This window comes from Leptospira dzoumogneensis (genome assembly GCF_004770895.1).
GTDB lineage: Bacteria > Spirochaetota > Leptospiria > Leptospirales > Leptospiraceae > Leptospira_B > Leptospira_B dzoumogneensis.
This window is the reverse complement of the sequence record NZ_RQHS01000022.1, coordinates 57,672-115,342: the sequence shown is the minus strand read 5'-3', so window position 1 is coordinate 115,342 and position 57,671 is coordinate 57,672. Positions and strand designations below refer to the sequence as shown.

The following is a 57,671-nucleotide window of genomic DNA, read 5'->3' as shown; positions in this document are numbered from 1 at the left end:
GAATTCTAAAGCAGGAATAGGTAAATTAGTTTTTTGCCCATATTCATGGAATCTAAAGTTCTTATCTCTTTCCAATGTATAACTTCCGAGCTTAATGGTGGACTTTAAGCCGCTCCATTGGTCGAAAGGAATTTCATAGTTAAACTTAGCGGTACGGCTATTATCAACCGAGTCGGAGAAGAATCTGGAAGCATCAGGGTTATTTCCTAAACGAGTATAATTCAGAGGATTAGGATCCGAGAAAGACTTTCTCCAAACTTGCTGTTGTAAGTCCGGCTGCTCTCTAACAGCTTGGGCAAAATTTATTCTCCAGTCGAATTTATGAGCTCTATCTCCGAACCAATTTAAAGCATGGTCTCCTCCAAATGTATTATGGAAGACGCGGCTGCTTGTGTATTGGGTAGTTAAAGATTTAAAATCAGCTGAGTTGATATTGTCCTGACCTACAGAATTCCGAACTACTCCTTCTCCTTGTTGGGAAAAAAGAGTTTTCATAAATATCTGTTGGCCTTTGGTAATTTCATAAGCTAAGTTTAAGTTATTTCCCCAGTTCCTTTCTTCAATATAAAGATCCGCATCCTGCTTTTGTTGTTGGATCAATCTAGTTCCGGCAGGAGTGAGTTCCGAGATTTGGCTTGCTTGGTAAGTTCTGGAACTTTCTTCTCTGAATCTAAAGTTTCTATTATAGGTAGTTCCTACCAAAATCCCTAACCTTGAAGTGCTTCCTATTTTAAACGTATCTCCGTAATTTAGGGAGAAGTTTTTATCAAAAGGAGCCGGACCTGAATTTGGAGTCCATTTTTGATTATATAGTGCTGGTCCTGTTTGCGTAATTTCAGGAGGAATTCCACCGAAAATACTTCCTGGCTCGAAGACTAGTCCTTTATTTCCAGAATCAGCGAGAGGATTATGCTGATTAGAATTAACCCCACCCAACATATTCCCTTGGTTCATATTCATGAATTTATGACCGGTTGTATTGTAGTTCCCACCGGCACCAACTGATACGCTCAGTTGTTTTTCTTCAGGATATTCCTGGGTCTCAATTTTAACAAGACCTCCCGAAAATTCGGCAGGAAGCTCTGGAATGAATGTTTTAATGATCCGTACGTTTTTTAATACTCCGGAAGGAAAGATATCCAGAGCGACAACTCGTTTATCCGGTTCGGTAGAAGGTACTAAAGTGTCGTTTAATTCCGTGTTTGAATAACGTTCTCCGAGACCGCGGACGAAAACGAACTTACCGCCTACTAATGTAATACCGGTAACTCTTCGTACAACTTCTCCGGCAGATGAGTCAGGACTTTTCTTAATTGCTTCTTTCGAAATTCCATCCGAAACTGCAGAAGACTTTTTCTGTAATGATAAGAGAGCTGCTTCCGCATCATTTAATGCTCTACCTTTTACATCCACTGTCTCAAGAGTTTGCAAACCGAAAGTGATATTTACAACTTGGGGTTTTCCTGCTGTTACGGTTACGGAACGTTTTTGTGGAGAATATCCTAACATCTGGAACTCAACTTCATGAGTTCCTAAAGGAAGTTCTAGATCATACGCACCATCGAAATCTGATTTGGCAAATTTTTTGATGGATCGAACTACTATAGTTGCACCGAAAACGGCTTCACCATTGTCTCCATCCACGATTTTTCCTCGGATTTTTCCTACTCCTTGTCCCCAAGCAGGTGCAGAAAGGGAAGTAAGTAGGAAGAATATGATAATCTTTTTAATTTTCATACGTTTATCTTTCATTTTTTTATAAATTAAGCTCCAATAACGCACAGTTTGAACTTTCCTTTATGTTCGATCACTAATCGTACTTGCTCCAACGTAACGGATTTATTTCCGACACGTATAACTAGATTTCCCACCCTGTGACCTTTTAAAACATTAAGCTGGCGTATTTGATCTCTCCAGGTTAAGGCTTCGATCTTGATCGGTTTATTTTTTTCTTTTTTTAAAACTTCTTGAAGTTGTTCAAGAGCTACCTTTCTTCGAAGCTCGGTAATTTCCCAAGCTTGTTCTAAAGGCATATTGGATGTAAGAGTGCTTTCTTCTAAAGTATTAGGTAAGAACACATCAAAATACTCTTGTTTGGTGCAGATATATTTATCTGTTTTTCCTTGGTTTACAGCTTCTAAATAATTTAAAACTGCATCGTCTCTAGTAGCACTCGTTTCGCTTATATCGTAATTGTCTTTGATATGAGCTCTAAGATAATTTCGGGCTTCTTCCACTTTTTTCTGATATTCTGGATCGCCTTCTGTTTTTTCTTTTTTGCAATTATAGGATATTATGATTAAGAAAAACGTTATAAACAAAAGATTGTATATACGATTCATTTAGATTTTTTCCGGAAATTTTATTTTTATATAATTTGTATAAAAAGACCCCCCGTTTCCGGGAGGTCTTTAATTCACGTTGGTATTAAACTTAGCTTAGCGAGCTCTCCAAACGGTCCATCCTGCAGGCCAGTTTACTGGAACAGCTGCTGAATCTACAGTTTCGCTTAAGTTCAGAGGCACTCCACCAGTATTACCACTGGATACAGAAGCAGACGTTCTTAGATCCGGTTTAGTTCCGAATCCGCATCCGACTGAATCTTGTACTGAGCCAATATCAGTTACTGGGATAGAAGTAAGGGATGCAGTTGCACTGAGAGTGATACCACCGGTACCAGGGGTACCCGAGGCACTCGCTGCTAATGAATCTGCAGCACTATCTGAAATTACAGTGATATCTGAAATGGTAGGGGAGAAACCGGAAGCTTCTCCTGCGTTTATTCTAGTGGCAAAACCGTAGATTAAACCTGCAGTGAATGTTCCCAATAATCCTTCTCTTGCTCTCATTCCTGCGCCGCCGCTGATTCCTAAACCTAAAGTGGTAAAGTTCGCTACGGTTGGATTAGAACAATCGGTAGTTGCAGGGTTCTGGGAATTTGTACAGGTACTGGAATGTCTTCCGTCCATTTCGAATCCGTGAGGATCTGTAGATGCGGAACCGCCGCAAGCTTTTGGATACTTGATGGATACAAGGTATTTTAAGTTTCCAGAGAAACCTTCATCCATATCGAAGTCATCATCCATAGATCCTGAACCGATCAAGAATTTCATGTCATGAGTGCTTGGTGATTTTCCACCGCCCCACCATTCGAAGGAGTCATCCAATCCTCTGTGAGCTTGAACGAACTTATAATCGATTGTGTTAACTGCGTATTGAGAAAGTGAATTTAACTCGTCTCCAGGAGCCACCTCGTTTCCTGCAAATTCTACGATGGTATATCTAAGATTTACAGTCATGGAGTTTCCACCAGGATACACTTGAGGAGTAGTTCCTTCTGTGGTTGAAGTTCTAGTAGCGTTCGCACTTCCGATGAATACGATTCCGCCCCAGTCTCCAGGGAATCTGGATCCATGTCTTTGAGCAGAAGTGAAACATACCGGCTCAGCTGCAGTTCCTTGAGTTTCTAATGTTCCACCTTTGAAGAATAGAGAAGATCCTCTTTCTCCGTAGATTACGGAACCTTTTGGAACAGTCATTTTCGCGTTATTTACAAACACAGTTCCTCTTAGGAGAGTAAATTTACCTAAGATAATATCGCTGTTGATGTTCCCTTGGATGATTGTAGGATTTCCAATCGAATCACAAAGAGCCTCTCCAACTGTCTGATTTGGGTTGGAATATACTCCAGTTACTGTTACAAGTGCGAATGGAACAGAAGTTTGACCATTTGCTGCAACTATATGAACTCCTGATTCATTTGTAATGGTGACAGTTCCTGTAGCATTTGGATCGGAAGGATCGATATTAAATTCAAAATCAAAAGTTCCAAGTGCAACAGTATAGTTGTTAGGGTTATCTAAAATCGCATTGTACTCAGCAATTCTAGTAGTTGAAGCTGCAACTCCACTATCATACAACCCGCAGCGACCTCCAGTTGGATCACTTGCCCAAGCGCCTGCGCCGGTTCCTGTTCTGGATTTATCTAATTCTTCACAAGTAAGTTCGCGTAGAGTATACACGGTTGCGGTTAATTTTGCATCAGCTGATGGAACATTTACCACAAAACCAAAATCACCGTTATCAGCTGGAGCAGAAGCTCCTGCACCTGATGCAGTGGTAGTAAAGTCTTGGGTTCCACCTGATTTTACTAGAACAACTTCTCTACGAGTTTCAGGAACCGTGCCGGATGCTGCAGTTCCTGTGGAAAGTGCAACATCGGATCCTAAATTTCCTTTTCTAACTTTTGCTGCGATAGAAGCTCTTGCATAAGTTGTGCTGCCACCTAAACCGGCAAGCGCAAGACCAGCAAGATTGCTTCCCCCGCCGGAATCACAGCCTACGATAGCAATAGCAACTGCAAGAGCGCTTACTGCTTTCGAGACTTTTTTATTTAACGATTTCATGGATCGAATTTCTCCTATTCATTCTGAAAGAGGCCGAAATCCGATCGACCTCGTGGATTATGTTAGATAAATTACTTTACGACTTGATTACGTACTTGTTAAGGTTTTGGTTCTTTAGGGTAAAAGTAGTATTATTAAGAAGATCCCGCCAAAAATGGCATAATCGGTGTATCTTTCTTTATCAGGATAATTCTCCTGATCCTTTTGTTTCCATTCAACAGGCTTGGCTTCTACAGTAACGGACGTTCTGTCAAAACCTCTACGGGAGCCGTCTTCGAACTCAACGATCACACCCTGTTCTGTCTGAGTAGTTTTTACGTTCTCAATCACTTCTTTAGTTTTAGTATTGGTGACTGTGTCTGCGGAAAGAGTTCCCAAACATATTAGAAAAATTGAAATTGTAATAATAGTTCTCGTAATCATAATGTAATACTTCCGATTCACTGTATCCTCCTTATGGAAAGTATGGATACTCGTGCAATTCGATTAAGGTGAGAACTGTTACAAACAGATTAAATGTAATAAAGGGAAATGTCGGAAAGAATAGCGACTAATCGATTCGGACTAGTCCCAAAGTTGCGGGCAGGTGTTTTAGGTTTGGACGAAATTTTCTAATTCTTCTAAAAGGATCGGTTTACTTAAGAAATATCCCTGAGCTTCGTCGCAGCCTAGATCTTTGATCTTTCTCATTTGTGCTTCCGTTTCCACACCTTCCGCGGTGATACGTAGTCCTAAACTTTTTCCTAAGGCAACGATCGTTTTGGATATCGCTAATGAATTCGGATCCGTTAGGATCTTACGTACAAAGGATTGGTCCACTTTGAGTGTTTTGAGAGGGAGCTTACTTAAATAAGAAAGGCTGGAATACCCTGTTCCGAAATCGTCCAAAGCGAGTGAAATCCCCCAGGAATGCAGCTCTCCCAAGATTTCTAAAGCGGATTGTATATTGGTGATCAGGCTGGATTCGGTGATCTCCAGTTCTAAATCTTCTACGCTTAGTTGATTTTTCTCTAAGATATCTAAAACTTTCTTAGCGATATTTTTATCTTCCAATTGTTTTGCGGATAAGTTTACCGAGATTCGGATGGGAGGAAGTCCTTTCTTTTTCCAGTTTCCCAGGTCTTCCATCGATTTGGAAAGAACCCATTCTCCCATCTCTCCAATGATCCCGCTTTCTTCTGCGATTGGTATGAAGATTGTAGGGGAGATAACTCCGTATTCAGGATGATCCCATCTGAGTAAAGCTTCAGCGGAGATCTTTTTGCCTGTTTGGACTTCAATTCTAGGCTGGTATTGAATGAATAATTGGTTTTTAGAGATCGCAAGTTTTAGGTCTTTTTCAAGAAGGTATTTCTCCTTCATTCTTTCTTTCCATTCGGAAGAATAGGTTTGGATCTTAGAAGTTCCTGAAAGTTTCGCCTGATTTAATGCGGTTTCCGATTTCCATAAAAGCTGGTCGGAGGATTTTCCATCATAAGGAAAAACTGATATTCCAATTTGGATCTCGGAAGAGATCTGTTGGTCTACTACGTTTAAAGGAGAAGATACGATGTTCTGGATCTTTACTGCCCATATCTCGGAATCGGTTTCCAATATTTGAGAAGAAGACGGTAATGGGAAGAAGGAGAATTCTCCATCTCCAGTTCTTGCAAGAACGGTTTCAGGCCCAAGCATTGTTTCCAATTTTTGCACCAATGATCTTAGGTAAAGATCTCCCATATGTACGCCGAAATTGGATCGGATATGCTTTAAGTGGGTCGCTTCCAATGAAAGAATAGGAAAACTTAATATTTCTTCTCTCATGGAAAGTTCGTGAAGAGAATTGCTCAATCTTTCTAAGAATAGATCCCGATTCGGTAATCCGGAAAGCCCATCATAGTTTGCCATATAATGGATTAGTTCATCCAGCTTGCGCACAGTGGTGACAGTGTCCGCCATTAAAGAGCCCGCTTCATCTCGGAATACTGTGGGCAGATTTGGGATCTCTCTTTCGCTCAAATATCTGTTTAGAGATTTGGAAGTGAGCACAACCGGAGTTAAAAGTTTATGTAATGCGAGAAGTGTGGCAGCAGTTCCTGCAAGAGTCGCCGCAAGTGCAATCCCTAAAATTTTAAGAGCGGTTTGTATATCTTGTACCGTGGAAATTACGAAAAATAAAAGAAGTGTGATCAGTGGGACATGGGTCCCGAGAAACGCGACCAGCATAATTTTGCTGGAATAGGTTTTAAGAATTCGGATCTTGCTAAGATAGGAATAGAAATTTAATCCGTTAAGACTCATCAAAGTTTCCTTCTGATTGGAACGTTATACGTTTTTGCTTGGATGTTGTATTTTTCGTCTTAGGAGGGATTGTTTTCTTCTTATAAACCATGCTTTTGAAGGGGACTTCCGAAACAAGGACAAAAAATCAAAGGCCTAGATCGAAGTGTTTAGTTGATAATTTATTTTTATATTTAGGAGTTCCTACATCGCCGATCTGGTCTATTTTAAAACAATTGTTAGAAAAAATACAGTTTTGGAGATTTTTTTTCTTGCCCGGGATTGGGTTTATGTTATAATACCAAACGTTCGAAATAAATTAAATCGATTGATTTTCCCGAGGAAATGCGGGATAGGAGAGAGAGATGAGTGTAGGGAAAAGATTATCCTTCTTGATCGCGTACCTGATCCCGTGCTTGGCCGTGGCAGGATACTATTTGGGTGGCGGTTTTAATTTTTTAACTTTGGCAGTGGTATTCGGAATTCTTCCGATCATGGACCTTTGGATCGGCCCGGATGCGAGTAATCCTAAAGAAGAAGAAGTGCCTGAGCTCCAAAAGGAATTCTATTTTAGATTCCTGACTTATGGCTGGGCATGGATCCAATTCGTATTGGTGATTTGGGCATTGTGGGAGATCCAAACCAAAACTCTTTCCACATTGGAGTGGGGAGCTTTTGTTTTAGCCATCGGTGTGAATACAGGTGGGATCGGGATCACTGTAGCACATGAGCTTGGGCATAAGAACACTAAAATTGAACAATGGTATTCTAAGTTCATTCTGATGACAGTATGTTATATGCACTTTTTTATTGAGCATAACCGAGGTCATCATGTGAATGTTTCCACTCATGAAGATCCTGCTTCCAGCAGAAAGGGGGAGTCCTTCTTCGCTTTTTATCCAAGAACTGTCGTGGGCAGTTTAACAAGCGCTTGGAATTTGGAGAAAAAAAGATTGGGTAAACTAGGCAAGTCCGCATGGACCTTGGATAATGAGATGATCACATCTATGATCATTCCGGTTTTGTTTATCTCTGCTGTGACCGGGATTTTTTACGCGATCACAGGGAACTTGAACTGGCAGGTGCCTGCATTCTTCTTCGTTCAAAGTTGGATCGCATTCTCTCTTTTGGAGCTTGTGAATTATATTGAACATTACGGTTTGGCTCGAAAAGAAATTGCTCCCGGAAAATTCGAGAAGGTTCTTCCGATACATTCTTGGAACCAAAACTTCAGTCTGTCTAATGCGTTTTTGTTCCAATTACAAAGACATTCGGATCATCATGCGAACGCAGGTAGAAGATACCAATCTCTGCGTCATTTCGAAGAAAGTCCTCAACTTCCATACGGTTATGAATTGATGATACTTCTGGCTTTATTTCCTCCACTTTGGTTCAAAGTGATGGATAAAAAATTGGAAGAATGGAAGAGCCAACATGGAGAATCTTCGGTAAGCTCCGGAGGAAAAAGGGAACCTGCTACCGCATAATCCTGTCTAAAAAATAGATCTTTTTGGTAAAGAGTTAGAGGCTGCCCTCTAACTCTTCTTTTTTCTCAGAGAACTAAAATGGCCTTTTAGTTTTTGTATTTTTCTAAAACTTTCAGGGTTCTCTGCATATCGTCTCTTTGCTGTTGTAGATCCTTCCTCAATAGTTCCGGAAGTTTTTTATTTTGGTCCAGAAACTCTTGGGTCCTTTTTAATAGATTCGGATCCGGTTCGAATGAAGGGAACATCATATGACCGAATGCGGATGCAAAATGTGGATCTCTTGTTTCATATACTGAGATCACCGAATTAAAATAAGAATCCGTATACGAAACCAATAGCTGCTTTTGGTGGTTCCATTGAAATCCTCTCATTCCATATCTTAAAAAATCAGTAGAATCTCCTTCTTTAGGTTGGAGGAATCTTTCCCAGGATTCTTTTTTGGTTTTAGGATCCGGGAAGGAAACTTTTGCTAAGAATGCTTTTTTGGCTCCTAGATCCGTATTGTCTTTGGAGGTTTCTTCTTCGATCCTTTTGGAAGATTCTGGATCTCCATAAGCACTTAGTCTGGAAAGAATGACCCAACGTCTTTCTTGGTCCATTGCGATCCCAGGAATACTTTTTTTCTGGTCCAATAATTCTTTCAGATAGGAAAGTTGTTCCGGTGATTTAGAAGTATTTTCTAATATTCTAAACCATAAGATCTGTTCTTGTTCCGGATTTTGTGCTAAGAGTGATCTTTCCTTGGCGATGCTATTTAGTTTGTCGGACCAGGTTCTCTTTTCGGCTTCCGGAATATAATTGTCGATTACCGTCAGTGCTTTGGTAAGTATATGGCTGTTTCTAACGGAAAGATCCGGTTCTTTCAAACCTTGGTCCAATGCAAGTTCCAAAAATTCTTTCGGAGAAAGTTCCGCATCTCTTACCATCTGCCATAAACTTCCCCATACAACTCTTCTGGAAAAACGATCCTTTAGAGTGTGAAGACTTCTTTTTAAGATAGGAAGCGATTCTTTGCTTAGATATGTTTTGGCGTAAGCAAAGTCTTCCGTGTTTAAGAGTAGAAGGTCCGCTTCTCCGGAATAATTCTCTTCTAATAGGGTTTCTTTTCCTTTTACGAGTATTCTTTTTTTCCAAACTTCTTCCAGCTTGCCGTTCTTTTCTCTGAATAAGGAGGCTTGGAGTGCATGTGTGCGCAGAAGTCCGTTCGTTGCGGAAGGTCCTTGGTGTAAAAATAATCTTCCGTTTTGTCGGACAGGGCTTAGAGTATTAACTCCTGTTGTTTCTAACCATTCTTTACTCCAACCTCTGATATCGATCCCGCTGGTTTCGGACATACAAGAAAGAAAATCGTTGAGTACCGTGTTCTTCTCCGCATGTCTTTTGAAATAAAGCCTCATCGCATCTCTGAATTTTTCTTCGCCCACGTAATACATCAATTGGCGAAGAACGGAGGCACCTTTTGAATAAGAGATCCCGTCGAAATTGCTGATCGCTTCGAGTGTGTTTTCCGCTTTTCCTGCGATAGGGTGGGTGGTGGAGAGTTGGTCCTCTCTATATGCCCATTCTTCTCTTACATAAAAATGTTCTAATGCGTCCGGGAAAATTTTTCCGTTAGACATGGAATAATAAGAGAGATAATCCGCAAAACTTTCGTTCAGCCAGAGATCGTTCCACCATTTCATTGTGACCAGATTTCCGAACCACATATGTACCATTTCATGATACACTGTGTTCGCTCTGTTTAAATATTCAGAATAGATCCGTGGTCCGCGGAAAATATAACTTTCGGAGAATGTGACTGCTCCCACATTTTCCATGGCTCCCATATTGAATTCAGGCACGAATATCTGGTCGTATTTTCCGTAAGGATATGGAACTCCGAAATATTCCTGGAGGAAGCCGAATGCTTCTTTGGTGATCGCAAATAAATTCTCCGCGTCCATATATTTGGAGAGAGATTTTCTGCAGAATATCCTAAGAGGAATTTCTCCTGCCTTATCTTCCCAAACCGCATAAGGTCCTACGATCAGAGAGAATAAGTAAGTGGAGAATTTTTTAGTTTTATTGAATTTTATGTTTTTATAATTTCCCTGGGTCTCTTCCGATTTTGGGACAGTATTATGAATATATGTCCATTCGGAAGGTCCGGTAATCTCCAACTCGTAAGTCGCTTTTAGATCCGGCTGGTCAAAAGAAGGAAATAATCTATGAGCTTCGAACGGTTCGAAATCCGTATGCATATATTCCGCTTTGTCGGAAGGATCCGTAAATTTATGAAAACCGGATCCGCTATGATCGAATGCGTTTTTATATTTTACTTTGAGTTCGTTTTTTCCTTCCGCTAATAATTCTCCGGATAGGAAGAGCGCGGATTCTTTCTTTTCGTAATTTGTTTCTTCTTTTCCGTTGATCCAAAGGATCTCAATTTTTTTAGAAACAAAATCTACTTTGAGTTTTCCTTTTTTGCCGCCGCTGTATACGAATCTGACTGTGGTTTCTCCCTCGTATTCTTGGGATCCCTTTTCCAGTTTTAATTTTAAGGTATAGTCCACTTCCGAGATCTGCCCGGAGCGGAGCATTGCTTCTTGTTGGGTAAGAATATTGTCCATATTAAACCGTTATATCCTTTAGATCCATTTTTCTAAGACGAGGTGCGATCGCGGTAACAATCCCTACGGTTAGGAGAGTAAGCGTTCCTCCAATAACCACGGAAGGAACTAATCCAAATGCTTTTGCGGTCGCTCCCGATTCAAATGCTCCTAACTCGTTAGAAGAGCCTATGAATATATTATTCACTGCGGAGACCCTTCCTCTCATATGTTCAGGAGTATACATCTGCACGATTGTATGACGGATCACAACGCTTACCATATCAAAGGAACCGCTTACGACCAATGCCGCACAAGATAAGTAGAAGTTTCTGGAAAGTGCGAATACGATCATACAAAGCCCGAATCCGAATACACTACTTAATAAAATGATCCCTGAATTTGTTTTAGGAGGTCTGACTGCGATAAACAATGCACATAACACTGCTCCGATCGCAGGAGCAGATCTTAAAATTCCGTAATATTCAGGACCCATTCCTAAAACTTCTCTGGAGAATGTAGGGATCAGTGCAACTGCTCCGCCGAATAATACTGCAAATAGATCCAGACTGATCGCACCTAAGATCAATTGGTGGCCGAACACAAACTTCCAACCGGTTCCCAAACTTTTCCAGATGGATTCCTTCTCTCCTTGTTTTTCAGGAACAGGTTTAGAAGGAACAAGTAGTAATAAAAATAAGGAGAATACCATGATGCAGAAGTCCGCAAGATATGCCGTCTGTACTCCGTTAAATCCAGTCAGAAGTCCGCCAAGCATTGGACCTAAAACAGCGGAACCCTGCCATGCAACACCACTCCAAGTAGCTGCGTTCGGAAAAATTTCCTTAGAGACCAACTGGGTTTGGAAAGCCGCGATACTGGGAGATAAAAATCCTCTACAAATTCCGGAGAAGAAGATCACTGAATAGATAGGATAGACCCAATATTTTTCGATCACCCATTCGAAACCGGGAAGAGTGAATAATAAAAGTAAGAAGGAGCTAAAAGTCAGACCGGTTAAGGAAAGATAAATGATCTTCTTCCTTGGAAAACTATCCACGACCAATCCTGAAAAAAGAGAAACTGCCACGTTAGGCACAAGCTCTGCAAATCCGATCAGACCCACAAAAAATGCGTCGTGAGTGATATTGTCAATCTGCCAGAAGACCACAGTGGATTGCATAACGAATGAAAGAGTGACCAAAAATTTTCCGGCCAAGAAGTTCCTGAATTCGGGAACTTGTAAAGATACGAATGGGCTCGCGTTTGCGGATTTTATCATGGGATAGTTCTACTTCTTCTTCTCTCCGTATTTTAAAAAGAATAATCCGAATGCAGCCACTACCATTGCGTGGTGTAGGATATTTTTCTCTAAAATTTCGGGGATCTTGTTTAATGGATATTGATACACTTCTATTTGTTCGCTTTCATCCAGTTCCTGTCCACCCGGATGAAGATAGACATTTCTGGCGATATAAGTATGACACCAATTACTCATGAAAGCAGGATTTGCGGAAACCTTTCCTAAATATTCCCAATCGTCCGAGACAAAACCTGTCTCTTCTCTCAGTTCCGCTTGTGCGGATTCTAAGATGGAGTTTTTTTCCGCAATTCCGCCGGGGATTTCCAGACAATAAGAATGTAAGCCATGTCTGTATTGATCTATCAGTATTACATTTTCGTCTGGAGTGAGAGCGATTACATTCACCCAATCCTTGGATTCTACTTTGAAAAAATTGCCTGAGATCGTTTTGTCCGGAGAAACTTTCGGAATGGAGACTAACTCGAAAATTGGAGTTTTAAATGAGGAAGTTTTTTCACCTTGTTCCCAAAGATTGGAATCGGGGAGGTAATTATCTGGGCGGAATTCTTGCATATCTGCCGTTTCTTCCAGTTTTTTGAAATCCTTTCAGATTCGCAAACCTTTGCCTGTACGCGGTTGACAAGAAGAGAAAAATCAGGATTATGTCGCTTATACCTGGGGTTCGAAAAACCGGATTTTTCGGATCCTGAGATTATTTTGCCCTCATAAAATCTGATGAAAGAAGATACAAATCAAAGTCTGGATCTGTTTTCCCATCTGGAAATTCCGGAACAAAAGCCGGAGGAATCTGCACAAGATCTGCCATTACTCAGCTTTGCAGAAGGTCCGTTAATGGTAGGAACTACCGCTTCTTCTACCCAAGAAGAAGTACAAGAGGAATCCTATGGCTCTTCTTTTTATGAAGAAGATGATTTCTCGGAAAATGAAACTCCGGAGTTCGTTTCTGCTCCAGCGGAATCATCAACCGAAATTGCGGATATTCCCGACCAAGAGACAATGGTAGTGGCTCCAGATCAGTCTGAAACTTCCCCAGAAACCGAACCTTCTTCTGAAGAAAAACCTTCTGCTCCCAAAAGAAAAAAAGAAGAAAGACCAAAGGAGCCTCGGGACTCCGCTGCTATTTTCCTAAGTTTGTCTCCGGAGCAGGCCCGCGCAGTCCAAACCATTCATGGCCCTCTATTGATTTTTGCAGGCGCAGGTTCCGGAAAAACAAGAGTGATCTCGAATCGTATTGCTCATATGATCCAGGACCATCATATTCCTGCCGGAAAGATCGTTGCATTGTCCTTTACGAATAAAAGTGCAAAAGAAATGGGAGAAAGGGTTCGCAAACTGATCCCACGAAATTTATTAAAAGGGATCACTCTTTCTACATTCCATTCTCTTGGACTCGGAATATTAAAAAAACATATTGAGAAGTTGGAATATAAACAACCCTTCCTTCTTCTGAACCAAGCAGACCAAGAAGGTCTTGTAACCGGGATGCTTGTGGCCCAAAAACTGGAGCCTAAACGTCCTCAGATCATGGAAGTTCTTTCTAAAATTTCCAGGATCAAAAACTCAGGAGAGGATTATTTAGCGGATATGAGAACCTCTATGAATGAGGGAGATCTTTTGGCTGCTTCTCTTTTCCAACAATACCAAGATACCTTAAAAGAACAGAACTCTATAGACTTTGATGATCTAATCCTTCTACCTTCTAAACTTTTGAGACAATTCGAAGAAGTTAGAGATGAATACCATAAAAAGTTCCAATATTTCATGGTGGATGAGTTCCAAGATACGAACCCGATCCAATACGAATTTTTAAGAGCTCTTATGGGAGAATCAGACAATCTATGTGTGGTGGGTGACGATGACCAGTCCATCTACGCATTCAGAGGTTCTGATGTAAGTTTGATCCTTGGATTCGAAAATGATTTTAAGGGTGCAAACGTCATCCGTCTCTTAGAGAATTATAGATCCACAGACATCATAGTCTCCGCTGCGAACTCTCTCATTCGTCATAATCTTTCCAGAAGATCCAAGGAACTTTTCTCCAAGGTGCCCGGCGCACTCAAAGTGAAGTATGTGGAAAGAAGTGACGAAAAAGACGAAGCGGAATGGGTAGCTGATAGTATCCGAGAAGAGATCATCAAGCAGGCGAGAAAGGGGAGCCAGATTGCGATCCTATTCCGTACCAATTTCCAATCCAGACCTTTTGAGGAAGCATTCAGAGCCAGGGAAATGCCTTATAAGGTAGTGGGCGGTTATAATTTCTTCGATCGTAAGGAGGTCAGAGATCTGATCTCCTATATCCGTTTGATTGCTAACCAAAAGGACGACGCGTCTTTATTAAGAATTATTAATTATCCGAAACGAGGGATCGGTGCAGGTTCCATCTCTCTCGTGCATGAAAAAGCGGCCCAAAATAAGGAATCTCTTTATGAGACATTATTCAGGGTCTGCGAATCCCCTGATTTTATCCCGGATTTGAACCGCAAAATTTCTTCCGAGATCTATAATTTCGTAAATCTGATCGAAAAGGCTAAGAAAAAGTTCTCTTCTTCTCCAAGACTATTCTTCGCATTACGAGAGTTAATCGCAGATCTGGGCCTGGAAAAAGAGATCGTGCTGGAAGAGAAAGAGGAGAAGGTTGCAAAGGCCCGGATCTATAATATGTCCGAGCTTGTGAACATGTTGGCATTCTTCGAAGAGAATAATGACTCAGGTGAAAAGCCCACTTTATTCGACTTTATCAACCGTTTGGCGATGTTGATGGAAGATGAGCCGAACGACGAGAAGGAAGATAATCGAGTACAGTTACTCACCATTCATCAATCCAAAGGATTGGAATTCGAGTCTGTTTATGTCGTAGGACTGGAAGAGGGGATTTTACCTTCCGGAAGAGCCACTGTAGAAGACCAATCTGTGGACGAAGAGCGCCGTTTGATGTATGTAGCGATGACTCGGGCGAAGAGGCATTTATGCTTGACAGGTGCCGCTAATCGCCGCAAATTTGGGGAGCAATTGGCCTCCGAGCCTTCTCGCTTCTTGAAGGAGATAGATCCGGAGACTTTGGACTGGCTTTCTAACGAGGAAACCAGACAACAGGAGACTAGTGATTTCCTGCAAGAACTCGAAAAATTGAAAATCGGATGAGAAAATGAGTAAATATCTGACAATATTGTTTATCGGAGCTCAATTCCTCCTCTACTGTGCAAGTACACAAAAAGAAGGGGCGGTTTCCGCCAATTTAGAGACTCAGGTCCGAGCGGAAATCAAGGGAATAGACCAGCAACTTAGCGATCTACACCCTGAAGACAAAAGACGTTCCGAGCTACTCCTCCAAAAATCCAAACTTTTACTAAAAATCGAATCTTTCAAAGAAGCTTCCCTCGTACTGAGAGAAGTGCAAAATTCCAAAGACGGTCGTAATCTTCAACATTTGGACCATTATTTAGGTTCTGCTTACCTTGGGATCAACGACTATGATAATGCTATCGTTCATTTCCGTAAGTCGGACAATGTAGATCGCGATTTTGAGTCCGTTACCCGTAAAAAAATGTGGGCAAAAGCGTATTTCGAAGATGAGAAATACGGCCAGGCTCTTGGGATTTTAGGCAGAGCTTCCAGAGAGAAAAACTTCGAAAAAGATCTATTCTACTATGAGACCGTAGTAGTCAGCTTCTACAGAATTAAGGAATACAAAAGATGTCAGTTGGTTCTGGAAGAGGGATTACAGAAATTTCCGGAAAGCCTAGTACTGAAGGAAACCTCGGAGAAAATCAGCCAGGTTCTCCAACGGTAATTCACCTCAAAATTTTAATCCCGAAAAATCCATTCATTAAGAAAGACAGCGTCACATTCAGGGTCGCTGTCCCTACTAAACTGCATCGATTCGTATCTTCTTCTTTTCAAAAGATACAAACAATCACTGAAAAACCCTCCTTTAGAAAGATCTCCATTGCACTAATAGTGATCTTCCTTCTTCTTGCTGCGGCGAAAGAAAGTGCAGAATGGTACTTCGTGAGAAGAGTTCTGGATTTACGAGGGGTGAAGGAACTCACTCGCGGATTCATCAATGAAGAATTGGACAGGGCAGTCACTCTGGGAGTTGTAGAATACGAATTCCCGAACCATGTATTTATAGAAGATCTGAAAATTTCAAGCGATGAGGACTTTGCTTCTCAGAGAATGATCTTCAAAGCAAATAAAATCGAATTATTATTAAGAGGTCTTTGGAAAGGCCAACCATCGGTCCGAGCGATCCGAGTGCGCAATGCTCAATTGAGTATCGATCTGGAAGACAAGATCTCCGGTGAAATTCTTTCCTATATCCATAAGATCAATATTCCTGAGATCAGATTAGAAGATACAACAGTTACCGTATATAAGGGTGGCAAGGTCCTTTTAGAGAATGTGAAGGGAATCGATTTTAATATCCGAAAAGAGGATACTAAGATCAATGTTCAAATTTCCGATTCTTTATTTCCAATTCCCGGATTTAGATATGTGAGCGGAAAATTCAGCACTGATATCGGAAGTAAGAATATGAATCTGGAAATTCTGTTTAAGAATGCAAAAGCAGAAAATTCCGGAGGTTTATACTCGGAATTCTCCCAATTTTATCCTAAGAAGGGAAAAATTTCAGGTCATGCTATTTTAGAATCTGATGAGACTAATCTAAAGGTCCAAGGTAAAACAGAATTTTCTAATGTAAAAGGTATTGTTTTACAGGAACTTCCTTTACAGAGCGAAGTTTGGGAATGGAAAGATATAGATCTGGAACATGAATGGACTCGCGATCAAAAGGGAGATGTATTCACGGAAGAACATAAGATTTTCTCCGGAGAAGATAAACTCACTCTTCTAAAATCTAAAAATGAGAAGGGACTGAAGTCCTGGGATTTGAGCCTTACCGTCCAGGACTTGGATGATATTCGAAATTTTCTGCCTGTTTCTTCCGATCTAAAAACTCTTGGTGGAAGTCTGGACCTGCATTGGAAGGGAGCCGAAACCGGATATTACGGAGACTGGATGAAGTCAGAGGCCAAATTTTCTCTCCAAGATTTTGTATGGAAGGATCCTTATTTGGATCTGGAGATCAAAGACGGGGAACTGGGCTGGAATCCTGCCGGAGTTTTAGAAGCTAAACTCAAAGGAAAACAATTCGGTCTTCCTTGGTCGGCAAATCTAAAAGGTAAAACAGGATATAGAAAGGGAGTGAAGGGCGATGGGACCTCCTACTTTCCTTTGCAGGGAGAATATAATCTGGAGTTAGAGACTGACTCGATCGTTCTTTCTAATTTTTTTCCTTTATATAGATCCGTTCGCCAATGGATCAGAGAAGATATCCATACCAGAATGGAAAAGCTTATCCCTGAAATTAATTTTACTAGAACTCCAATCTATAAGTATTTTTTAGAAAATCCTACAGGTAGTCTCAAACTAACTTCTAAGGAAGTGAAATGGGCTCTTGGTCTTCCTAGTATGGGCAAGCTGGATGTTGGTTTGAAATTTGCACCTTCTCAATCTAGATTGGATGCAAGTATTACAGGTTCCGGAACCGCTAAATTGAATTCTTATTTTACCTATGGCACTGATAATCCTTATTTCGGTATAGATTTCGAGACCATCAATTTGGCCTGGGGAGTTCCAAGCTTTTCTTTCTGCGGTGGAGATTTGATCCCAGAAAGTTTGGATTCGGACGGTAATATCAGATTTAACGGAAATAATTTCCTAGACATTCATGATAGAATGTATGTCACCATAGACAAGGTGAAACTTTCGAATACGATCTGGAAAGGAAAGGGGGATTTTCCTGTTCCGGTGCCTGCTAAATTCGAGATGGGATTTGATTATTGGAATCCGGGAACTCCGCCCAAAAGAAATGTTTATTGGAAAGGTGGAAACGTAAGTGCCACTGCGAATTCTTATATTGATTCTGATTCAGTGAAATATTTTGTAACCGGGAATACTTATTCACTTTCCAGTGAATCTAATTCTGCGGTTCCGATCTCCGCATTTGCGTTTAAGATCAAAGAGAATAGCGCCGGTTGTGTGAAGGAGTAGGAATTCCTACACGCTAGCAGGTTTCTCTTTCAAAAACTGTAAAATCGCCCTGCTTGCGTTTTTAGAACTATGCTCTTCGCCCAGAGACTCTTTTACAGACCGGATCTCTTCTATCATTTGGTTCCTGTACTTTTTATTTTTCAGGATAGCCATCGTTTCTCTTACGGTTTCTTCCGGAGTACATTCTGCTTGGATGAGTTCCTTCACCGTTTCTCTTCCGCTTAGGATATTGACGAGTCCTATAAAAGGTGTGCGGATTAGAAGTGCAGAGATAAAATAACTGAGTAAGCTGACCTTGTAGAGGATCACCATCGGTTTTTCGAAATATACAACTTCTAATGTAGCAGTTCCGGAAGTGACTAAAACGATATCGGAAGCTTCTATACATCTTAAAGAACGATCGAATAAATATTCTATCTTGATACCAGGGTTGGATTCTTCCGTTTCTTTAATTTTAGTTTGGATGAACTCTTCTTCTTTTAGGTTGATGTTTGGGATCAGGAAGCGCACATGTTTTTTTTCTGCTTCGGCTTCCTGGTGAATGAGTGAAGCGGATCGGAGTAAAGTATCCAACATTCTATGTATTTCACCTGAGCGGGAGCCTGGCATAAGAGTGATTGTCTGCAAGTGAGCCAGTTGTTTTTCATCCACGGGAATAGGGGATTCTTTTCGGATCTTCTCCTTAATCCTTTGAGCGATTGGATGTCCTACAAATACGGATCGAACTCCGTAATCGTCATAAATCTTCTTCTCAAATGGAAATAATACTAACATCAGATCTATAGTTTCTTTGATCTTATAGATCCTTCCGAAATTCCAGGCCCAAAGTTGAGGAGAAACATAGAAGATCACTTTGATCCCTAATTCTTTGAGTCTGGCTGCAAGCCTTAGATTGAAACCGGGATAATCTACTAGGATGGCATGTGTGCAAGAACGCGCCACGGCTTCTTCTACCAATCGATCCATGAGTGCTTTTAGGAATTTGTATTTGAATAAGACTGCAGTGAAACCGATTACGGAAAGTTCTTCCATGTTTTCGATGGAATCAAAACCTTCTTCCAACATTCTTGGGCCGCCTATTCCGAAAAATGTTAGGTCCGGATCATGTTTTTTAAGTTCTTTTAATACTTCTGCGCCTAGTAGATCGCCGGAATGTTCTCCGGCTAATATCATAAATACGGGAGAAGAGGGGGCGGAAATATTTTCCGTCCTGATTTTGTCTCCGGCCTTCTTAGGCTTTAGGGAGCTTTTTTTGGGTAGAGTTAATTTTCGAGACGTTGCCACGGCCGATGCTCAAGATATGGATTTTCAATTTTTCTGCAAGGTTAATAAATTCGGAAGGATTTACAATTATTGTCTCTCCTTCTCGAACGGCGAGTATATCGCAGTTATTTTCGCTCATTACTTTTAAGGTTTCTATTCCGACTGTAGGCAGGTCGAATCTTGGGTCTTGGCTTGGTTTGGAACTTTTGCAGACTACTGCCTTTCTTTTTTTGGCAAAACTTCCGCCTCTTTTAATGGCCTGGTCCGTTCCTTCTACTGCTTCTACCGCTAATACCGATTTATCTACTACTACTACTGCTTGGCCTATATCCAGGTGGGCGATCTTCTCCGCATATTCCATTCCGAAGATCACGTCCTCTATCTGTTTTTTGTCCAAGGCTCTTTTAGTATAACGTCCTTCCGGAAGTAGTAGAGATCTCAGATAGGTTTTTTGGGAAATGATATGAATTCCTTGTTTTTCGAAATCTTCCGCTACCGTTTTGAAGATAGAATAATCGTGACGGTTCACCATTCTTGCAAGTAAAGCGAGCGCTTTTAGATCGAAGTTCAGGCTTTTAAAGATGATCTCTTTTTTAACTTTTCCTAATAGAAGAAGTCTATCTATCTGATTGGCTTTGCATGCTTTTAATAAACCGCCGATCTTTACGATACGTATCGGGATCACTCTGTCCGGATAATTTCCCGGAGTAAAATCAGACTCGGCTATGGAGAGAAAGAACGGGTCTTCTCCGGAAGCCAGAGCCTCTCTCATTCCTATCTGAGGAAGATTTCCTCCTCCCGCTAATATTCCTAAACGTCCCAAACTTAGTTGGAAGAAGAACCGGAGGAACCGGTGGATTCGGAACTTTTGGAAGAGGATTTATTATCCGTTACATAAAATCCGGATCCTTTGAAGATGATCCCTGCACTGGAGATCAATCTATCTACTTCTCCGGTTTTACCGCATAGAAGACAGGTAGTAATCGGGTCGTCCTTCATGGATTGAAAATGTTCGAAAGTTTGTCCGCAAGCCTTGCATCTATAATCGTAAGTAGGCACTGATTTTCCTCGCTCGATCCTAGGATCAAAATAAAAACTTAAATTGGAACGCCGCCGCATTCGAATCGGATTTTTTATCCGCTTGTTGTAGGCAGAGTTTGAATAGAACTCCCTCCGTAGAGGTTAGCTCTTCTTCAGGAGAGATACCTTGTAATACGGTTTTTTCTCCTACTAATAGAGACGCCGATATGGTCCCGTTTACTGAAAAAATTCCGAGTTGGAATCTTTTCTTTCCGCCTGATCCAAGTATATACTTGTTCCTATTGATGGAAATACTCTCTCTGTCAAGGTCGATTTGGTAAGAAGGTTTCCACTCACCAGGTCTCCCTGAATACAGTTTAAAAATCGGAACAGGCTCTTCTCCGCTTAAACTTGCTGTTAAAAATTCTAAAGACCTGAAAGGTTCTTCTACGATCCTGCAGATCTCTTTGTATTTTCCAGTTTTAGATTTATATAATACGATCCCGTAATCCCCATCCAAGGCTAACTTTTCAGTGGGGATATATTCTCCATGAAAACCAGGAGGGATCTTATCTTCCGTCCAGAATGCAAAGTCCCAGGCCTGGCTTTTTTCGGATTGGGAGAATTCTGCAAATGTTTCTTCGGCTTTTGCAGAAGGATATGGATCTTCTTCCAAGAAATGGGAGAAGATCCAGCCTGAGATCTGTAATTCAGGAATATATACTTGGACCCAATTTCCTTTTCTTCCTTGGACTGTCTCGGAACGAGGGTCTTTGTCTAATGCGTAAAGTAAGAGTCCTTTTTTCAAACGAGCCTTACCAGGGTTTTCAGTTCCAGGACCGGTCCTGAGATTCGTATTCTCTCCAGTATTCTTAAATCTGGAGCCGAGTAGCGTAGAATCTTCTCTAACGGAAAGAAACCCTAATAGTTCGGAAAGTTTAATCTGATCCCCGTCTGCAAGTTTGGTCTCTCTTCTTAAAACTTTTTTTAGAACGGAAGAATAAGAAGAAATTCCTAATGTGACCGGATTACTTCGGATCAGTTCTTTTAGATCTCGCAAGAATAGAATATCATCTTCCCATTCTCCTGCGATCTCCGCTCTGGATAGGATCGCTTTTTGTCTCCAGTATCCGCCCGGTCTGAGCTGCAAAATAAAAGGATCTTCGAATACTGGAAATTCTCCTTTGGATTCTAAAGATTTTCCGGAACTAATGCCGTTCTCTTTTTGGAGTCTTGCGGAAATTTTAGATCTGTCTTCTGCGTCTTTGGTGATCAGTTCCGCATTCAATCTAAGAAGAGATTGGGAACCGTAAAAAAGATCTTCAGGTGTAGGAGAGGTCGACTTTTTAACGAGAGAGATTACCTTCTCCCATTTTTCCTTTTTATAATATTCGTAAATAGTGTCGGATGGTTTGGGCCAAAAACGAATGGTAAGCCAAACGATCAGCCCGAATAATAAGATCCCGAATATAGAAAGGAAAAATCCGCGTTTCAATGAGAACTACGAAACCTATTAATCCAAATGCGGAATCAGCTTTTCAGCATCCAGATCGAATCTTTCCAAAAGCATATTTTTTGCGATATAGTATCTCATTAGATCTATATTAAAATTCACTTTTGCTTGAGTAAGGCTGAGCTGGTCTCTCACCAAAGTATCCAAAGCATTTTTAACTGCGACTGCATCCGCTCTTCCTTGTTGGAAGCTTCGAACCACTCCGTTATAATAGTTTTGGGTCTCTTTTTCGGTCACTATTGAGTTTTTATAAATTTTATAACTAGCTTCTAAAGAATCGATCCTTCCTCTTAGATCGTCTCTCACTTCATTCTTAACTTCGTTCTCTTTTAGAGTAGCCTGGCGAACTCCGATCTCGGAGTCTCTTCTTCCAGCAGCAACTCCCTTATCGAATAGTGGATAAGAGAAACTTACTTTTCCGTTGAAGTCTTTGTAACGTGCAGACTGAACGCCGTCAGTTGCGTCTGTAAAATTTTTATCAGGGCTTGTGATTGTCTGAGCCTGAGAAGAAGCGGAGCCGGAAAGTGTAAGAGCAGGAAGCTGATCACTTTTTGCGTTCTTTAACATTAGTTCAGCGATCTCTTTTTCTCTGACTGCGTTTAGATAATCCGCTCTCTTTTTATAAGCGATCTCCAGGTCCTTAGTATAATCAGGCTTTTCAGGAATTTCTTCCATAAGATCCGTTTCTTCTGAAAGATCCGAGTCACTCTCTAATTTTAAAGTACGAGCTAGTTTTCTTTTTGCTTCGTCTTTTTGAACGACTGCAGTTTCTAATTGGCTGTCTGCCTGCGCGAGTAATGCGTTCCATTGGTTGACTTCGAATCCTTCCGAAAGTCCTAAACCTTGTTTACGCACTGTTAGATTTCTAATATTGCTTACGTTCTCTTTTAATCTGCGGAATGTTTTTAAGGACTGTAATTTAACCGAATAGTCCCAGAAATCGACAAGAGATCCTACGATGGCTTCCGAGATCTGAAGAGAGACCTGGCTTTTCGCCATTTCTTTTTGGTTGTCCAGGATCTTCTCCTGGTTTCTTCCCTTATAACCGAATGAGTTCTTTAATAAGTCTTGGGAAACTGTAGCAGTGATAAATCCGGTATAAAGAGGAGGAAGTGCGAGTCCCGCGAAACTTGCAGTAAGAGGGTTACTCTTATCCTCGAAAGCGTTCGAGTCGAATCGTCTATTCCCTGCTTCTAACTTGAAGTAGGTTCCAGTGGTACGGATTGTTTTTTCAATCCCCCCTTTGATCGTATCATCTGAAGTTTTTGTTCCGGTGAAGACGTTGTTCTGGTTCAAAGGAAGAACTGTTTGTCTGAAACTTCCGTCAGCTACTAATCTCCAAGAATATTGGGATTCCGCTTTTAAGTAGCTTGAATCGGTTTTTGCCAATTCGTATCTCAGGTTTTGTAGTTTGAAGTTACTATCAAGAGCTCTTTTGACTGTCTCTTCTGTAGTCAACTTCATGATCTTTCCGGATTTATTCTCTTGGGAGAATACTCCGGAAAATCCTGAAAGGAGGATGAGGCTCGAAACCAGAAAGACAGAGATTGTCTTCCCGCTTATTGTTTTGGTCCAAAAATTCCCATTTTCTAATTTCATAACCTTTCCTCCCGATAAAGTATTAGATTAACCTAATGCTTTTTTCATTTTTTCGCCGACTTCGGCGATAGATTGGCAAACAGAAATACCTGCGTCCTGCATAGCTTTCATCTTGGAAGAAGCTGTTCCCATTCCTCCGCTGATGATCGCGCCGGCATGTCCCATCCTTTTTCCAGGAGGTGCAGTTTGGCCTGCGATAAATCCTACTACAGGTTTTTTAACATGAGCCTTGATATAAGCGGCAGCTTCTTCTTCGGAAGTTCCGCCGATCTCTCCGATCATTACGATACCTTTAGTTTCAGGATCTTCATTCAGAAGTCTAACTGCTTCTGTGTGATTCATTCCTGGAACCGGGTCCCCACCGATACCGATCACAGTGGATTGTCCCAAACCGTGTTGGGTTAGCTGCGCAACCGATTCGTAAGTTAAGGTCCCGGAACGAGAAACGATCCCTACGTTTCCTGCTTGGTGGATAAAACCGGGCATGATCCCCATTTTAACTTTGTATTTAGGGGAGATCACACCAGGGCAGTTCGGTCCAACCAGTCTGGTTTTGGAATTACGAAGTGCACTATAAACCTTGAGCATATCGTGTGTTGGAATTCCTTCGGTGATACAAACCACAAGAGGGATTTCATTGAAGATACCTTCTAAGATCGCATCAGCTGCGAATGGAGGCGGAACGAAAATGATGGAAGCATTTGCTCCTTCTTTAACGATCGCGTCTTTTAAGCTATTGAATACTGGAACGTTTTTGCTAGCGAGTTCTACTGTTTGTCCGCCTTTGCCTGGAGTTACTCCTCCTACAACGCTAGTTCCGTATTCTATCATTTGAGTCGCGTGGAAAGAACCTTCTTTGCCGGTAATCCCTTGAACTACAACTCTTGTATTGCTATCTACTAATACTGCCATGTTATATTAAGTTAACCTTATGTTATTTATTTAATGGCATCTGCCACTTTTTTAGCCGCGGTGCGAAGATCCTCTTCTCCGATGATGTTCAGACCGGATTCGTTCAGGATTTTTTTACCTTCTTCCGCGTTGGTTCCTTTTAAACGAACTACTAATGGAACATTAATGTTCACAGCTTTAGCAGCTTCGATGATCCCCAGAGCAACTCGGTCGCAACGAACGATCCCTCCGAAGATATTGATGAAGATCCCTTTAACGTTCGGATCTCCCAGGATAAGTTTAAATCCGTTGGTAACAGTGGTAACGTTAGCCCCACCGCCCACGTCTAGGAAGTTTGCAGGTTCGGCGCCCGCAAGTTTAACGATGTCCATGGTTGCCATTGCAAGACCAGCACCGTTCACCATACAGCCGATGTTTCCATCTAACTTAACATAGTTGATATTGTATTCGCTTGCTTGGACTTCTAAAGGATCTTCTTCGGAGATGTCTCTGAATGCAGCGTTTTCCGGATGGCGATATAAAGCGTTCTCATCTAAGTCGATCTTACAGTCACCTGCGATGATCTCGTTCTCTTTAGTAAGGATCAAAGGATTGATCTCTAATAAGGATGCATCTTCTTTAATATAAGCATTATAAACGGAAGTAAGAAGAGCTTTGAAAGATTTATGGGATTCAGCAGGAAGTCCAAGATCAAAAGCAAGTTGAGAAGCTTGGTTCGGTTGTAATCCGATACCTGGATCTACGGCGATCTTCAGGATTTTTTCAGGATGGGTTTCCGCAACTTCTTCGATCTCCATTCCACCTTCTGTAGAAGCCATGATGATCGTTTTGCGGATCGCGCGATCTAATAGTACGCTTAAATAAAATTCCTTCGCGATATTGATCCCTTGCTCAAGATAAACTTTTAAAACTTTTTTACCTTCAGGTCCAGTTTGAGGAGTGATGAGCTGCATGCCTAGGATCTTATCGATGGCTGCTAACGCGTCTTCTTTAGTTTTGGTAACTTTAACTCCGCCGCCTTTTCCTCTACCACCGGCGTGGATTTGGGCTTTTACGACTACTACAGATGCTCCCGTTTTGGAAGAAACTTCTTCGTGTGCTTTTGCACCGTCTTCTTTTTTATCAATTACTACGCCGAAAGGAACTTTGGCGTTATGGCGTCTCAGGATTTCCTTGGCCTGGTACTCGTGAATTTTCATGAATCAACCTTGTTTTTTTGGATGTGAGTTCAGTTTGGAATGCTTTTTCTAAGGATTTTACCTGGAAGAATCCTGTCCATCCCCTTTCGGTAGGAGTTCCCACAAGAGAATTGAAATGCTGATACAAACCTTGGTCCAAGTTTAAGTTTTGGCCGCCTCTTTGCTTCGCAAAGACCGGGCTTGCTCCGGGCTGTGGTCCTCGATGAACGCCTCCGGCTATCTCGGACTTACTTCGCTCCCTACGGGTCGCTCGTAACCCGCCGCATCCCTGGCGGGTTTTATCTCACGCAGAGCCGCGAAGACGCAGAGGGTCTTTCTAAGCTGGACATTTCTGTGACAATACTTTAGAAACTCATTCAATATATTTTTCGTTATTGCGTCTTATTTTCTGCTATATTGTATATTTCGACTGATCTTTAGGATCATTCTAAGCAGAAAGGATTAACTCGTGGCTTGCCACGTTAGGAGAAATATAAAATGAAGGTGATCTATATTGGGCTGGTAAGCCTAACTTTGGGGACGTTTGTCTCCTGCGATTCTGGAGGTTCTGACTCCAATTCCGCTTTGGCTGTTTTGGCCGGGTTCGGTTCTTCCATTCCGGTCAGTTCCGCGGCAGATTTAACAAATGAGTCCGCGGCTTCTTATGAAGATAACGAGTGGGGACTTGTAACCGCTTCTCGTTTGGAATCTTGGGTAAGCGATTGGCAAAACCAAAAGCCGGCTCATATCAGCGGTAAACTTGTGATCTTGCAGAGTAGTCTCGCGAACAATTTTTCGGGAGATACAAGTGGGAGATCCTACATCAAGTCTGATAATGCGAACGGGGTCTATGTGTATCATCTGGACGATTTCCAAGCCGGATTTCGTTTTAACCAGCAAAGAGACACAGGGCTTATTAGAAACTCAGTTCGTTACCAAGCGGATGGCCAAACTGTGGACCAATGGTTGAAAGTATTCGGGATCAATTTGAATCAGGACCTGGTAGTTTTTGCTGTAGGATCCGCAAACAATAACGGCACTGCTTATTCGAACGGAAGCCAAACCCAAGATATTACTAGAGGAATTTATTGGCTTAGATATTGGGGAGCGGATATCAAACATCTCGCGATCTTGAACGGAGATATCAGGACTAATTTTACGAATGCGACTTATCTTTCTGCGAGTAAGGATATTGCTCCGAATGCAAATGGAAACTTTAGTGTTAAACAACTTCGCGTGGATAATACGATCATCACTCTTACCTTAGAAGATATCATTAAGATCGCTAAGAATAATGGAAGTGCTTCTATCAGTGGACTTACCGGGACTCAGATCATTGTGGATGCAAGACCTACGAACCAGTTTGATCAAACAGTTGGAATTACGAACTCTGGAGCGAATCATATCACAACTGCATGGAATGATTCCGGTGCACCTGCTGCCGGCACAAGTGGAACTCCGAAAAAATATGTTCTATTCGAAACCAGGATCAAAGGAGCAAAAACTTTTCCTTGGGCGTCTCTGTTAGATACTTCTACGACCGGTTATAGATTTAAGGATAAGGCGACTCTTGCGGGCATTTTTGCGAATACCGGAACAGGTGGGGCCGGTTACACTGCGGGAGCTACGATCGTTTCTCAATGTAGAACAAACTTTGAAGCTCAGGTAAACGGATTTGTTTCTCAGAATATATTAGGATATCCTACTGTATTCTATGATGGTTCTTTAGTGGAATGGACTTCTCTTGTTGCAGAATATCCTGATTCTACGGAAGGAACTAGTTTTAACAAACTTTCCTTAACTTCTCCTTTCAGAACGGATACGGTAGATTTGAGTTATGCTCCAGGTGGGAACATTAATTATAATTCACATTCTTCCGGTGGAACCGGAAGCCCATATGTGACTGTGGCTCAGGCGGATATTGATCCTTCTGCGACTACTACACGTAAGGCTCAGGCAGAAGATAAGGCGTATAAGTATTAGATTCTTGTTGTGCTCAGTGTCTTTGTGGCTCTGTGTGAAATTGAAAAATTAAAATTGTCACACAGAGGCACGGAGCCGCAGAGAACGTTGAGGTTTTACCTGACTCGTAAGAGTTCCTACTGCAGAAAATACTCAGCGTCTTTGCGACTCTGCGTGAGATAGTGCTATATTATATGGAAGAAAGAATAGCTAGGTCGAGAGAGTAAGCTCCTCCGCCAACGATTGCGAGTGCGATCGCAAGTCCGATAGCCAATATTTGGAATTCGTAACCTTCTCCTTTTTGAGCTCCGAACCAGTTTATAAAAAATCCATGTTCTCTATGAACGAGTAGGGCTGCTCCAAGCATGATGATACCGATACCAATTGCGGAAACTCGAGTTAGTAGTCCTAGGATTAGCGCTACTGAACCGAATGACTCACCAATAATAACTAAGAATGCGATGATCCCTGGAAGTCCTGCAGTTTGAGTAAAATAACCGTAAGTTCCTTTGAAGCCGTAACCGCCGAACCAGCCCAATAATTTTTGAGCGCCATGTGGGAAGATTACGATCCCTAGGGTTAATCTTAAGACCAGTGGGACGATATCGCTGCTGGTTGCTAATAATGTTTCTAACATTTTGAATACTTCCTTCTATTAATTCAGGAATTAATAGTTTATTCTTAAAGTATATTACTTTGAATATGAAGTATTTCTTACAAGTTTTTTTCACCAGGGTCGGCTAAAAATCGGTAATTTTTTCAGGTAGGAACTCCAGACCTCGGATTTGTCCTAGATAAACCGCCAGAAATCGCCGATTTAGCAGGAAATTTTAGACTTTTAGAGAAGTTCAAAATATGATTCTATGGCCCAGTTTATTGGCCTGAATTCTGGTCAAAATTCAATATAGCAGAATAAAATCTGTTATTTATGAGGTTTGGATTTGGGATGGTCCTGGAGATCTTAGTACATTTGGAAAAGATCGGGAGAGAAGATGTCTGAAATATTCCATTGGATAATCTCCGTTTTATTCTTAGGATTTGTTCTCGGATTTCCATGGTTGGCAGGAAGTCTTTCCAAGAAGAATAAGTGGCTGGGGTTTTTAGGTCCTGTAGTTCTATGCTATGCTTCCGGAATTATATTAGGGAACTTAATCCCAACTGAGTTTTTACCTAAGAAGATCGCAGAAACAATTTCCGAAATTTCAATCCCGATTGCGATCCCACTCTTACTTGCTTCTTCCGATTTTCTGAGAGGGATTAAAGAGGCAAGACTTGCATTATTCTCCTTCTTCCTTTCCTGTATTGCTGTCGCTATCTCTTCCGTTTCCGTAGGATTTTTCTTAAGCTCTTTGCATCCTGAATCTTCTAAAATAGGCGGAATGCTCGCAGGTTTATATACGGGAGGAACTCCGAATTCGAATGCGATCGGTTTGGCGCTGGATACAGGAAAAGCAACAATTGCACTCGTAAATACAGTGGATCTTTTGATTGGAGGAATATATCTTTTATTCCTTCTTAGCTTTTCCAAAAAAATATATTCTATTTTTCTAAAGCCTGAGGCTGCGAGTGGGGGAGAAGAAGAAGGAGTTGTACCTGAAATCCAGGCCTCTCCTAAAAACCCTATTCTTCGCTTGTTAATAGGAATTACTCTATCCGTTTTGGGACTTGCTGTTTCTCTCGGGGTCTCTCAAGTGATTTTAGGAACTGCTTCTGCCCCTTTGATCCTATTGGGGATCACTACCTGGGGAATCGGTATCTCATTTTCTAAAAAAGTAAGGAGTTTGAATACTTATCCTGTGGGATATTATTTTATTCTAATATTCTCGGTTGCCATCGGATTTTTAGCGGATTTTGGAAGTTTGGTTAAAGGAGCTTCCGGTGTGCTTCTGATCGTACTTGCAACTATGTCGATTGCGATCCTTCTTCATTTACTTTTCGGGATCTTGTTTAGGATCCCTGTGGATACTTGGATCATCACTTCCGTTTCCAGTATTTACGGTCCTGCGTTTGTGCCTTCCGTTGCGGCAGCAATTGGGAATAGAGGTGTGCTGATCCTGGGGATCTTGACTGGGCTGATCGGTTATGCGGTGGGGAATTATTTGGGTTTGGCGGTGTATTGGTTTTTGGCAAGATAGAGGCGCGAAGTCGCAGAGAGATTTTTTCCCGCAAAAATGCGAAGTAGAAGTGAGTAACTTTCTCAAAGAAAGCTTGCGTTGGTTAATTTTTATGATTCTCTTGCCGGATGATTTTACGTTTCCGCAGGTTCATAGATTGGGTCCAATTAACCAAACTTACACAAGGTCTCAACGATCACGAGGCACGGGCTATGCGTATCACTGGATCTACACAGTTCATAATGTTTGCAATTCCAACACTGCTAGTGATACCGATTTATTTTACTGAACCTCCCGAAACGCATCTATATTCCTATTCCATGACCATCATCTTCCTGATTATTCTGGGGATTGCCCGATACCTCCTGACTAAGCGGAGTCTCGCGGCCGCAGCGGTTATGACGCTTGTGGCGATGAATTATCAATTTGCTGTTCTAACACTTGCGCAAGCAGACGACCCTGCGCCTCTTGGATTTTTGATCTCTTCTATTTTGCCATTTCTGATGATCCCGCGCTCTCAGGCGAAAACCCTTTGGAGTCTTGTGATTATTCCAGTAATTCTCTTCCTGACCACTCAGTATTATTATAGAGTATTCGGCGGCTCGGCAATCTTCGGTCCTCCTAGATGGGTTGTGCCAGCAGATTATTTGATGCCCCCACTTACTCTTATGACGATAGTTTTGGTTTTCATCATTTATCAGTTCGTAAAGGCGGTCAATACCGCCGAGGACAAACTGTCCAAGGAACATGCTCAGTCAGAGAAACTTCTTCTTAATATTTTGCCCAGAGAAGTAGCTGATGAACTGAAGGAGAAAGGGATCAGTAAACCCAGACATTTTCCTTCTGCAACGGTTTGTTTTACCGATTTCGAGGGCTTTACTAAAATTTCAGAATCGCTCGGACCAGGTGAACTGGTCGCTGAGTTAGATCGATGTTTTTCCTATTTTGATAGTCTGATGGATCGATACAAATTGGAGAAACTCAAAACTATCGGAGACAGTTATATGTTTGTGGGAGGCATTCCTAATAGTAGTGCCACTCACGCCGTGGATTGTGTATTAGCTGCACTCGAGATCCAAGCATTCATGAATCAGATGAAAGAAATTAAAGCCTCTCAGAATCTTCCCTACTGGCAGCTTCGATTGGGAATTCACTCAGGCGACTTGGTTGCAGGAGTTATAGGTGAGAAGAAGTTCGCTTATGATGTTTGGAGTGATACGGTAAATACCGCGAGTAGATGTGAATCTTCCGGAGCCACGGGTAAGATCAATATCTCAGGTGCGACTTATGCACTGGTAAAAGATTTTTTTGACTGCGAATATCGCGGGGAGATCGCTGCAAAACATAAGGGAAATATTAAAATGTATTTTGTAAACGGCCTCTTGCCGGAATTACATAGAGCCGGGGAACCGCGTGTCCCGAATTCTGAATTCGAGAAGCGTTATGCGAATTTGCTTGCAGGGGAAGTGGCGGAAGTGTTGGTTGATGAGTGAATTTGCCTGATTTGTTGGAATTCCTACAATGAAGTTCTCAGATCCTTATTTGAATAGGTATTTGGGAATTGATTTTATGCTACTAACAAATAAATCATCATTTGGCCGTTGTATTTTGGATTTCCTTCTAAGATTTGTTTTTGTGGATTTGGATATAAGTCCAATGTTTCTAAGGCGAGATAGCCTAAGAGCGGAGGAGTTCCGATTGGGAGTTCCATTACTTCTAAATTGCATTCTCTGTCCCAGATCTTGAGTTGAATGGGAGAGAATATCTTGGATTGTACTGTTCCATTTGCAGTGATTGCAGGTCTGCTGTATAATGGTTGAAGTCCTAAAGTTTGGATCAGATCCGCAGGTAGACAGATCATCGCGGCCCCAGTATCCACAAGGAATTCGAGTTCCAATTTTCGGATGTTTTCCGAAGGAATTCTCCCATTCTTATGGTCCAGAATATCCATAGTATTTTGCAATTCCGCTTTTTGATAAATTCTTCCCAAATTGATTTCCTCCGGAGAGAAATTGAATTGTTTCTTAAGGAAAGTCAAATTGATTCTTTAGATTTTTTGAATATGAACTGGAATATTGATTCCGGAGAGAAGGAGAGATGAGGAGACGCAAGGGAGATGTTGGAATTCCTACAAATGTTGTGAGTGAAAATTTGGGTTGTAGTTTAGGGGATTTTCGTGTATAGGGGGAAAGGCTTCTCCCACAAGCCCGCCTCCTCCACCCGAACGTGGGCGGGGGCGCCCTTCAATCCCACGTAGGAGTTCCAACATACGAATGAATCCCGTTCTCAGTGCCGCTCTACTATTTAAAGGTTTTTTAATATCTCTCGGATCAGCTCTCCGGTATCCGTAAAACTTTGCTTTTTCAGTATCTTCTCCACTTCCTTGAGAGCGGATTTGTCTTCGAAGCCTAGTTGAACAAGTGCCTGGACCGCGGTTTCTTTAAAACGATCTTCAGGAGAAGGAAGTTTTTCTTTAGAGGTTTCCGGAACGGAAGGATCTTCCGAGCCGGCTTCCAAAAACAATTCTAGTTTTTTGAGATTTTGTTTTACTTCGAAAAAGATTTTTTCGGAGGTTTTGGCTCTGACTTTCGGGATTTTTTCCAGGTCTTTTGCCGCTCCGGAGGAAGCGATCTTATGTAATTCCCAAGGGCTGAAGAAGGAGAGAACTTTGAGCGCAGTCATTTCTCCTATTCCGTGCAGGCCCTTCATCACTTTAAAAAATTCTTTATCTCTTTCCTGTAGGAATCCGAAAAGTTTTTGTCCTCTTTCGTTGATGGAATGATAGATATGAAGTCTGACTTCTTTTGCGGAAGTTTGGAATTCTTTCAATTCCCAATAGGTCTTGAATGAAATTACGATTTCGTAAGTTACTCCGTGGACATCTAAATGTACGGAGCCTACTTCCAGTTTTCGGATGGAACCTTGTAGTCCTGAGATCATGTCGGGAAAGTTTAAAAAGTGATGCCTGCGGAGGCAATCATTTCCACAAATCCGAAATTCTGAGTCGCTCTATCCTTGGATTTTCCGTTCGTATAGATGCTTGTCAGGTCTATATATCCACCTTTTGCTCCGAATTCAAAGAAGAATGATTTGAATAAGTCGATCCTAAGCGCGGAATACCCTGAGACTCCGTATCCGGAAAGGTGAAATCTATTATTATGACCTTCTCCAAATAATCTTACATCACTTCTGCATACTACCGGTCCTGCTCCGACGGAACCCACTAAACTGAATGCGTTCTCTCCGTTGGGAGAAACCCAAAGCGGTGCAACATAACCTACATCTACGAATAGATAATTAAGTCCGTCGGTATGTTCGAATTTCAGGAAGTCCGGACTGATATTGATCGTTTCTCCTCCGTGGTATCCTGCGAACTGATTTATATTATTAGGAAATAATAATGCATAAGGAGCGGATTCGAAAGAAGTATGAAGTCTTGCCCATTCTATCGCCATCGGATCTATGTAGCCGCTGATATTGGCCGCCTGTCCTCTGGACATTACATATTTCATATGGTCTTGTCCGAATGCGATGAACAGATTATCAGTTATATAATAGGTAAGTTTAAAATTATACTGAGGGATTTCCCAAAGAGAAGGGTTCATGTACACATCGGTGGAAAATTTTTCCGGTTTGTCCCTGGCAACCACATCTTTCAGAGTAAAATGATATCCGGGACCCTTGAAATTGATATCACTCTGAGTATAAGAGTCTCTATTATATCCCCATTGGAAGGACCAGCGGCCTTTTCTTTGGTCCACCCTTCTTTCTTCTTTTTTTACCTGTTCAGGCTGAGGTTCCGTTTTTGCCTGAGCCATACTGAGAGGATAGATCCTTTCTTCTCCCCCTACGGCAAACAGGGAAGTGGAGAAGGTCAGTAGTATTAAAATAATATAATGGATGAAGAATGAAGATTTAGTTTCGGATCTCATTATGGACGGAAGCCTCCGGGATACAGTTCTATGCCAGAATTCAGGAATAGTTCCGGGAGGCACCTTTTTTTCTTAGGATAGAAATTTCCAAATCATTCCAGGTCTATCCCGCTGCCTATAGTCCATGGTATAATTTTGACTCCGTCCTTTTTTCCCCAGGAAATTCCGTCAGAAGGAGGATGGATCCCTTTTGTATCGGGAGATATCGGGAAGGAGAGCCTTTGTTTGAGGTCCAACATAGGCTCCTTAGGAAGATCATCTCCTAATGGAAATGTCCCCCAATGGATAGGCGCAAATGACTTTGCATTTAGATCCTTGGTCGCCACTAAAGCTTCTTCCGGTCCGATATGAGCGTATTTCATAAACCATCTAGGCTTATAAGCTCCGATCGGAAGAAGTGCAAGATCCACAGGTTTGCCTAAACGTTCCGAGATATTTTTAAAATGAGAAGAATATCCGGTATCTCCTGCAAAATAGATGATCTTTCCCTGAGCCTCTAAAGAATAACTTCCCCAGAAGTATTGGTTCGTGTCGGAGATCCCCATTCTGCTCCAATGATGCGCAGGAAGAAATGTGATCTTTACCGAATCCTTAGTGCTAATCTGTCCTAACTCTTGTGAAACAGTGGAGCCTAAATTTTCTTCTTCAGAAAATGATTTCATTCCGGAAGGAAGAAGTATCTGCAAGTTCGGATTTTTACTTCTTAGATATCGTAATGTATCTCTATCCAAATGATCTCTATGAGCATGGCTCACTACCACAAAATCCACCGGAGGAAGATCCTCTTTTGGGATAGGAAGTTTGACAAGCCTCGTTACTAAAATGGGAGCATCAAATATAGGGTCTGTCAGAACATTTACTGTTTTTCCTTTTAGGGTAGAAGAGATCCATACAGTGGCATGCCCGAACCAAACCACTCTTACCTTTCCTTCCGGAGCGATTAGATCTTTAGAGTTTCTTTCTAAGACGGTAGGAAGTTCATCCGTAAGACCTTCTACCGCAGGAGGGTCCTTAGGTCCCCAGAGTTTCCAGCGTAGGATAGCCAAAGGAGACTTTCCCTGCAATTCTTCATCCGGATCTAAATTATGATATCTACCTTCTTTATAGCTGGGGGACTTTACCCTGTCCGGATCCAACGGAAAACAATAAAAAAATGAAATTGCGAGTAGTAGAGTCGCTGAATGGAATATTAAACTCATATTGATGTTTTGGACCTATTGTAACGTTTTTGGAGCCTAGTTTTTTCTAAAAGAAAGAGAACTTAATCAATTTATTTCTATTCTTCCGGGCAATATAAGATCGGACTATTTTTTTTTCAAACCGACCGATGTTACCGCTCCCAGTTTTAGCAGGTTGCTTGCAGAAAATTCAGCTCTCACCCGTTCTATCCTAAATGGAAGCTTCTATACAGATCAGAGACCTGCCATTTGCGAAAAATAGAATACTTTCGCTGACGATCTTATTTTTATTTATCAGCTTCCATTTTTTGTTACCATTGGGACTATTATTCGGTAGTTTTCCTGTTTGGGCAGCTTGGGTTTTTGCCGCAGCTTTGGGGCCGGTGTCCTATACTTTTTGGAATCTGATCCACGAAAGTATTCATGGGAATTTTTCGAACGAAAGAAAGCAGAATCATTTTTGGGGAAGGTTTCTTTGTATCGTGTTCGGGGCTCCTTATTCAGTTCTGAAATGTAGTCATCTAATGCACCATAAGTTCAATAGAGAACCTGGTGATCGGATAGAATTTTATGATCCAAATTCTTCAAAGCCAAGATGGTTCCAGAGTTTGAATTATTATTTCAGAATTACTGTGGCGACTTACATTTTTGAAGTAGGGACAGGGCTTTTACTTTCATTACCTTCTCGTTGGACAAAACCGATCACGGATCGTTTCATTGAGTATCCTATAGAAGAAGGTTTTTTTAAGTGGATCTATCGACCTGAAATTTTGGAAGAACTTAGAAAGGATATTTTTTGGATTTTGGCCTTCTATATTCCTTCTTTTTGGTTATTCAAAAATAACTGGCCTTTGTTGGTATTCCTGCTTCTGAGCAGGTCCTTTTTTATATCATTTTTCGATAATGCGTATCATTACGGGAAAGAAATTAATGATAAAAATTCGGCCTTTAATTTAACTCTACCGAAAACGGTAAGCGCGTTCTTTTTACATTTTAATTATCATAGGATTCATCATAGATTCCCTGGATGTTCCTGGGATCGATTACCTAAGCAGATGGAGGTTTGCGGAGAAACCTGGGACAAAAGTTTTATGAAACAAGCATGGAGCCAATGGGGCGGGCTCTTAGAACCTTTGGATGGAAAAATTTCTAAATAAAAAAACATATGAGAACGATAATACAATCTTTCATTCACAATAGACTCTTCATGTATTTGGGAGTCATATTCATTGTTGCCGCGGGGGGAATGTCCCTTTGCGGTCTGCGCAGGGACGCTTTTCCGAATGTGGATATGAAGCAGCTCGTGATCACCACAAAATTCCCGGGAGCTTCTCCTGCGGATGTGGAATTACGGGTAACGTATCCGATCGAAGAGAAGATCAAGGAGATAGACGGTATAGATGAGATCCGTTCCTTCTCCCGTAACTCTGTTTCCGATATAGATGTTCGTGTAAGCTTAGAGGAGAAGGATCCGGAAAAAGTTCTGGATGAGATCCGCAGAGCTGTAGACAATGCGATCTCAGATTTTCCTCCTCAGGTCACGGAAAAACCTAAAATTACGGAAAGAAAATCAGGTTCCTTTCCTATTATGGACTTTTCCGTTTACGGCGGTAAGGACGAGATAGAACTTCATACGATCGCTGAATTTATAGAACTGGAATTAGAAAAGATCCCAGGAATTGCAAGAGTAGACGTATTCGGAAAACGTGATAGAGAATGGCATATTCTAGTAAATGCGGACAGATTGAAACAATACCAATTGGATCTTTCCGATATCACAAGAACGATCCGCACTCGTAATATCAATCTTCCTGCAGGTTCCGTGGATTCTGAGAATGCATTCGATCTCAGGATCGACGGAGAATTCAAACATCCTTCCGAGATCGGGAAAATTCCTGTCAGGACAAATGATATATTCTCCACTGTGCGTATTGGAAATCTAGCAAGGGTAGAAGATACGTTCGAATACCCGAGATTCCTTGCGATCGCGAACGGACAACAAGGTCTGGTCCTGTCCGTGATCAAAAAGGAAAGAGCGGACGCGATAGAAGTTGCAGACAATGTACAAGTTAGGTTAAAGGAGCTTGAAAAAGTTTATCCGGAAGGAATTAAAACATTCAAATTAAACGATGAAGCTAAAAGGACCAAGAACAGATTGAACGTGGTTTCTTCGAATGCGCTTATCGGATTTTTGATCGTTTTCGGGATCTTGTTTTTGTTCCTAGATTTTAGAACTGCGACTCTGACTTCTATGTCATTACCTCTTTCGATGTTGATGACATTCGCAGCACTTCCTTTCTTCGATGTTTCCTTTAACATGATCTCTATGATGGGACTGATCATCTCGCTCGGGATGCTCGTGGATAACTCCATCGTAATTTCGGAAAACATTTATACCTATCTAGGCGAGAAGATGGACAAAACATCCGCTGCCTTGAAAGGAACTACGGAGATGTTGGTGCCGATCTTCGGATCTTATTTAACAACTGTAGCAGCATTCCTTCCCATGTTATTCATGGCCGGGATCATGGGAAAATTCATCTGGCAGATCCCACTTGTGGTAATCATCGCATTAACTGCGAGTTTGATTGAGTCTTTCTTATTCCTTCCTGCGAGGATCGCTGCATTTGCAAAAACTCCGGAAGAATTGAAGAAGTCCTCCAATTTCAGAAAATCCTTGGACAATTTTTTCGCAAGAATGGAAGAACGATTTGCAGATTTCGTGGCTTTCACGATCCGAAATCGAAACAAATCTTTTTTTGCGATCATACTCATTGTCATGAGTTCCTGCGGTGTAATGTCCCAGATGGACTTTATTCTTTTCCCGAAAGAAGACATTGAGATCTTCCTAATCAAGGCGGAATTCCCACCTTCTTCTCGTATCTTCCATACTAGAGATAAGATGAAGTATATGGAAGAGATCTTGAAAAAGATCCCTCAAAAAGAATTGGTAAGTTATTCTACCAAGATCGGAGTACAACAAACGGATCCTGATGATCCACTTTCCAGATTCGGAGAGAACTTGGGAGTGATCCTGGTGTATCTGACTCCGGAATCCCAGAGGGTAAGAAAGGCATCCGAAATATTAGCTTCTATCGAAGATGATATCCGAAAAACACCGGGACTTTCCGACGTATATCTGGAAGAAATGGCGATGGCGCCTCCGATCGGAGCTCCTATTACGATCGGTATATTAGGGAAAGATTATGAAGTCCTCAAAAAAGTTTCTGCGGATCTGCAATCCTTCTTAAAAGGTATCAAAGGTGTACATTCTGTCCGTGATGATTATAGGAACGGACGAAAACAGATGTACATCCAATTGGACGAAGGACTGGAAAGTTTTACCGGAGTGTCCACCTTCTCCGCAGCAAACATGCTCAGAACAGCATATGATGGAGAAAGAGCAGGTAATGTTCGGCAGGGAAAAACTAAAATTTATCTAAGAGTGATGTATGATAAGAACTTCCGTAAAAATCCGGAAGAAGTAAAAAGTATTCCTCTTAGGAACAAGGCGGGAAATATCACCAACCTTGCAAAAATTTCCAGAATGGATCTGAAAGATTCTCCTGAATTACTTTCCCACAGGGATTTTGAAAGGGCGGTCACAGTAAACGCAGAGATCAAGATTGAGTCCGGAATGACTTCTCGCGAAGCAAACCAGAAAGTGATCGATGAGTTCAAACCTCTGATCGAAAGACAATACCCCGGAGTTTCCATCGTATTCGGAGGAGAGGAGAAGGACACACAAAGGTCCATGGCCTCTCTAGGAAAAGCGGGACTCATAGCTTTACTTGGGATCTTTATCATTCTTGCACTAACTTTGCAGAATGTGGTAAGGCCACTTCTGATCTTGAGCACAATTCCACTTGGATTCGTAGGGATCGTAGCAGGATTCGTATTATCCGGAAAAGCATTCAGCTTCTTGGCTTTGATCGGTATCATTGGACTTGCTGGAGTTCTTGTGAACGCATCCATCGTGCTTGTGGATTGTATAGATTCGATACGCAAATCTTCCAATGCACCTTTGGATGAGATCTTACTAGAAGCAAGCCGTCGAAGGTTCCGTCCTATCTTGCTAACCACATTGACTACAGTTGCGGGACTTCTTCCTACAGCTTATAGTGTTGGTGGATCAGATCCGGTACTAATCCCTATGACCTTGGCATTAGGTTGGGGACTTGGATTCGGAACTTTAGGAAGTTTACTCTATGTTCCTGTAACACTTTCAGTGTTCAGTCATTTGAGAGAAAAATTAGGTTTTAAAACAAAACCGGAGCCTAGGCACCATTGAGATAAGAGGCGCAGAGAATAATAGAGACGCAGTTTTTCTCTCACGCAGAGACGCTAAGACGCAGAGAGAATTTGGATTTTAGTAAATCCTAACTCTGTGGCTCCGCGTCTCTGCGTGCCAAAAATTCCAGTGCCTTTTTCTGACTCCGCTTCTCCGTGTGAAAGTCCGCCCTTTTAATTCTCTTGCCTCCGGGTCCGGCCGGATCAATCTGTCCAGAAAATGGCGTACGAGCATAAGAATATCCTGGATACGGACCAGTTCTCCAAAGAGGATCTGGACTTTTTAGTCGAGAGAACTCGAGAGATGGAAAGGCTGGTGGAGCAAAATAAGGCCTTTGGAATTTTAGAAGGCAAACTTCTGGCTTCTCTTTTTTTCGAAGCTTCTACAAGGACCAGACTTTCATTCGAAGCCGCCATGGAAAGATTGGGGGGAAGGGTAATCTCCTCGGTAGGTTTCCAATTTTCTTCCATCTCCAAGGGCGAGACCTTATACGATACCATGAAAATGGTAGAAGCTTACGCAGACATCGCAGTGATCCGACATCCTGTAGAAGGTTCTTCCAGAATTGCAGCGGGTGCAGTAAAAATCCCGGTCATCAATGCGGGAGATGGAGCAGGGCAGCATCCTACCCAAGCACTTCTCGATCTATACACGATCATTTCCGAAAAAGGAAAATTGGACGGACTCACTCTCGCATTCATCGGTGATCTAAAATATGGAAGAACGATCCATAGTTTGATCAATCTTCTCCGCCATTATAAAGTTCACTTATATCTGATTTCTCCGCCTGAACTTTCACTTCCCGAGTCTTATAAGAAGGGACTTGCAGGATTTCCTATCACATTCGAAGAATCCGACGATATCAAAAAAGTTTGGGAATGTGATATTGCTTATGTGACTCGCATCCAGGAAGAAAGATTTCCGGATCATAGAGAATACGAAAGATTAAAAGAATCCTTCAAGTTGAACAAAGAATTGATACTAGCATCTAAAAAAGAGACCACTGTTCTTCATCCTCTTCCAAGAGTGAACGAACTATCTACGGATGTAGATGATCTTCCGAACGCGGCATACTTCCGTCAGGCAAAATACGGAGTGGTGAGCAGAATGACGTTACTCTGCCTTTCACTAGGCGTTCGTTTTTAAACGGAGTAGAATGGAACGTAAGATCTGGACATACGAAGAAGCACGTAAAATTCTGCCCTATGTCAGATCTATCACGGAAGAATTTTACGAAACCGTGGGAAAGGTTCACCAAGAACTGAAAAACGGTTTATACCAAGAGAATGAGCAGGAAGCCAGAGAAACCAAGGTCGAAGAACTATTGGTGGAATGGTCCGGAAAGGTCCGGGAACTTGGTATAGAGGTCAAAGGGCTTTGGCTCGTGGACTTCGATAACGGAAAAGGTTATTATTGTTGGCATCTGGGAGAAGAGGACCTTCTTTTCGAACACGGATACGACGAGGGTTTTGCAGGACGCAAACCGATCCAAAACATAGACGAGGATTACGAATAATTCAATGGCAAATATAAACGAAAATTATCTGAAATTAAAAGCGGGATATCTTTTCCCGGAGATCGCAAGAAGAGTAAAAGTTTATTCCGAAAAACATCCAAACTCAAAGATCATCCGACTAGGGATCGGAGACGTTACTCTTCCATTGGCTCCGTCCGTTGTGGAAGCGCTCGTTTCTTCTTCCAGAGAAATGGGAACTCCGGAAGGATTCCACGGATACGGGCCCGAACAAGGATATTCTTTCCTACTGAAAGCGATCGCAGATAATGATTATGCTCCTCTTGGTGTAAAACTGGACGAGAGCGAAATTTTCGTATCAGACGGATCCAAATGTGACTGCGGAAATATCCAAGAAATATTCTCCCAAGATGCAAAGATCGCGATCGGAGACCCAGTATATCCAGTCTATGTGGACACTAACGTGATGGCAGGAAGAACGGGAGAGGCCGGTCCTGACGGAAGATACGCCAACCTGATCTATATGCCTTCTACAAAAGAGAATGGATTCCAGCCTGATTTCCCTAAAGAAAGACCTGATCTGATCTATTTATGTTTTCCTAATAATCCGACCGGAACAGTGGCCTCTAAAGAATCTCTTAAGGCTTGGGTAGAATACGCTAAAAAGAATAATAGTATCATTCTTTACGATTCCGCATACGAGGCATTCATCTCCGAGCCGGGAGTTCCTAGATCCATTTATGAGGTAGAAGGAGCCAGAGAAGTCGCGATAGAATTCCGCTCCTTCTCCAAAACCGCAGGATTTACAGGACTTCGTTGCGCTTATATAGTAATCCCTAAAGAATTAAAGGGAAAAACAAAAGACGGCCAGGAAGTTTCCATAGGGCAACTTTGGAGCAGAAGACATACCACCAAGTTTAACGGTGTTTCTTATGTGACCCAAAAAGCGGCTGAGGCAATCTATTCCCCTCAAGGTAAAAAAGAGATCCGCGCAAGCATAGATACTTATATGGCTAACGCAAAATTGATCCGAGAGGGACTCATCAAAGCAGGATACGAAGTATTCGGAGGGGTAAACGCTCCTTATATCTGGCTCAAAACCCCGAATAATCTCAGCTCTTGGGACTTCTTCGACCAATTACTGGATAAGGCTCAGGTGGTAGGAACTCCAGGCTCAGGTTTCGGACCTGCGGGAGAAGGTTATTTCAGACTTTCCGCCTTCGGAAAAAAAGACGATGTGATCGAAGCGATCCGCCGCATCAGTTCTTTGTGAGGGACTGAGATTTCAAAGACAGCAGAGTTTTTTGCACGCAGAGACGCTGAGGATTTTTAGTTTAGTAAACATGAGATTCTCCGCGTCTTAGCGCCTCTGCGTGATCATTAGCGCTGCGCCTCAACCAGCTCTGCGCCTCTTTTATCCAAAAAAAAGAGAATATACATTTCGAGACCCTGCCGATAGACTACTAGTAGGGAAAGCTATGGGTTCGAAATATACACGCATTCTTCTTTTTATATTCGCTGCGGCGCCGATTTTTTTCACGGATAGGACTTACGCAGTTTCTCCGGACCAGACAAATCTCGCGATCCTGATAGATGAGAATAAGATAAATATAAAATTCATCAATATCTGCGTGAGTAATCTTGCGCCACCTTTGGAAGAGGGTGGAGGGCCTAAGTCCCAGGCAGGAGTGGCAACTGCTGCAGAAAATGCACAGTCCGGGCAAACTGCAACCGCGAGCGGGCAGACTGAACTTTTCAAAAAACTGAATACTATAGACAATTATAGATCATTCAAGAAGGCAAACCAAGCCGACTTCAACGGGAATATGTGGTATTTCCAAAGTAATTACAGTTTGTCATATAAAAACCTGAAAGCCGCACAAGGGGAGATGAAAGACATCTTCCAGGTAGTTCACGAAAATTATATCAAAACCGCTCGTATTCTTTTAGAAGCAGCTTCTCCGATGATCATTCGTTCCAACGATAAGATCGCGCAACATTTACTGAAGCTCGGATTCAGGGACCTAAAATCCTCGGAAGATAATTTTACCAGTGCCTATAATTCTTCTCCTTACCAATTCAGAGTGAAACTGGTACTTTTTGGAGAAGGGATCAAGATCGCAAGAAGAGCCAGGAGATTCGCACTTCTCGCGATGATCGCAGCTAAAACTCCTAATGACGATAAGCGTGAGTTCCAATTCGTGAACCTGGACGAAGTTCGAAATATTGCGGAGAAAGAAAATATCTCCGACTACGATCGTATCAGAAACACTTTAATCGATTATATAGATAACGAATTACTTTCTCCAAAGATCGCGCCTCCGGGAGAAGGAAAAGATAATCCTGTAGATCTACTCGAAGTTCACGACGATAATTACAGCTTTATCACCAACGGAAGGGTTTCCTTTTTAGAAAAAAGTAATGAAGAGATCCGTGTAGACGATATCAATAAAAAAGAAGCATTACCTCCTGTTCCTGCGCAAGGTGGAGCCAACTAATGGATCTTCCTACTCCGGCCGAGATCATGTCCCTTAGAGTAAAAGGAGGCAGATTTTGGAAATGGATGCTAGTATTTTCACTTATCGCGGTGACAATACTTGCAGGAAGGATCTATTCTTCTCAGTCCACCCAAGGATTCAGAGAAAGAAAAAAATCGGTGGATTCCAAAGTAAAGATCTTAAGAGAGATCGGAAATTCATTCGAGTCCTCGGAACTTAAAAAAGACCTTCAAAAAATAGAAAATTATTCCGCAGATCTAAACTCAGCTTCCAAAGCAGGGAGCGTTCAAGAGAAGGCGGACAGTCTAGCGTTACTCGAGAGAGCTCTTCCCGAATCGATGAAACGTTGGTCTGAATTCGCTGAAACTTCTTCGGATAAACTACTCCAGCATGTGGCAAAAGAATCCCGTTTTTTGAAAATGGGATCGGAAGAGCATCATCCGCTGACCGCTAAAGAAGAAGAAAGGGCCAATGATTATTTCAGAATGGCCAGAGAAGAATGGATTTCCGGAAATAAATTCCGCAGGGACGGAAACCATCTTTACGCATTGGTTCTATATAAAAGATCCTTAAAATACTCTCTGTCCAGCTTAAAAGTATCCAAACTTCCTTATCCGGAAGAATACAAAAAAGCAGCCAATCGCTTAGTGAAATAAGAGCCTCAGAGCAAGAAGAGTCGCAAGAGATAATTCTCACGCAGAGGCACAGAGCCGCGGAGAGATGTTTTTATGATTAATAAAATTAAAAGTTCTCTGCGCCTTAGCGTCTCTGCGTGATCTTTAACTCTGTGTCTCTTAAGTCACTGCGGCTCTACGCTAAAAAACTATTCTCAACAGCAAAAAAAGTAGAGGCATTTTCTCGCTTAGGCTTCAAAAGAAGTCATTCTGGAGGAAATTATCCTCCTTCTTCCAATGAGAATCGAAGTTTTATATAAATTTTTTCTCTATAGTCCTGCCAGTCATTTGCCTGTTTGGGAAGAAGGAAAAGGTTTACTAGGATTACTCCCCAAAGAAAGAGTTCTAATGGAACTCGCAGATCTAAGCGCTTCCGAAAGGGAATTTGAAAGGATCCCGGAGGAGTTTTTGATCCGAGAAATTCCGGAAACCGTTCTAGCATTTTTCCAAAAACAAAGAACCATACCTGTATTAGGTCCTATGGGAGAAAAATTGGAAGATTGGGATAAACCTAGGTTTCTTGCAGAGCTTAGCAGATCTTCTTGGATGGCTAAGGAGACAGAAAAACCTAAAACTTCTCCTCAGAAATCGGAAGAAGAAAAGGCAAAACAAAGCCAATGGTTTATGGAAGTACTTCTCCAAAATTTTCCGGATGGATTACTCGCCACAGACCTGGATGGACATACCGTATTCTATAACGAGACATTCGAAAAAGACATATTGGTCAAAAAATGGTTTAGGGATAGCATTCTCCAGGCGGAAAAACTATTAAAAGAAATGTCCAAGGACTTGCTTGGAAATTATCTAAAAAACCATGAGCTTAGGTTAGAGGAAGGAAGACTATCCGTTCAGACATTTCTTCCAGACCTGGATTGTATCGTAAGAGTTTCCATCTTAAAACAAAAAGGAAAACCTCTAGGTTATCTGTATCACTTCTCCCCGGCTTCCGCAAAACTGAACAGCCAAGACGGAGAAGGAATGGAGTTCCCTTCCGTTACGGAAGCATTCAACCAAAAACTTCCACTCGAAACGATGTTAAAAGAAGTGGAAGGAAGTTATATTTATCACACGCTCAAAAGAAACCAAGAGAATGTTTCCCATGCTGCCTTAGATCTGGGAGTGCCAAGAACCACTCTACAAAATAGAATTAAGTTTTTGGATCTAACCGGTAAGTTTAAATTGAATAAGGACCAGCCTATCCCCAGAAAGAAAACTGGCAAACAGGGCCCTACTAAGAAGACAGTTCCGCAGACAAACAAACCTGTGGTCGCGGAAACTAAACCCAAACCGGCTTCTAAAAAAAAGCAGGTAATTTCTAAGAAAAAATCCACGTCTAAAAAAAGGACAAAGCAAAAATAAAAGCCTTGACAGAGTTTGTAATCTGGAAATAGTCCACATTAAGAGCCGACCCTTCCTCTCTTCCGAGCAACTCGCTCGTTTGAAAAATAAGGGATTCCCCGGTCGCTTAAGAGTCTGTCCCAGAGGTCCGACTCTTGAAGCCCGAAACTAAAACTTATCGAAAACATAGGTTTCTGTAACGGACTATAGAAAAAGAACCGACTATCCGGATCCTTCAAAACCCGCTCTTAATCGAATAAAAAATGAATACAGGAAGGCCTTCCTTCCAAATCCTAATAACGGTATTCCATGGCTAACCCAAGACGAGACTCCAAGCCCCGAAACAACTATCAAAACAACAATAACGACGCACAAAACGATAATAACGAAGAAGAACCGAATTTCCCGGAAGATGATCCGGAAACAGCGGAGATCCGTTCCAGAAAAAGACGTCGTGGCTCCTACGAGGGACCTACACCGGCTCCTATCGATCTAGTAGCACTCAAAAAAACATCCATCGCCGAACTGATCGAAGTCGCTAAGAACCTTGGCGTAGAGAATACAGGCGGACTAAAAAAGCAAAACTTAATATTCGCTATCCTGCAAGCCCAAGCAGAAAGAGAAGGGCAGGTACATGCCGCAGGCGTAATGGAAAGATTGCCTGATGGATACGGTTTCCTCCGATCTCCCGATTATAACTATGTTCCCGGTCCGGACGATATTTATGTATCTCCTTCTCAGATCAAATTATTCGGGCTAAGGACAGGAGATACGGTCGAAGGACAGATCCGTCCTCCGAAAGAATCCGAAAGATTTTTCGCAATGCTCCGTGTGGAAACCGTAAACGGATACACACCTGACGTAGCAAGCAAACGTGCGTTATTCGATAACTTAACTCCGCTTTATCCGAACGAAAGATTGAGAATGGAACATGATCCTTCTCAGCTAGACACAAGGATCGTAGATCTAATGTGTCCGATCGGAAAGGGACAAAGAGCACTCATCGTTGCGCCGCCTAGAACGGGAAAAACGATCCTGATGCAGAACGTGGCAAATGCGATCACCCGCAATCACCCTGAAGTTACACTCATCGTGCTGCTCATAGACGAGCGTCCGGAAGAAGTAACCGACATGGCACGAAATGTTCGAGGAGAAGTAGTATCTTCCACATTCGACGAACCAGCTACCCGCCACGTTCAGGTCGCAGAGATGGTGATCGAAAAGGCAAAAAGACTGGTAGAACATGGAAGAGATGTGGTCATTTTACTCGACTCGATCACACGTCTTGCACGCGCATACAACCAGGTCATCCCGACTTCCGGAAAAATTCTCTCCGGTGGTGTGGACTCAAACGCACTTCATAAACCTAAAAGATTTTTCGGGGCCGCTCGAAATATCGAAGAAGGCGGATCACTTACGATCATCGCAACCGCACTTGTGGACACCGGATCCAAAATGGACGAGGTGATCTTCGAAGAGTTCAAAGGTACCGGTAATATGGAAATCCACTTGGATCGGAAACTATCCGATAAGAGGATCTTTCCTGCGATCGATATCAACAAGTCCGGAACCAGAAAGGAAGAGCTTCTATTACCTAAGGAAACCCTCCAGAAGGTCTTTGTGCTCCGAAAAGTGCTTTCTCCCATGAGCATCACAGAAAGCATGGAATTATTACTCGAGAAGATGAGACAGTCTAAGACTAACGAGAGCTTCTTGGGCAGTATGAACGCCTAATAAGATTTTGGAAAAGGGGACAACATGAAAACAGACATCCATCCTAAATACGCTGACGCCAAAATTCGCTGCGCTTGTGGGGCGGTTTACGAGACTCGCACTACGGTCGGAGACATCCACGTGGAAATTTGCTCCAACTGCCACCCATACTTCACCGGAAAATCCAAAATCCTGGATACAACTGGTCGAGTAGACAAGTTCAAGAAAAAATACAAAATTTCCTAATCGAGATTTTAGGCTCGGTGGCGTCCCCTTCGCACTTGGTGCGAAGGTCGGGCTTCTCCGGGCTGCGCTTCGCTCCGGTCGCTACACGACTGCTTCGCACCACTCCGAATCCCTGACGCATTCAAAAAAGCGGATCTTCCCTACTAAAAGTGCTTTCCTCGTCCATCAACAAAGTCTAATCTAAGAAAGGCAATCATCATGTCAGTAATGGATTTTAACAGATACAAAGAGATCAATGACCAAAGACTAAACTATAGAGAAATGGAAGATGCAACCGTTGTTTCCAACTATAGGAATGTAGGTTGTGGAGACGGGTATCGTATCTATCTCAAAATCGATGAGAATAGAAAAGTAACGGATGCAAGTTATACTACCACCGGTTGTGGGTTCGGGATCGTTGCACTTGCAATGGCCACAGAGATCGCAAAAGGTAAAACCATAGACGAACTCAAAAACGTAACCACTGACGACGTCGAAAAACAATTCGAGTTTCCTGAGCGTCGTAAAAATTATCCCGAGTCGGCAGTAGCGGCTCTCCAACAAGCAATCCATGATTACGAAACAGGTGCCGGTGTCCCAAAAGAAAGAAGGATCACTGCAGCCAAAGCGAAAGAAATACTCTCTCAAAATGGAAACCTAAAAGGAGAGGATCTATCTTCTATCATATTAGAAAAGGAAGATCTACACGGAGTGGATTTCTCCGGAGCGAATCTAAACAACGCATTCTTAACCAACTGTAATTTTGTGGGAGCCAATTTCGAAGGAGCCCGTTTGCGGGGAGCCTTCCTAAACGGAGCGGACCTAACCGGGGCCAATTTAAAAGGTGCAGACTTACGTTGGGCAAAACTCGCAGGAGCTAAGATAGAAGGCGCGGACTTCACTGACGCAGTCTATGATATAGGCACAAGAGTAGACCAAAGACAAATACATATTTTCTCTTCCATGAAGAAGGAAGGAAAAGATATCTATATGGAGAAACATGAAGCCGGGTGATAAAGCCAAACTGACCAAAAGAAGTTTTCTTTTAAAAGGAGTGATCGTACTCACCGGCGCTCAAGTGGAGATCCAAGAAATTAACGGGGACAAGGTCTCCGTTCTCTATAATGACCGAGAAGGTTATCCCCACACAATCGAAGATCTTACTCTCTCGGACCTCGCTCCGATCGAATAAGAGGCGCAGAATTTTTGGGCACGCAGAGCCGCAAAGTCGCAGAGAAGTTTTGGGTGACTCTAAACCTTTATACTCGGCGTCTCCGCGCCTCTGCGTGAGAAAAACGTGGCTTCCCGCAAATTACTGATTCTACTCAGTCTTAGTCTTCTGGAATGCGGGACTGCTACTTATTCCACAATATCCTATTCCAAATACGAACAGATCAGAACAGTTCGTGAGAATGCGATCTCTTCCGAAAATTTAAGTCTGATCACCACCAGATTTTTAAAAAGTAACGATCTATACAAAAGATACCAAGAATCTCCCAGAGTAGTTATCTATGATCTAGATAATAGATTGATGGCTTTAAAAACAAGAGAGCTTGCCTATTATTTGGCGGAGTTATGCTATCATGTGGGATCCGAACTGGACCTGGAAGATCCAATGTTCGCAAGGATGTTCGCTTCTTCCTTAGTATATTCTTATACATATCTATTCGATAAAAAAGCGATCCCTGCCGCGGATCCATTCTCCATGGAGTTTAGATTTGCATTAGAAACATATAATAGATCACTCGCACAATTAGTCAGATTCGCCAAAAGAAATAGGAAACTAGCGAATCTAACGGATCTAAATCTTCCACTTATAAGAGGAGCGCTCTCCATGGCCAGGGCGGAAGTGGAGACTGCCTGGACCCCGAAAAACTTTTTGGAAGTCGAAGTTGCCTACGATTATAAAAATGCGGGATTCTCCAACCAGATCAGTAAATTCGGGATAGGAACCCCTCTAATTCTCATCCGAAAACATCCTGAAAAAGAACCGATCGAAAGAAGAAAATACGAATTCGTAGCAGGGGTAGGTCAGGCATATCCGGGAACCGCACTTTTAACGCTGGAAGAATCTTATTTAGAAAATCGTAATTTAACTTTAAAAGCGGTTATCCATCTATACGATCCTGTGCATAGGGACAGAGTCCAGTTTTCCGGATTGGATCTGCCTATGGAAAGTGATACTACTACTCCGCTTGCATATATGTTATCAGGCGCAGAAAAAAGAGACGGATTTTTTGCGAAGTTCGACGGGGAAGTAGCTTTGGAAAGAAAAGGGCTGTACCTGGTATATCCTTACAGAAAAGGAAAGATCCCGGTAGTGTTTGTGCATGGTCTTGCTTCTTCTCCTTTTATTTGGTTCCCGATGATAAACGAACTCTTGGCAGATCCTAAGATCAAGGATAACTACCAGTTCTGGGTCTATTGGTATCCTACCGGAAATCCGATCACAATTTCCGCCGCGGATTTTAGGGATACCCTCCGAGATCTGCGTAAAACTTACGATCCGAAAGGAGAAGACTCTTCTTTTGATAAGATGATGCTCGTAGGACATAGCATGGGTGGACTTCTTTCTAAACTAATGGTGACCAGAAGTAAAAAAGAAGATTGGATGAAAGTTGCAAATGTTTCTCCCGAAAAATTCGATTCTCTTAACTCTGAGTCAAAGGAAGAAGTAAAACGAGTATTCGAATTCAAACCCTTACCTTTTGTGAAAAGAGCGGTGTTCATCGCCACACCACATAGAGGTTCCAATCTCGCAGAAGGATTTTTGGCTTCTATCGCAAGGATCTTATTTGTACTTCCAAAAGGTGCTCTTCATAATATAGGAAAAGCCTACAAATTTTTAACCGCCGATTCGGAAGAAGAATCCATTCTTCCGGAAACTTACGGAGTAGACGGACTTTCTCCGAATAGCCTATTCATGAAGGTCACAGGAGAGTTAAAGCCTGAAGTCCCTTTCCATTCTATCATAGGGAACTCTAAGTTTAGGGATTTGGAATGGATCAATGATTCTGTAGTTTCTTATGATAGTTCTCATATAGACGGAGCGGAGTCGGAACTACTGATAGATTCGGATCATTCCGTCCAAGATCATATGCCCACCATTCTGGAGATCAAAAGAATTCTCTGGGAACATTCGGGGATCTCAAAAAGATGAATTCTACTTCCTCGGTTAAATTATAATTTTTGTAATTCGGTATCCAGAATGGTATATAAGGTATTTTTTATATACTATTTGGGATAAAAAAATTTCTTTATGCTAAGGAATTTTGTGTCTGCATTAATAATGCCCGATGTTAGTTTTGCACGAAATAGAAAGCGAATTAACTCGGACCGGCTGCGCGATGTAAATTCCTTGGTCAGCGCGCTGCCGGTCTTTTCTTTTAGGAATTCATTCCTTTCCAAAGCCAATCAAAGGATTCGGAAAGCACTTGGTCCAGCTCTCCTTCTAAAAGCCAAAGATTTTTGTTCAAAAAAGCTTCTTTCACTTCTTTAGGAGGATTATGGTGCTGCCAGAGCATCAGACCTAAAAAATAAAAACGTAATATAAACTTTCTGGCATTCGAGATAGTAAGACCCGTCTCTTTAGAAAGCCAAACTCTTGCAAGTTCATCCATTCCGTCCGATGTATTTTTTTTGAACTCGTACAGAAAATCCCGATCCACATTACTTTCTAAAATCCCGGGAATAATAAGACCTACGAACATAAAAATTTCATTTTGGGAAAACTGACGGATGATCTTTTCTTTCAATTTGGCTAAAGAATAATCGGAGCCCTGTAAAAGTTCCTGCACTTCCTTAAAAAAGGATTCAGTTTCCTGCAAATGAAGTGTAAGGAAAATTTCTTCCCTAGTTTTGAAATAGAAATAGATCACACCCTTAGTGACACCTGCTACTTCTGCGATCTCCTGGGTGCTGGGAAGAGGATGTTTTTGTTTTACCAGAAGTTCCCGCAAAGCAGCCACGATGGACTGCTTGCGGATTTCCTTTTCTTCCGGCCTTCTGGCTCTTTTTTTATCCACTTAGGAAACTATACGGCAGCGGACAACATCCAGTCAACCGTCTCTTGGAGTGATTTTTTGACAGGCATAGGTTTCCATTGGAATTCCTTCTCCAATCGATCTGAATTGTACTCTTGTTTTCTTTGCAGATAATCCTGCACTATCTCGGAATTGATCTGTCTATCCAAACCTGTGACAGCATGTTTGAAAGCATCCAGATAAGGCATAACGCGAACGATAAAGGAAGGAAGTTCCTTTCCGGTCGTTTTTGCTTTAGGATGGATCTCTTTTACTAATTTGCAAACTTGAGAAACGGACAAAGTTTCGCCGGTTGCAATATATCTTCCCTGCGCTGCAGGATTTTCATAAGCCAAGATATGCGCCATTGCAACATCTCTTACATCCACATAAGAAAAAGTCATCTTAGGAGCGAAGGGAAGTTGTCCTTTTAGAATGTCCTGTATCAGCTTTAAGGAAGAAGTAGGTTGGGTGAACTGAGGGCCTAAAATAGTTCCAGGTAGAACGGTTACTAGATTCAAACCTAACTTTTTAGAAATTTCCCAAGCTAATTTTTCGGATTGGGTCTTCGAGATCGCATAAGGTTCTTTTGCAGAATCATTCCATGTGGATTCGTTCAGAGGAGATTCTCCTTCTGCAATGGTTCCTACTGCGGCGATGCTGGAAGTATATACTACTTTTTTGATCCCGGCCTTATATGCTTCTTCCAAGATGTTTCTGGTTCCGTTGATATTAGGTTCCACAACTTCTTTTTGGGGATCCTTGGCAGTCAGATTGAAAGCCGCAGCCACTTGGAATAAGCCGTCCTGTCCTTGCAAAGCTTTACGAAGGGATTCTCTATCTCCCAGATCGGCGGAGACTAACTTTACTCCCAGCTTTTTCAGATTAGAAGTTTTTTTAGAGTCGTTCGCATCTCTAACCGCAGCCGTCACATCATAACCTCTTTCCTGAAGAAGTTTTACTAGAGAAAACCCCAGGTGCCCGCTCGCACCGGTTACCAATACTTTTTTCATGAGCCTCACCTCATTAATTAATATACCATTGGACTATAAATAATATACCAATAGTCAATTATTTTTAAAAAAAGAGAGATCGAAGGAGTAGTTTAAATGAAATCTAATACTGCCAATTTGGCATATTTTTGGAAAGTGCCGATTTTGCATTTTATTTCGCTTAACAATATTGTCCCTTACTACTTCTTTATATTCCCAGGGGCTTCCGGTAGATCCTGCAAATTCGGATCCCTCTGCACAAAGTTCAGGAAACACCGAGCAGGTTTCCGAGCCGAATAAAGCCTCTACTTCTCCTAAGAAAGTTTCCGAACTGGGATTTAGGATCATGAAATCCCAATACGATCCTTACTTCTACCAATCGAATGCGAACATCGCACAAGAACAAGTGAATCGTGATTTTAATCTGACTGGAAATGTCAGGACCATTTATCCTTTGTATTTCAAATTTGTAGACGAGGAGAAAAGATACGGGGTAGAATTCCTATTTTCTCAGAACGTACTTACCAAGGCCCGCTATCATTCTATTTACGCGAACGACGACGGCAGCTACGGATTTGTAAGACGAGATCTGATGGATTTGGAAAGAAAGGATTATAAACTAAATTACCTGTCTTATGCTTTGACTCCTTTTAAGGAAAAATTATATTTCGGGGCAGGTTTAAGAAAAATAGATACTGATCTGTGATCCGGAAATTTATACGGAATTGCCGCGGAAAAAATCCAGACTTTAGGGCCGCAGGTAGCGATCAAAAGTAATTTACGTTTATATGATACTCTTTATTTGAATTTAAGTTTGGAACTTTATTATACGGAAGGGCATAGGAGTTCAAGTCGACAAGGTTTCGATACATCTTTAGAATGGACCGGCTCCAGTTTTGAGGAATTTGCATTTTTATATAAAATATATCCTCAGCATAATACCATGGGAGTGTTTAGAGGGTCCGAACTGGACATTTCCTTTTCCTATATTTTCTTCGAAAAATATAAATTATACTTCGGATATAACTATAATAGATCTAATTTTTCCTATAAGAATTATTCGGATGTGTATGTTTCTTATTACCAATACACGGATGGATTTACTATCTATCCCCAAACTCCTGATTCAGGTAGAGAAAAGATACGAGGATATTATTTAGGAATTTCTGCGGTATTTTAGCTACTTCCTTTTTCCTTCCTGTACAACGCAGGTGAAATTCCCATAAACTTTACGAACTGGGAATGGAAGGTGGATTTGGAATTAAAGCCGACTGCAAATGCAATGTCTAGAACCGAACTTTCTGATTCTTCTATCAGACGTTTACAGGCTTCTTGCACTCTATAACGATTGATTAGTTCGTAAAAATTCATTTTATGAACTTCGTTTAGGTATCTGGAAGTTTGGTGTAAATTTAGTCCGAGTTCTGCCGCAAGGTCCACCAGTCTCAATTCGCTGTCTCTGTATAAGTTTTTGGTCTCTAATAGTTCTTTTAATTTGGAATTGGCAGTTTCTATTTCTTTAGAGAGAAGGGGGGTATTTTGGTATTTTGCACTTTGGATGACTTCGCTGATCTCGCTGAAAAAACCAGGATGTCTTTCTCTTACCAAGAATAACAAAAACACCATGATACAAATGAGAGAAGCTCCCAGATCGAACAAATATTTGTTCTTTAGGAAATAAGCAGTTCCTATCAGGCTGTTCGCGAATACCGGAAGAAGTAATACTAACCATACCAATTTTAATTCGTACATCTCGTATTTTTTGCTGACTTTATGATATAGATAAAGGCAGAATAAGGAATACACTGAGACTTGAACGCTTGCGATAAAACTTCCTAAATGGGCCCAATCCAGTCTGAATTCTTTGGATCCTTGTATTACCTGGGCCTTCAGTTCAGTACTGTCTTGTGAAAAGAAAATACATTCGAAGACTGTAAATAATAGAACGGGAGAAAAATGAAGTCCATAGCGGAGTAACTTTTCTTTCGGACTTTCTTCCTCGGTTTCTAAGAAGGAACGGATGTAAGTGTAGATCAGCGGTCCTACGGATATTACGCTGGTATGTAAGAATATAAATAGATAAGGAAATTCTAATAAATCGTCCTGCAAATACCAGGAATATCGGAGTAGTATTGTTCCGGTTAGGATCATGATCAGAACTAAGATCCGATTTCCGGAACCTGGACGGATGATTTCCAGATAGGCGTATAAAAATGCCGCTCCCGCTCCGAACTGTAGAAATTTCAGGAAAAATAGATGCAGGTATTCCATGCTTGAGCCGGATGCTATTTGATTTCGCCGGGTAGCATTATGCAACTCGCTTTCTCACGCAGAGCCGCAAAGACGCAGAGATCACTGAGTTTTGCCGCTGCGGTTAAAATTGATCGTAGGAGTTCCAACAGGCGGTTCAAAACGGGTTGTAGGACCTCCTACAAGGGCCGTTGGATGTCCGATCCGATAAGTTCGGCTATCCGAACCTATGGAGGCGGTCGATGAGTCGGCGAAGTTTTGTTATGATGGGTGCATGAATTCGGAAACGTATCCACTAGCAGTAATACAACTCAAGGGTTCCCAGGAAGAGATGGGAAGACAATTCGGCGAGATCATGAATGAGATCGGGCAGTTTGAACCGATCTTCGATTTTTATCCTGTGATGGCCCGAAATCTTTTGCTCGGGAGTTTGCCTCGCAGCAATCGGAATTTTTTGGCGAAGGGAGCGACTTCACTTCTAGTAAATTGGATGTCTCGGCGGATGATGAAACATAGACCTGCTGAGTTTTCTGCGAGGACGATTGCTGCTCTGACTTCTGCGGGTCGTTCTGCGAAATTGGAAAAGGAACTTTTTACTATGGATTCTTTCCAGAACTCTGTCGGGTTTTTGGGTATGATCCAAATTCTTCCGGAACTCGCGCATATGAGTCCGGGTAGAAGTCCTCAGATGATCCCTGCATGTACAAGCGTTGCTGTTTGGGGAGATCAAAGTCAGGACGGTAAATTATATCATGCACGCAATTTTGATTTTCCTGGTGTAGAAGTTTGGGACAAACGTCCGATCGTTGTCTTCTGCACTCCTGAAAAAGGTTTACGTTACGGTTATATTGCATGCAGAGGCGCGGATGTTCCCGGGATCACTGCATTCAATGAGGCAGGTCTCACGATCGCGTTCCATACTCGCTTTCATAAGAAGATAGGCTTTAACGGTTTGGGTGTGATCGACTTCGGCCATAAGATCATTTCGGAAGCAAGATCGATTGAAGAAGCCGTTAGTATTTCTAAAAAACATAAGATCAATTCTACCTGGGGTTTGATCGTTACGAATCATAAGGAGAAGGGACCGAAAGCCGCGATCATCGAGACCAATTACGGGAATGTGGATGTGGTTTATCCTAATTTAGGAAAAGATCATATTGTTAACACGAATCATTACCAAAGTGAAAAGTTACAGGAAGGGGAGATCATGGCGGCTCCCGTTTTCTATCACCATTGTATCAGTCGTTTTGATAGAGCGGAACAACTTCTTTCTTCTCAAAAGAAGAAGAAGGGGACCAGTGTTGTAGATCTTCAGGATCTTCTGGATGACACTATCGATTGTTCCAGCGGAGAAGTTCGCACAATGGGATCCACGATCCGTCAGATCACTTCCGTAAAATCCGTGGTTATGAGTGCAGAAGCTCGTAAAATTTTTGTCTCTGTCGGCACCGCTCCTACTAGCAGCGGTCCTTATATGGAAATTCCTATGGCTTGGGGAGAACCTGGTTATAAACTTTTGGATCTTTCGGACTCTAAGAAAACTAAAGGGAAGAAGGTTCCGAAGTCTAAAAATCCTAAGGTGGGATCGGCGATCCGACATTATAAAAAAGCAATGCTGATCAATGACGATCCCGGCATGGGAGGGATAGACGATATTCTTCTAGAATTACAAAAGGCGAACGAAGAATTTACGGGCAAGGATCCTTCTATCCTATTCTTAGAAGCAATTTTATATCTGGAAAAAGGAAATCTGAATAAGGCTGCGTTCTTATTGGAACAAGCGGAAAGTTTGGAGACTTCTTCTTTCAGAAAACAGCAAAGTGCATTGTGGCTGGCAAGGACTCAGTCGGTTTTGGGTAAACAAAAGATAGCGGATCATTTCTACGATAAGATCAAAAATTCTAAAACGGAATTTTCTACTCAGGTTTGGAAACAGAAAGTTTTCCAAGATAAGGGTAAATATTCCGCTAAAAAATTGAGACAGGTGTCTCCGAATTTTATTATCGTAGAGGCGAACGAGCTGTAAGAGAGGCTCAGAGAATAAAGAGTCGCGGGGTTTTCACACAGAGATACTGAGTCACAGAGATTGATGGTCGTCGGCCTCTAGGAGTTCCTACATTCACGATCAATGCTTTGTGTTCTCGGTGGTCTCTGTGCGAGATTTGCCTATGGAATGTTAGCTCAAGGACCTGCTACGCAGCGGGCTCTCGTCGCCGTTGTATTCGTTTTAGAAACCACAACTAAAGAGAACGAATTCTGTGTGTATGCGTGAGTGAAATAACTGGTACTTGTGGAAGTCCATGCGTTAGAAGCCTGCGTATTATTAGGGAAATAATCAAAAGGTAGATCTATGGTTCCATAGCTAGGCTCGGAATGAAAATATGCTTCTCTTGCTGTAGGCAATCTCCAATCGGTTCTACCCGCAAAATCCAAATTATTACATGCGTCTAAAGCTTGCTGCCAGTTGAAAACGGTCGGTGTGCCGGTGCAATTAGAGTCATCCGTCTGTCCTTGTGCACATTTTTTTATCAATAGTCCCGTACTTTCTTCCTTAACGGTTCCATTTCCTAGATCGGTAAAATTTGCCTGAGGGATTTTCGGACCGGAAACACATCTGACTTTTAATCCATTATTTTGATCTGATTGGCCGATCTCACCGTTGCTATATGCGGAATATCTTCCAAAAAAAGAAGTAACCGGTGTGGATGCCCAATGGGTATTTACAGAAGTATTCGGGAAATAAACTGCGGAAACTGCATTAACCTGAGAGAAATCTCCGAATAAAGAAGCTTCTCTTGCAGTAGGAAGTCTCCAATTTCGCCCCGCTAAAGTTAAGGAAGAACAGTATTCATCCGCCGCCTGCCAATACAAATTTAACGGACTTCCCTGGCAAGTAGTCCCGTTCCAATTCGTACCGAAGGAACATCTTTGCCAAATTAATCTAGAACTTTCCTCTAGAACGGTGGTTCCCCCGTCTTGGATCTGCAAGGAATAAGGAGCAGGAGTATTCAGAAATTCGCCGTCCTCTCCGGTTCCGGAGCAAGGGCGAGAAGTTCCGCTGGAATCGGAACAAACTGTTTGATTGGAATCAGGTACTAAAAATGGAGTTAGATCACTAGGACTAGAGGAGCTTGTTAGGCCTAATAATAGAGATGTTTCCAAATTATAGTTTTTATTTTCGGGGGCGCAACCAACCAAAATAGAAGTTAGAAGCAGGGAAAATCCAATAAGCGATCTTATTTTCATATAATTAACTTTTGTTTTATAGAATTCTTATGTTTTTTTAATCTATACCTCCTCGTGTTCGATTCGGACAGAGAATTCTAAAAAAAAGAAAATTATAATGTTGTCACTGACTCTCTTTCCATCCACATTCCAGAATCTTTAATCAGCTGGACGAGTCTT

48 protein-coding genes (2 of these 48 cut by a window edge) are annotated in these 57,671 nt (G+C 41.9%); 23 read left to right on the top strand and 25 right to left on the bottom strand.

Annotated features, from left to right (window positions below; genetic code table 11):
- From EHR06_RS17480 to EHR06_RS17460, 5 genes are all read right to left on the bottom strand, one after another.
- Positions 1-1,737, bottom strand: partial view of a TonB-dependent receptor domain-containing protein gene (locus EHR06_RS17480; protein ID WP_135758188.1) — the 5' portion only. The gene continues 1,215 nt to the left of window position 1, outside the view; only the first 1,737 of its 2,952 coding nucleotides appear in the window; it begins with the start codon at positions 1,735-1,737; the stop codon falls past the left edge of the window.
- A gap of 26 nt (positions 1,738-1,763) precedes the next feature.
- Entirely contained in the window at positions 1,764-2,342 is a 579-nt protein-coding gene (locus tag EHR06_RS17475) for a hypothetical protein (protein WP_135758187.1), read from the bottom strand.
- 96 nt (positions 2,343-2,438) lie between these two features.
- Positions 2,439-4,406 (bottom strand): hypothetical protein, encoded by a 1,968-nt coding sequence (locus EHR06_RS17470; RefSeq protein ID WP_135758186.1) that lies wholly within the window; start codon positions 4,404-4,406, stop codon positions 2,439-2,441.
- Between the two features lie 114 nt (positions 4,407-4,520).
- Entirely contained in the window at positions 4,521-4,829 is a 309-nt protein-coding gene (locus EHR06_RS17465) for an LIMLP_04285 family protein (RefSeq protein WP_100709303.1), read from the bottom strand.
- A gap of 168 nt (positions 4,830-4,997) precedes the next feature.
- Positions 4,998-6,686, bottom strand: a complete 1,689-nt coding sequence (locus EHR06_RS17460) for a putative bifunctional diguanylate cyclase/phosphodiesterase (RefSeq protein WP_135758185.1) — start codon at positions 6,684-6,686, stop codon at positions 4,998-5,000.
- A gap of 344 nt (positions 6,687-7,030) precedes the next feature.
- Here EHR06_RS17460 and EHR06_RS17455 point away from each other — a divergent pair, with 344 nt between their 5' ends.
- Positions 7,031-8,152 carry an alkane 1-monooxygenase gene (locus tag EHR06_RS17455; protein WP_135758184.1) on the top strand — a complete coding sequence of 374 codons (1,122 nt, stop codon included), beginning with the start codon at positions 7,031-7,033 and terminating at the stop codon, positions 8,150-8,152.
- 86 nt (positions 8,153-8,238) lie between these two features.
- Here the strand turns inward: EHR06_RS17455 and pepN are convergent, their stop codons facing one another.
- Genes pepN through EHR06_RS17440 form a run of 3 tightly spaced genes read right to left on the bottom strand, consistent with a single transcriptional unit; the run spans position 8,239 to position 12,616 of the window.
- Positions 8,239-10,761, bottom strand: coding sequence for an aminopeptidase N (pepN, locus tag EHR06_RS17450; RefSeq protein ID WP_135758183.1), 2,523 nt, complete (start codon positions 10,759-10,761; stop codon positions 8,239-8,241).
- A gap of 1 nt (position 10,762) precedes the next feature.
- Positions 10,763-12,022 carry an MFS transporter gene (locus tag EHR06_RS17445; RefSeq protein ID WP_135758182.1) on the bottom strand — a complete coding sequence of 420 codons (1,260 nt, stop codon included), beginning with the start codon at positions 12,020-12,022 and terminating at the stop codon, positions 10,763-10,765.
- Positions 12,023-12,031: 9 nt separating this feature from the next.
- Positions 12,032-12,616: an NUDIX hydrolase gene (locus EHR06_RS17440; protein WP_135758181.1), complete on the bottom strand. Its 585-nt coding sequence runs from the start codon at positions 12,614-12,616 to the stop codon at positions 12,032-12,034.
- A gap of 162 nt (positions 12,617-12,778) precedes the next feature.
- Here EHR06_RS17440 and EHR06_RS17435 point away from each other — a divergent pair, with 162 nt between their 5' ends.
- From EHR06_RS17435 to EHR06_RS17425, 3 genes are read left to right on the top strand one after another with little or no spacing between them, the layout of a single operon-like run.
- The gene (locus EHR06_RS17435; protein ID WP_135758180.1) at positions 12,779-15,205 is read left to right on the top strand and encodes an ATP-dependent helicase; all 2,427 of its coding nucleotides are present in this window, start codon (positions 12,779-12,781) and stop codon (positions 15,203-15,205) included.
- Positions 15,206-15,209: 4 nt separating this feature from the next.
- On the top strand, positions 15,210-15,854 hold the full coding sequence (locus tag EHR06_RS17430) for a tetratricopeptide repeat protein (RefSeq protein WP_100707928.1): 645 nt from the start codon (positions 15,210-15,212) through the stop codon (positions 15,852-15,854).
- Entirely contained in the window at positions 15,758-18,118 is a 2,361-nt protein-coding gene (locus EHR06_RS17425) for an LIC_12586 family protein (protein ID WP_208757823.1), read from the top strand. The genes EHR06_RS17430 and EHR06_RS17425 overlap by 97 nt, the downstream gene beginning before the upstream one ends.
- 6 nt (positions 18,119-18,124) lie before the next feature.
- Here EHR06_RS17425 and lpxB read toward each other — a convergent pair whose 3' ends face one another.
- From lpxB to sucC, 7 genes are read right to left on the bottom strand one after another with little or no spacing between them, the layout of a single operon-like run.
- Entirely contained in the window at positions 18,125-19,291 is a 1,167-nt protein-coding gene (gene lpxB / locus EHR06_RS17420) for a lipid-A-disaccharide synthase (RefSeq protein ID WP_425269509.1), read from the bottom strand.
- Positions 19,292-19,349: 58 nt separating this feature from the next.
- Positions 19,350-20,204, bottom strand: coding sequence for an LpxI family protein (locus EHR06_RS17415; protein ID WP_135758178.1), 855 nt, complete (start codon positions 20,202-20,204; stop codon positions 19,350-19,352).
- 2 nt (positions 20,205-20,206) lie between these two features.
- Positions 20,207-20,440 (bottom strand): FmdB family zinc ribbon protein, encoded by a 234-nt coding sequence (locus EHR06_RS17410; protein ID WP_135758177.1) that lies wholly within the window; start codon positions 20,438-20,440, stop codon positions 20,207-20,209.
- 25 nt (positions 20,441-20,465) lie between these two features.
- A complete protein-coding gene (locus EHR06_RS17405) occupies positions 20,466-21,896 on the bottom strand; it encodes an SH3 domain-containing protein (RefSeq protein WP_135758176.1) in 1,431 nt (476 codons plus the stop codon).
- Positions 21,897-21,914: 18 nt separating this feature from the next.
- The gene (locus tag EHR06_RS17400; RefSeq protein ID WP_135758175.1) at positions 21,915-23,513 is read right to left on the bottom strand and encodes a TolC family protein; all 1,599 of its coding nucleotides are present in this window, start codon (positions 23,511-23,513) and stop codon (positions 21,915-21,917) included.
- A 27-nt stretch (positions 23,514-23,540) separates the two neighbouring features.
- On the bottom strand, positions 23,541-24,425 hold the full coding sequence (gene sucD, locus EHR06_RS17395) for a succinate--CoA ligase subunit alpha (RefSeq protein WP_135758174.1): 885 nt from the start codon (positions 24,423-24,425) through the stop codon (positions 23,541-23,543).
- A gap of 26 nt (positions 24,426-24,451) precedes the next feature.
- On the bottom strand, positions 24,452-25,624 hold the full coding sequence (sucC, locus tag EHR06_RS17390; RefSeq protein WP_135758173.1) for an ADP-forming succinate--CoA ligase subunit beta: 1,173 nt from the start codon (positions 25,622-25,624) through the stop codon (positions 24,452-24,454).
- A 477-nt stretch (positions 25,625-26,101) separates the two neighbouring features.
- Here sucC and EHR06_RS17380 point away from each other — a divergent pair, with 477 nt between their 5' ends.
- The gene (locus EHR06_RS17380; protein WP_135758171.1) at positions 26,102-27,586 is read left to right on the top strand and encodes a sulfurtransferase; all 1,485 of its coding nucleotides are present in this window, start codon (positions 26,102-26,104) and stop codon (positions 27,584-27,586) included.
- 169 nt (positions 27,587-27,755) lie between these two features.
- Here EHR06_RS17380 and EHR06_RS17375 read toward each other — a convergent pair whose 3' ends face one another.
- Complete coding sequence (locus tag EHR06_RS17375; RefSeq protein WP_135758170.1) at positions 27,756-28,202, bottom strand: DoxX family protein; 447 nt, start codon at positions 28,200-28,202, stop codon at positions 27,756-27,758.
- 355 nt (positions 28,203-28,557) lie between these two features.
- Here EHR06_RS17375 and EHR06_RS17365 point away from each other — a divergent pair, with 355 nt between their 5' ends.
- Together EHR06_RS17365 and EHR06_RS17360 are read left to right on the top strand one after the other, a co-directional pair.
- Complete coding sequence (locus tag EHR06_RS17365) at positions 28,558-29,700, top strand: DUF819 family protein (RefSeq protein ID WP_135758169.1); 1,143 nt, start codon at positions 28,558-28,560, stop codon at positions 29,698-29,700.
- Positions 29,701-29,807: 107 nt separating this feature from the next.
- The gene (locus EHR06_RS17360; RefSeq protein WP_135758168.1) at positions 29,808-31,172 is read left to right on the top strand and encodes an adenylate/guanylate cyclase domain-containing protein; all 1,365 of its coding nucleotides are present in this window, start codon (positions 29,808-29,810) and stop codon (positions 31,170-31,172) included.
- Positions 31,173-31,246: 74 nt separating this feature from the next.
- Here the strand turns inward: EHR06_RS17360 and EHR06_RS17355 are convergent, their stop codons facing one another.
- The 4 genes from EHR06_RS17355 to EHR06_RS17340 form a co-directional block, all read right to left on the bottom strand.
- Positions 31,247-31,669: a retroviral-like aspartic protease family protein gene (locus EHR06_RS17355; protein ID WP_135758167.1), complete on the bottom strand. Its 423-nt coding sequence runs from the start codon at positions 31,667-31,669 to the stop codon at positions 31,247-31,249.
- 314 nt (positions 31,670-31,983) lie between these two features.
- Positions 31,984-32,619, bottom strand: coding sequence for a Holliday junction branch migration protein RuvA (ruvA, locus tag EHR06_RS17350; RefSeq protein WP_135758166.1), 636 nt, complete (start codon positions 32,617-32,619; stop codon positions 31,984-31,986).
- Positions 32,620-32,630: 11 nt separating this feature from the next.
- On the bottom strand, positions 32,631-33,611 hold the full coding sequence (locus EHR06_RS17345; RefSeq protein ID WP_135758165.1) for a TonB-dependent receptor: 981 nt from the start codon (positions 33,609-33,611) through the stop codon (positions 32,631-32,633).
- A gap of 92 nt (positions 33,612-33,703) precedes the next feature.
- Positions 33,704-34,810, bottom strand: coding sequence for an MBL fold metallo-hydrolase (locus EHR06_RS17340; protein ID WP_135758164.1), 1,107 nt, complete (start codon positions 34,808-34,810; stop codon positions 33,704-33,706).
- Between the two features lie 194 nt (positions 34,811-35,004).
- Between EHR06_RS17340 and EHR06_RS17335 the strand changes: the two genes are divergently transcribed.
- From EHR06_RS17335 to EHR06_RS17275, 13 genes are all read left to right on the top strand, one after another.
- Positions 35,005-35,946 carry a fatty acid desaturase family protein gene (locus tag EHR06_RS17335; protein WP_135758163.1) on the top strand — a complete coding sequence of 314 codons (942 nt, stop codon included), beginning with the start codon at positions 35,005-35,007 and terminating at the stop codon, positions 35,944-35,946.
- 8 nt (positions 35,947-35,954) lie between these two features.
- Complete coding sequence (locus tag EHR06_RS17330) at positions 35,955-39,080, top strand: efflux RND transporter permease subunit (protein ID WP_135758162.1); 3,126 nt, start codon at positions 35,955-35,957, stop codon at positions 39,078-39,080.
- A gap of 219 nt (positions 39,081-39,299) precedes the next feature.
- The gene (pyrB, locus tag EHR06_RS17325) at positions 39,300-40,226 is read left to right on the top strand and encodes an aspartate carbamoyltransferase (RefSeq protein WP_135758161.1); all 927 of its coding nucleotides are present in this window, start codon (positions 39,300-39,302) and stop codon (positions 40,224-40,226) included.
- Positions 40,227-40,236: 10 nt separating this feature from the next.
- Positions 40,237-40,596 (top strand): DUF2203 domain-containing protein, encoded by a 360-nt coding sequence (locus tag EHR06_RS17320; protein ID WP_135758160.1) that lies wholly within the window; start codon positions 40,237-40,239, stop codon positions 40,594-40,596.
- A 4-nt stretch (positions 40,597-40,600) separates the two neighbouring features.
- Positions 40,601-41,827, top strand: coding sequence for an LL-diaminopimelate aminotransferase (locus EHR06_RS17315; RefSeq protein WP_135758159.1), 1,227 nt, complete (start codon positions 40,601-40,603; stop codon positions 41,825-41,827).
- A gap of 205 nt (positions 41,828-42,032) precedes the next feature.
- Positions 42,033-43,052, top strand: a complete 1,020-nt coding sequence (locus EHR06_RS17310; protein ID WP_135758158.1) for an adhesin OmpL37 family surface protein — start codon at positions 42,033-42,035, stop codon at positions 43,050-43,052.
- Positions 43,052-43,708: a PROCN domain protein gene (locus EHR06_RS17305; RefSeq protein ID WP_135758157.1), complete on the top strand. Its 657-nt coding sequence runs from the start codon at positions 43,052-43,054 to the stop codon at positions 43,706-43,708. Before EHR06_RS17310 ends, EHR06_RS17305 begins: the two co-directional genes overlap by 1 nt.
- A gap of 255 nt (positions 43,709-43,963) precedes the next feature.
- A complete protein-coding gene (locus EHR06_RS17300; RefSeq protein WP_135758156.1) occupies positions 43,964-45,085 on the top strand; it encodes a helix-turn-helix domain-containing protein in 1,122 nt (373 codons plus the stop codon).
- A gap of 288 nt (positions 45,086-45,373) precedes the next feature.
- Positions 45,374-46,798, top strand: coding sequence for a transcription termination factor Rho (gene rho, locus EHR06_RS17295; RefSeq protein ID WP_135758155.1), 1,425 nt, complete (start codon positions 45,374-45,376; stop codon positions 46,796-46,798).
- 24 nt (positions 46,799-46,822) lie between these two features.
- Positions 46,823-47,023: a 50S ribosomal protein L31 gene (rpmE, locus tag EHR06_RS17290; RefSeq protein ID WP_008592280.1), complete on the top strand. Its 201-nt coding sequence runs from the start codon at positions 46,823-46,825 to the stop codon at positions 47,021-47,023.
- A 198-nt stretch (positions 47,024-47,221) separates the two neighbouring features.
- Complete coding sequence (locus tag EHR06_RS17285; RefSeq protein ID WP_135758154.1) at positions 47,222-48,016, top strand: pentapeptide repeat-containing protein; 795 nt, start codon at positions 47,222-47,224, stop codon at positions 48,014-48,016.
- A complete protein-coding gene (locus EHR06_RS17280) occupies positions 48,003-48,194 on the top strand; it encodes a hypothetical protein (RefSeq protein ID WP_135758153.1) in 192 nt (63 codons plus the stop codon). Before EHR06_RS17285 ends, EHR06_RS17280 begins: the two co-directional genes overlap by 14 nt.
- A 105-nt stretch (positions 48,195-48,299) precedes the next feature.
- Entirely contained in the window at positions 48,300-50,162 is a 1,863-nt protein-coding gene (locus tag EHR06_RS17275) for an esterase/lipase family protein (RefSeq protein ID WP_135758152.1), read from the top strand.
- Between the two features lie 226 nt (positions 50,163-50,388).
- On the opposite strand, the gene EHR06_RS17270 is transcribed toward EHR06_RS17275, so the two are convergent.
- Positions 50,389-51,027: a TetR/AcrR family transcriptional regulator gene (locus tag EHR06_RS17270; protein ID WP_135758151.1), complete on the bottom strand. Its 639-nt coding sequence runs from the start codon at positions 51,025-51,027 to the stop codon at positions 50,389-50,391.
- Between the two features lie 8 nt (positions 51,028-51,035).
- Entirely contained in the window at positions 51,036-52,037 is a 1,002-nt protein-coding gene (locus EHR06_RS17265; protein WP_135758150.1) for an SDR family NAD(P)-dependent oxidoreductase, read from the bottom strand.
- Positions 52,038-52,206: 169 nt separating this feature from the next.
- On the opposite strand from EHR06_RS17265, the gene EHR06_RS17260 reads away from it, so the two are divergent.
- Both EHR06_RS17260 and EHR06_RS17255 read left to right on the top strand, forming a co-directional pair.
- The gene (locus tag EHR06_RS17260; protein WP_135758149.1) at positions 52,207-52,722 is read left to right on the top strand and encodes a hypothetical protein; all 516 of its coding nucleotides are present in this window, start codon (positions 52,207-52,209) and stop codon (positions 52,720-52,722) included.
- Between the two features lie 96 nt (positions 52,723-52,818).
- Positions 52,819-53,196, top strand: coding sequence for a hypothetical protein (locus tag EHR06_RS17255; RefSeq protein WP_135758148.1), 378 nt, complete (start codon positions 52,819-52,821; stop codon positions 53,194-53,196).
- On the opposite strand, the gene EHR06_RS17250 is transcribed toward EHR06_RS17255, so the two are convergent.
- Positions 53,193-54,287, bottom strand: a complete 1,095-nt coding sequence (locus EHR06_RS17250) for an AraC family transcriptional regulator (protein WP_135758147.1) — start codon at positions 54,285-54,287, stop codon at positions 53,193-53,195. The two genes, EHR06_RS17255 and EHR06_RS17250, sit on opposite strands and share 4 nt — an antisense overlap.
- Before the next feature lie 253 nt (positions 54,288-54,540).
- Between EHR06_RS17250 and EHR06_RS17245 the strand changes: the two genes are divergently transcribed.
- Positions 54,541-56,292, top strand: a complete 1,752-nt coding sequence (locus EHR06_RS17245) for a C45 family autoproteolytic acyltransferase/hydrolase (protein ID WP_208757822.1) — start codon at positions 54,541-54,543, stop codon at positions 56,290-56,292.
- 155 nt (positions 56,293-56,447) lie between these two features.
- Here EHR06_RS17245 and EHR06_RS17240 read toward each other — a convergent pair whose 3' ends face one another.
- Together EHR06_RS17240 and ispG are read right to left on the bottom strand one after the other, a co-directional pair.
- A complete protein-coding gene (locus EHR06_RS17240; RefSeq protein ID WP_244288647.1) occupies positions 56,448-57,428 on the bottom strand; it encodes an Lcl C-terminal domain-containing protein in 981 nt (326 codons plus the stop codon).
- 176 nt (positions 57,429-57,604) lie between these two features.
- Positions 57,605-57,671: the 3' end of a (E)-4-hydroxy-3-methylbut-2-enyl-diphosphate synthase gene (gene ispG, locus EHR06_RS17235; protein WP_135758144.1), read on the bottom strand. The gene runs 1,931 nt beyond the window's last position; only the last 67 of its 1,998 coding nucleotides appear in the window; its start codon lies beyond the right edge, outside the window — the gene reads right to left on this strand; it ends in the stop codon at positions 57,605-57,607.

Bases quoted from the DNA above. Each gene is read 5' to 3' on its own strand.
- EHR06_RS17475 (WP_135758187.1), bottom strand. From the start codon at position 2,342: ATGAATCGTATATACAATCTTTTGTTTATAACGTTTTTCTTAATCATA.
- EHR06_RS17470 (WP_135758186.1), bottom strand. From the start codon at position 4,406: ATGAAATCGTTAAATAAAAAAGTCTCGAAAGCAGTAAGCGCTCTTGCA.
- EHR06_RS17465 (WP_100709303.1), bottom strand. From the start codon at position 4,829: ATGATTACGAGAACTATTATTACAATTTCAATTTTTCTAATATGTTTG.
- EHR06_RS17460 (WP_135758185.1), bottom strand. From the start codon at position 6,686: ATGAGTCTTAACGGATTAAATTTCTATTCCTATCTTAGCAAGATCCGA.
- EHR06_RS17455 (WP_135758184.1), top strand. From the start codon at position 7,031: ATGAGTGTAGGGAAAAGATTATCCTTCTTGATCGCGTACCTGATCCCG.
- pepN (WP_135758183.1), bottom strand. From the start codon at position 10,761: ATGGACAATATTCTTACCCAACAAGAAGCAATGCTCCGCTCCGGGCAG.
- EHR06_RS17445 (WP_135758182.1), bottom strand. From the start codon at position 12,022: ATGATAAAATCCGCAAACGCGAGCCCATTCGTATCTTTACAAGTTCCC.
- EHR06_RS17440 (WP_135758181.1), bottom strand. From the start codon at position 12,616: ATGCAAGAATTCCGCCCAGATAATTACCTCCCCGATTCCAATCTTTGG.
- EHR06_RS17435 (WP_135758180.1), top strand. From the start codon at position 12,779: ATGAAAGAAGATACAAATCAAAGTCTGGATCTGTTTTCCCATCTGGAA.
- EHR06_RS17430 (WP_100707928.1), top strand. From the start codon at position 15,210: ATGAGTAAATATCTGACAATATTGTTTATCGGAGCTCAATTCCTCCTC.
- EHR06_RS17425 (WP_208757823.1), top strand. From the start codon at position 15,758: ATGTCAGTTGGTTCTGGAAGAGGGATTACAGAAATTTCCGGAAAGCCT.
- lpxB (WP_425269509.1), bottom strand. From the start codon at position 19,291: ATGATATTAGCCGGAGAACATTCCGGCGATCTACTAGGCGCAGAAGTA.
- EHR06_RS17400 (WP_135758175.1), bottom strand. From the start codon at position 23,513: ATGAAATTAGAAAATGGGAATTTTTGGACCAAAACAATAAGCGGGAAG.
- sucD (WP_135758174.1), bottom strand. From the start codon at position 24,425: ATGGCAGTATTAGTAGATAGCAATACAAGAGTTGTAGTTCAAGGGATT.
- sucC (WP_135758173.1), bottom strand. From the start codon at position 25,624: ATGAAAATTCACGAGTACCAGGCCAAGGAAATCCTGAGACGCCATAAC.
- EHR06_RS17380 (WP_135758171.1), top strand. From the start codon at position 26,102: ATGAAGGTGATCTATATTGGGCTGGTAAGCCTAACTTTGGGGACGTTT.
- EHR06_RS17375 (WP_135758170.1), bottom strand. From the start codon at position 28,202: ATGTTAGAAACATTATTAGCAACCAGCAGCGATATCGTCCCACTGGTC.
- EHR06_RS17365 (WP_135758169.1), top strand. From the start codon at position 28,558: ATGTCTGAAATATTCCATTGGATAATCTCCGTTTTATTCTTAGGATTT.
- EHR06_RS17360 (WP_135758168.1), top strand. From the start codon at position 29,808: ATGATTTTACGTTTCCGCAGGTTCATAGATTGGGTCCAATTAACCAAA.
- ruvA (WP_135758166.1), bottom strand. From the start codon at position 32,619: ATGATCTCAGGACTACAAGGTTCCATCCGAAAACTGGAAGTAGGCTCC.
- EHR06_RS17345 (WP_135758165.1), bottom strand. From the start codon at position 33,611: ATGAGATCCGAAACTAAATCTTCATTCTTCATCCATTATATTATTTTA.
- EHR06_RS17340 (WP_135758164.1), bottom strand. From the start codon at position 34,810: ATGAGTTTAATATTCCATTCAGCGACTCTACTACTCGCAATTTCATTT.
- EHR06_RS17335 (WP_135758163.1), top strand. From the start codon at position 35,005: ATGGAAGCTTCTATACAGATCAGAGACCTGCCATTTGCGAAAAATAGA.
- EHR06_RS17330 (WP_135758162.1), top strand. From the start codon at position 35,955: ATGAGAACGATAATACAATCTTTCATTCACAATAGACTCTTCATGTAT.
- pyrB (WP_135758161.1), top strand. From the start codon at position 39,300: ATGGCGTACGAGCATAAGAATATCCTGGATACGGACCAGTTCTCCAAA.
- EHR06_RS17320 (WP_135758160.1), top strand. From the start codon at position 40,237: ATGGAACGTAAGATCTGGACATACGAAGAAGCACGTAAAATTCTGCCC.
- EHR06_RS17315 (WP_135758159.1), top strand. From the start codon at position 40,601: ATGGCAAATATAAACGAAAATTATCTGAAATTAAAAGCGGGATATCTT.
- EHR06_RS17310 (WP_135758158.1), top strand. From the start codon at position 42,033: ATGGGTTCGAAATATACACGCATTCTTCTTTTTATATTCGCTGCGGCG.
- EHR06_RS17305 (WP_135758157.1), top strand. From the start codon at position 43,052: ATGGATCTTCCTACTCCGGCCGAGATCATGTCCCTTAGAGTAAAAGGA.
- EHR06_RS17300 (WP_135758156.1), top strand. From the start codon at position 43,964: ATGAGAATCGAAGTTTTATATAAATTTTTTCTCTATAGTCCTGCCAGT.
- rho (WP_135758155.1), top strand. From the start codon at position 45,374: ATGGCTAACCCAAGACGAGACTCCAAGCCCCGAAACAACTATCAAAAC.
- rpmE (WP_008592280.1), top strand. From the start codon at position 46,823: ATGAAAACAGACATCCATCCTAAATACGCTGACGCCAAAATTCGCTGC.
- EHR06_RS17285 (WP_135758154.1), top strand. From the start codon at position 47,222: ATGTCAGTAATGGATTTTAACAGATACAAAGAGATCAATGACCAAAGA.
- EHR06_RS17280 (WP_135758153.1), top strand. From the start codon at position 48,003: ATGAAGCCGGGTGATAAAGCCAAACTGACCAAAAGAAGTTTTCTTTTA.
- EHR06_RS17265 (WP_135758150.1), bottom strand. From the start codon at position 52,037: ATGAAAAAAGTATTGGTAACCGGTGCGAGCGGGCACCTGGGGTTTTCT.
- EHR06_RS17250 (WP_135758147.1), bottom strand. From the start codon at position 54,287: ATGGAATACCTGCATCTATTTTTCCTGAAATTTCTACAGTTCGGAGCG.
- EHR06_RS17245 (WP_208757822.1), top strand. From the start codon at position 54,541: ATGAATTCGGAAACGTATCCACTAGCAGTAATACAACTCAAGGGTTCC.